This is a genomic window from Mycolicibacterium setense, from assembly GCF_000805385.1.
GTDB lineage: Bacteria > Actinomycetota > Actinomycetes > Mycobacteriales > Mycobacteriaceae > Mycobacterium > Mycobacterium setense.
Window position 1 is genome coordinate 1 of record NZ_JTJW01000009.1, and the last position, 57038, is coordinate 57038.

58 protein-coding genes and 1 tRNA gene (1 of these 59 running past the window's edge) are annotated in these 57038 nt (G+C 65.6%); 15 read left to right on the top strand and 44 right to left on the bottom strand.

The window, feature by feature from the left end; all coding sequences use genetic code 11:
* Positions 1-315 (top strand): hypothetical protein (locus QQ25_RS31405; RefSeq protein ID WP_234711960.1); only part of this gene is annotated, 315 nt, incomplete at its 5' end.
* A 149-nt stretch (positions 316-464) separates the two neighbouring features.
* On the opposite strand, the gene murA is transcribed toward QQ25_RS31405, so the two are convergent.
* Positions 465-1721 carry a UDP-N-acetylglucosamine 1-carboxyvinyltransferase gene (gene murA / locus QQ25_RS22615; protein WP_039323346.1) on the bottom strand — a complete coding sequence of 419 codons (1257 nt, stop codon included), beginning with the start codon at positions 1719-1721 and terminating at the stop codon, positions 465-467.
* 98 nt (positions 1722-1819) lie between these two features.
* Here murA and QQ25_RS22620 point away from each other — a divergent pair, with 98 nt between their 5' ends.
* Entirely contained in the window at positions 1820-2386 is a 567-nt protein-coding gene (locus QQ25_RS22620) for a cob(I)yrinic acid a,c-diamide adenosyltransferase (RefSeq protein WP_039381232.1), read from the top strand.
* Positions 2387-2395: 9 nt separating this feature from the next.
* Here QQ25_RS22620 and QQ25_RS22625 read toward each other — a convergent pair whose 3' ends face one another.
* The 16 genes from QQ25_RS22625 to fadD1 form a co-directional block, all read right to left on the bottom strand.
* Positions 2396-2842 (bottom strand): DUF2550 domain-containing protein, encoded by a 447-nt coding sequence (locus QQ25_RS22625; protein ID WP_039323352.1) that lies wholly within the window; start codon positions 2840-2842, stop codon positions 2396-2398.
* 15 nt (positions 2843-2857) lie between these two features.
* Positions 2858-3223 carry a F0F1 ATP synthase subunit epsilon gene (locus QQ25_RS22630; RefSeq protein WP_039323355.1) on the bottom strand — a complete coding sequence of 122 codons (366 nt, stop codon included), beginning with the start codon at positions 3221-3223 and terminating at the stop codon, positions 2858-2860.
* 30 nt (positions 3224-3253) lie between these two features.
* Positions 3254-4681: a F0F1 ATP synthase subunit beta gene (atpD, locus tag QQ25_RS22635; protein WP_039323358.1), complete on the bottom strand. Its 1428-nt coding sequence runs from the start codon at positions 4679-4681 to the stop codon at positions 3254-3256.
* 41 nt (positions 4682-4722) lie between these two features.
* Positions 4723-5646: a F0F1 ATP synthase subunit gamma gene (locus QQ25_RS22640; RefSeq protein WP_039323361.1), complete on the bottom strand. Its 924-nt coding sequence runs from the start codon at positions 5644-5646 to the stop codon at positions 4723-4725.
* A 7-nt stretch (positions 5647-5653) separates the two neighbouring features.
* The gene (gene atpA / locus QQ25_RS22645) at positions 5654-7303 is read right to left on the bottom strand and encodes a F0F1 ATP synthase subunit alpha (protein ID WP_039323364.1); all 1650 of its coding nucleotides are present in this window, start codon (positions 7301-7303) and stop codon (positions 5654-5656) included.
* A gap of 46 nt (positions 7304-7349) precedes the next feature.
* The gene (locus QQ25_RS22650) at positions 7350-8687 is read right to left on the bottom strand and encodes a F0F1 ATP synthase subunit B/delta (protein ID WP_039381233.1); all 1338 of its coding nucleotides are present in this window, start codon (positions 8685-8687) and stop codon (positions 7350-7352) included.
* Entirely contained in the window at positions 8688-9206 is a 519-nt protein-coding gene (locus tag QQ25_RS22655; protein WP_039323370.1) for a F0F1 ATP synthase subunit B, read from the bottom strand.
* 9 nt (positions 9207-9215) lie between these two features.
* On the bottom strand, positions 9216-9476 hold the full coding sequence (locus QQ25_RS22660) for a F0F1 ATP synthase subunit C (RefSeq protein WP_039323374.1): 261 nt from the start codon (positions 9474-9476) through the stop codon (positions 9216-9218).
* Between the two features lie 76 nt (positions 9477-9552).
* Positions 9553-10338, bottom strand: a complete 786-nt coding sequence (gene atpB, locus QQ25_RS22665; protein ID WP_039323378.1) for a F0F1 ATP synthase subunit A — start codon at positions 10336-10338, stop codon at positions 9553-9555.
* 10 nt (positions 10339-10348) lie between these two features.
* Positions 10349-10795: an ATP synthase subunit I gene (locus QQ25_RS22670; RefSeq protein ID WP_039381235.1), complete on the bottom strand. Its 447-nt coding sequence runs from the start codon at positions 10793-10795 to the stop codon at positions 10349-10351.
* 304 nt (positions 10796-11099) lie between these two features.
* Positions 11100-12320, bottom strand: coding sequence for a glycosyltransferase family 4 protein (locus QQ25_RS22675; protein ID WP_039323384.1), 1221 nt, complete (start codon positions 12318-12320; stop codon positions 11100-11102).
* A 7-nt stretch (positions 12321-12327) separates the two neighbouring features.
* Complete coding sequence (locus QQ25_RS22680; protein WP_039381238.1) at positions 12328-12990, bottom strand: L-threonylcarbamoyladenylate synthase; 663 nt, start codon at positions 12988-12990, stop codon at positions 12328-12330.
* A 30-nt stretch (positions 12991-13020) separates the two neighbouring features.
* The gene (gene prmC / locus QQ25_RS22685; protein ID WP_039381669.1) at positions 13021-13866 is read right to left on the bottom strand and encodes a peptide chain release factor N(5)-glutamine methyltransferase; all 846 of its coding nucleotides are present in this window, start codon (positions 13864-13866) and stop codon (positions 13021-13023) included.
* A 44-nt stretch (positions 13867-13910) separates the two neighbouring features.
* Positions 13911-14993 carry a peptide chain release factor 1 gene (gene prfA / locus QQ25_RS22690; protein WP_039381243.1) on the bottom strand — a complete coding sequence of 361 codons (1083 nt, stop codon included), beginning with the start codon at positions 14991-14993 and terminating at the stop codon, positions 13911-13913.
* A gap of 87 nt (positions 14994-15080) precedes the next feature.
* Positions 15081-15323: a 50S ribosomal protein L31 gene (gene rpmE, locus QQ25_RS22695; protein ID WP_039323392.1), complete on the bottom strand. Its 243-nt coding sequence runs from the start codon at positions 15321-15323 to the stop codon at positions 15081-15083.
* Between the two features lie 182 nt (positions 15324-15505).
* Complete coding sequence (fadD1, locus tag QQ25_RS22700) at positions 15506-17059, bottom strand: fatty-acid--CoA ligase FadD1 (RefSeq protein ID WP_039323395.1); 1554 nt, start codon at positions 17057-17059, stop codon at positions 15506-15508.
* Positions 17060-17192: 133 nt separating this feature from the next.
* Between fadD1 and QQ25_RS22705 the strand changes: the two genes are divergently transcribed.
* Positions 17193-17810, top strand: coding sequence for a TetR/AcrR family transcriptional regulator (locus QQ25_RS22705; protein WP_234706176.1), 618 nt, complete (start codon positions 17193-17195; stop codon positions 17808-17810).
* On the opposite strand, the gene QQ25_RS22710 is transcribed toward QQ25_RS22705, so the two are convergent.
* The 8 genes from QQ25_RS22710 to argS all read right to left on the bottom strand — a co-directional run bounded on the left by QQ25_RS22710 (position 17771) and on the right by argS (position 27975).
* The gene (locus tag QQ25_RS22710) at positions 17771-18376 is read right to left on the bottom strand and encodes a PadR family transcriptional regulator (RefSeq protein WP_039323398.1); all 606 of its coding nucleotides are present in this window, start codon (positions 18374-18376) and stop codon (positions 17771-17773) included. The two genes, QQ25_RS22705 and QQ25_RS22710, sit on opposite strands and share 40 nt — an antisense overlap.
* Entirely contained in the window at positions 18364-19074 is a 711-nt protein-coding gene (locus tag QQ25_RS22715; RefSeq protein WP_039381244.1) for a DUF8817 family protein, read from the bottom strand. The genes QQ25_RS22710 and QQ25_RS22715 overlap by 13 nt, the downstream gene beginning before the upstream one ends.
* A 90-nt stretch (positions 19075-19164) precedes the next feature.
* Positions 19165-21225, bottom strand: coding sequence for a transcription termination factor Rho (gene rho, locus QQ25_RS22720; RefSeq protein WP_039381245.1), 2061 nt, complete (start codon positions 21223-21225; stop codon positions 19165-19167).
* Between the two features lie 313 nt (positions 21226-21538).
* On the bottom strand, positions 21539-22486 hold the full coding sequence (gene thrB, locus QQ25_RS22725; RefSeq protein ID WP_039323407.1) for a homoserine kinase: 948 nt from the start codon (positions 22484-22486) through the stop codon (positions 21539-21541).
* A 5-nt stretch (positions 22487-22491) separates the two neighbouring features.
* Entirely contained in the window at positions 22492-23592 is a 1101-nt protein-coding gene (gene thrC / locus QQ25_RS22730) for a threonine synthase (RefSeq protein WP_039381246.1), read from the bottom strand.
* Positions 23589-24908: a homoserine dehydrogenase gene (locus QQ25_RS22735; protein ID WP_039381250.1), complete on the bottom strand. Its 1320-nt coding sequence runs from the start codon at positions 24906-24908 to the stop codon at positions 23589-23591. The genes thrC and QQ25_RS22735 overlap by 4 nt, the downstream gene beginning before the upstream one ends.
* Positions 24905-26329, bottom strand: coding sequence for a diaminopimelate decarboxylase (gene lysA / locus QQ25_RS22740; protein ID WP_039381251.1), 1425 nt, complete (start codon positions 26327-26329; stop codon positions 24905-24907). The genes QQ25_RS22735 and lysA overlap by 4 nt, the downstream gene beginning before the upstream one ends.
* Positions 26326-27975: an arginine--tRNA ligase gene (gene argS / locus QQ25_RS22745; RefSeq protein ID WP_039381253.1), complete on the bottom strand. Its 1650-nt coding sequence runs from the start codon at positions 27973-27975 to the stop codon at positions 26326-26328. The genes lysA and argS overlap by 4 nt, the downstream gene beginning before the upstream one ends.
* A gap of 105 nt (positions 27976-28080) precedes the next feature.
* Between argS and QQ25_RS22750 the strand changes: the two genes are divergently transcribed.
* The 3 genes from QQ25_RS22750 to QQ25_RS22755 all read left to right on the top strand — a co-directional run bounded on the left by QQ25_RS22750 (position 28081) and on the right by QQ25_RS22755 (position 31782).
* Positions 28081-28153, top strand: a tRNA-Arg gene (locus QQ25_RS22750).
* 667 nt (positions 28154-28820) lie between these two features.
* On the top strand, positions 28821-29837 hold the full coding sequence (locus tag QQ25_RS30865; RefSeq protein WP_131546206.1) for a hypothetical protein: 1017 nt from the start codon (positions 28821-28823) through the stop codon (positions 29835-29837).
* Positions 29838-30816: 979 nt separating this feature from the next.
* Positions 30817-31782: a hypothetical protein gene (locus QQ25_RS22755; protein ID WP_039381255.1), complete on the top strand. Its 966-nt coding sequence runs from the start codon at positions 30817-30819 to the stop codon at positions 31780-31782.
* A gap of 15 nt (positions 31783-31797) precedes the next feature.
* On the opposite strand, the gene QQ25_RS22760 is transcribed toward QQ25_RS22755, so the two are convergent.
* From QQ25_RS22760 to QQ25_RS22775, 3 genes are all read right to left on the bottom strand, one after another.
* Positions 31798-32109 (bottom strand): hypothetical protein, encoded by a 312-nt coding sequence (locus tag QQ25_RS22760; protein ID WP_039381257.1) that lies wholly within the window; start codon positions 32107-32109, stop codon positions 31798-31800.
* 782 nt (positions 32110-32891) lie between these two features.
* Positions 32892-34145 carry a hypothetical protein gene (locus QQ25_RS29810; protein ID WP_131546207.1) on the bottom strand — a complete coding sequence of 418 codons (1254 nt, stop codon included), beginning with the start codon at positions 34143-34145 and terminating at the stop codon, positions 32892-32894.
* Positions 34142-34630, bottom strand: a complete 489-nt coding sequence (locus QQ25_RS22775; protein ID WP_234711961.1) for an ImmA/IrrE family metallo-endopeptidase — start codon at positions 34628-34630, stop codon at positions 34142-34144. The genes QQ25_RS29810 and QQ25_RS22775 overlap by 4 nt, the downstream gene beginning before the upstream one ends.
* Positions 34631-35033: 403 nt before the next feature.
* On the opposite strand from QQ25_RS22775, the gene QQ25_RS22780 reads away from it, so the two are divergent.
* From QQ25_RS22780 to QQ25_RS22790, 3 genes are all read left to right on the top strand, one after another.
* A complete protein-coding gene (locus QQ25_RS22780) occupies positions 35034-36191 on the top strand; it encodes an acyl-CoA dehydrogenase family protein (protein ID WP_039323423.1) in 1158 nt (385 codons plus the stop codon).
* Positions 36192-36215: 24 nt separating this feature from the next.
* Entirely contained in the window at positions 36216-36878 is a 663-nt protein-coding gene (locus tag QQ25_RS22785; protein WP_234711962.1) for a GntR family transcriptional regulator, read from the top strand.
* A 196-nt stretch (positions 36879-37074) separates the two neighbouring features.
* On the top strand, positions 37075-37419 hold the full coding sequence (locus QQ25_RS22790; protein WP_052236005.1) for a hypothetical protein: 345 nt from the start codon (positions 37075-37077) through the stop codon (positions 37417-37419).
* A gap of 36 nt (positions 37420-37455) precedes the next feature.
* Here QQ25_RS22790 and QQ25_RS22795 read toward each other — a convergent pair whose 3' ends face one another.
* From QQ25_RS22795 to QQ25_RS22820, 6 genes are all read right to left on the bottom strand, one after another.
* Positions 37456-38223: an ABC transporter ATP-binding protein gene (locus QQ25_RS22795; RefSeq protein WP_039381261.1), complete on the bottom strand. Its 768-nt coding sequence runs from the start codon at positions 38221-38223 to the stop codon at positions 37456-37458.
* Positions 38199-39080: an ABC transporter permease gene (locus QQ25_RS22800; protein WP_039381262.1), complete on the bottom strand. Its 882-nt coding sequence runs from the start codon at positions 39078-39080 to the stop codon at positions 38199-38201. Before QQ25_RS22800 ends, QQ25_RS22795 begins: the two co-directional genes overlap by 25 nt.
* A complete protein-coding gene (locus QQ25_RS22805) occupies positions 39077-40135 on the bottom strand; it encodes an ABC transporter substrate-binding protein (protein WP_039381265.1) in 1059 nt (352 codons plus the stop codon). Before QQ25_RS22805 ends, QQ25_RS22800 begins: the two co-directional genes overlap by 4 nt.
* A gap of 13 nt (positions 40136-40148) precedes the next feature.
* Complete coding sequence (locus QQ25_RS22810) at positions 40149-41501, bottom strand: LLM class flavin-dependent oxidoreductase (RefSeq protein ID WP_039323435.1); 1353 nt, start codon at positions 41499-41501, stop codon at positions 40149-40151.
* A gap of 197 nt (positions 41502-41698) precedes the next feature.
* Positions 41699-42070: a hypothetical protein gene (locus QQ25_RS22815; protein ID WP_234706177.1), complete on the bottom strand. Its 372-nt coding sequence runs from the start codon at positions 42068-42070 to the stop codon at positions 41699-41701.
* A 378-nt stretch (positions 42071-42448) separates the two neighbouring features.
* Positions 42449-43330 carry an LLM class flavin-dependent oxidoreductase gene (locus tag QQ25_RS22820; protein ID WP_039323437.1) on the bottom strand — a complete coding sequence of 294 codons (882 nt, stop codon included), beginning with the start codon at positions 43328-43330 and terminating at the stop codon, positions 42449-42451.
* Positions 43331-43380: 50 nt separating this feature from the next.
* On the opposite strand from QQ25_RS22820, the gene QQ25_RS22825 reads away from it, so the two are divergent.
* The 4 genes from QQ25_RS22825 (at position 43381) to QQ25_RS22840 (ending at position 46750) form a co-directional block, all read left to right on the top strand.
* The gene (locus QQ25_RS22825; protein WP_039323440.1) at positions 43381-43794 is read left to right on the top strand and encodes a VOC family protein; all 414 of its coding nucleotides are present in this window, start codon (positions 43381-43383) and stop codon (positions 43792-43794) included.
* Positions 43795-43878: 84 nt separating this feature from the next.
* The gene (locus QQ25_RS22830) at positions 43879-45189 is read left to right on the top strand and encodes a sensor histidine kinase (protein WP_039381266.1); all 1311 of its coding nucleotides are present in this window, start codon (positions 43879-43881) and stop codon (positions 45187-45189) included.
* Positions 45177-45821, top strand: coding sequence for a response regulator transcription factor (locus QQ25_RS22835; protein ID WP_039323445.1), 645 nt, complete (start codon positions 45177-45179; stop codon positions 45819-45821). The genes QQ25_RS22830 and QQ25_RS22835 overlap by 13 nt, the downstream gene beginning before the upstream one ends.
* A 32-nt stretch (positions 45822-45853) precedes the next feature.
* Positions 45854-46750, top strand: a complete 897-nt coding sequence (locus QQ25_RS22840; RefSeq protein ID WP_039381268.1) for a DUF4097 family beta strand repeat-containing protein — start codon at positions 45854-45856, stop codon at positions 46748-46750.
* Here QQ25_RS22840 and QQ25_RS22845 read toward each other — a convergent pair.
* Positions 46747-47769 (bottom strand): nitronate monooxygenase, encoded by a 1023-nt coding sequence (locus QQ25_RS22845; RefSeq protein ID WP_039381269.1) that lies wholly within the window; start codon positions 47767-47769, stop codon positions 46747-46749. The two genes, QQ25_RS22840 and QQ25_RS22845, sit on opposite strands and share 4 nt — an antisense overlap.
* Positions 47769-48293: a GNAT family N-acetyltransferase gene (locus QQ25_RS22850; RefSeq protein WP_082017670.1), complete on the bottom strand. Its 525-nt coding sequence runs from the start codon at positions 48291-48293 to the stop codon at positions 47769-47771. Before QQ25_RS22850 ends, QQ25_RS22845 begins: the two co-directional genes overlap by 1 nt.
* 55 nt (positions 48294-48348) lie before the next feature.
* On the opposite strand from QQ25_RS22850, the gene QQ25_RS22855 reads away from it, so the two are divergent.
* Positions 48349-48732 carry a VOC family protein gene (locus QQ25_RS22855; protein WP_039323457.1) on the top strand — a complete coding sequence of 128 codons (384 nt, stop codon included), beginning with the start codon at positions 48349-48351 and terminating at the stop codon, positions 48730-48732.
* On the opposite strand, the gene QQ25_RS22860 is transcribed toward QQ25_RS22855, so the two are convergent.
* Complete coding sequence (locus QQ25_RS22860; RefSeq protein ID WP_039381273.1) at positions 48710-49360, bottom strand: maleylpyruvate isomerase family mycothiol-dependent enzyme; 651 nt, start codon at positions 49358-49360, stop codon at positions 48710-48712. The two genes, QQ25_RS22855 and QQ25_RS22860, sit on opposite strands and share 23 nt — an antisense overlap.
* Positions 49347-50249: an alpha/beta hydrolase gene (locus QQ25_RS22865; protein WP_052236006.1), complete on the bottom strand. Its 903-nt coding sequence runs from the start codon at positions 50247-50249 to the stop codon at positions 49347-49349. Before QQ25_RS22865 ends, QQ25_RS22860 begins: the two co-directional genes overlap by 14 nt.
* Before the next feature lie 77 nt (positions 50250-50326).
* On the opposite strand from QQ25_RS22865, the gene QQ25_RS22870 reads away from it, so the two are divergent.
* The gene (locus tag QQ25_RS22870) at positions 50327-50980 is read left to right on the top strand and encodes a TetR/AcrR family transcriptional regulator (RefSeq protein ID WP_039323463.1); all 654 of its coding nucleotides are present in this window, start codon (positions 50327-50329) and stop codon (positions 50978-50980) included.
* Here the strand turns inward: QQ25_RS22870 and QQ25_RS22875 are convergent.
* The 6 genes from QQ25_RS22875 to QQ25_RS22900 all read right to left on the bottom strand — a co-directional run.
* On the bottom strand, positions 50949-51419 hold the full coding sequence (locus tag QQ25_RS22875; protein WP_039323466.1) for an Rrf2 family transcriptional regulator: 471 nt from the start codon (positions 51417-51419) through the stop codon (positions 50949-50951). The two genes, QQ25_RS22870 and QQ25_RS22875, sit on opposite strands and share 32 nt — an antisense overlap.
* 69 nt (positions 51420-51488) lie before the next feature.
* Positions 51489-52085, bottom strand: a complete 597-nt coding sequence (locus tag QQ25_RS22880) for a cysteine hydrolase family protein (protein WP_039381274.1) — start codon at positions 52083-52085, stop codon at positions 51489-51491.
* 90 nt (positions 52086-52175) lie between these two features.
* Positions 52176-52919 carry a 3'(2'),5'-bisphosphate nucleotidase CysQ gene (locus tag QQ25_RS22885; protein ID WP_039323472.1) on the bottom strand — a complete coding sequence of 248 codons (744 nt, stop codon included), beginning with the start codon at positions 52917-52919 and terminating at the stop codon, positions 52176-52178.
* Complete coding sequence (gene cysC, locus QQ25_RS22890; RefSeq protein WP_201774261.1) at positions 52916-54760, bottom strand: sulfate adenylyltransferase subunit CysN; 1845 nt, start codon at positions 54758-54760, stop codon at positions 52916-52918. The genes QQ25_RS22885 and cysC overlap by 4 nt, the downstream gene beginning before the upstream one ends.
* Before the next feature lies 1 nt (position 54761).
* On the bottom strand, positions 54762-55700 hold the full coding sequence (gene cysD, locus QQ25_RS22895) for a sulfate adenylyltransferase subunit CysD (protein ID WP_039381280.1): 939 nt from the start codon (positions 55698-55700) through the stop codon (positions 54762-54764).
* Positions 55701-55794: 94 nt separating this feature from the next.
* A protein-coding gene (locus tag QQ25_RS22900) for an MFS transporter (protein ID WP_162627875.1) crosses the window boundary here: on the bottom strand, positions 55795-57038 show its 3' portion. Its footprint extends 103 nt past the window's final position; 1244 of the gene's 1347 nt are visible here — the last part of the coding sequence; the start codon falls outside the window, past its right edge; its stop codon occupies positions 55795-55797.

Here is a 57038-nt window from a genome sequence, read left to right on the forward strand (position 1 = left end):
AACTCTCCAAACAAAAACTTCCCAGTCCAAAAACCAGGCAGAATTCGAATCAGAAAAATCCGATCACAAACAAAAGACACCAACAAACTGGCATCAAAAAACAACAACCACACCCTAAACGGGAAAAAGAATGTGGCCAAAAAACAACAAACAAAAACCACCAAACACACTATTGAGTTCTCAAACAACAGACTTTACTTCTTTTGTCACCCTGTTTTGGGGCAACCCCACCAGCTTAATTACATCCTTGCCGGCAAGTCAAGTTGCTTCATTTTGGCTTATTTCATCCGGTCTGAGGCAACCTCGCCAGCTTAGTATGTGCTCCGCTGGCTTGTCAAGTCGCTCTGGTCCGGGGTGTTTCACCCGCTCCGCGGCGACTTCAAAAGATTAGCGCGGGCCAGCCTACAAGGTCAAATCGGCTGGTCAGCGCGGTTTTGTCGTATAGACCGACTCAAACGAGCTACCTAGGAGCCTACTCTTTCGATCTCGGCTCCGAGGCTCAACAGGTTTTCCACGAACAACGGGTATCCGCGATCGATGTGGAAAACGTCGTGGACCTCGGTTTCTCCGTCGGCGACCAAGCCGGCGAGTACCAAACCGGCACCGGCCCGAATATCCGAGGACCACACGGGGGCACTCGAAAGCTGCGGGATCCCCCGCACCACGGCATGGTGACCGTCCGTACGTGCGTCGGCGCCCAGCCGGATCATCTCCTCGACGAACCGGAACCGGGCTTCGAACACGTTCTCGGTGATCATCGAGGTGCCGTCGGCCACCGCTGCGAGGCCGATCGCCATCGGCTGCAGGTCAGTCGGGAACCCCGGGAACGGCAGCGTTGCCACGTTCACCGCTTTGGGACGCTCGTACTGAACCACCCGGAAGCCGTTGTCGTTCTGCGTCACGGTGGCGCCGGCATCATGCAGCTTGTGCAGCACCAGCTGCAGGTGCTGCGGGTCCACCCCCGTCACCGAGATGTCGCCACGCGTCATCGCAGCGGCAATCCCCCACGTGGCCGCCACGATCCGATCACCGATCACCCGGTGTTCCGTGGGATAGAGCCGCTCGACCCCGGTGATGGTCAGCGTCGACGTGCCCGCGCCGCTGACCTGGGCGCCCATCTGGTTGAGCATCGCGCAGATGTCGACGATGTCAGGCTCTCGGGCCGCGTTGTGGATGGTGGTGACACCCTCGGCCAGCACCGCCGCCATGAGGATGTTCTCGGTCGCCCCCACCGACGGGAACTCGAGTTGAATCTCGGCCCCCCGCAGATGATCGGCCTCCGCCACCACGCAACCGTGTTCGATATTGCAGGTCGCACCCAGTTGCCGTAGCCCAGCCTGGTGCATGTCCAGGGGCCGCGATCCGATCGCATCACCACCCGGCAGCGCCACCTTGGCCTTCTTGCAGCGACCCACCAATGGACCCAGCACACAGACCGACGCGCGGAACTGACGCACCGCGGCGAAATCGGCGTCGTACTTGGGCTCGTCGGGCGACGTGATGCGCACGGTGTCGCCGTCCAGCTCGACTGTGGCGCCCAACCCCCGCAGGACCTCGGCCATCAGCGGTACATCGAGGATGTCGGGGCAATTGGTGATGGTGCTGGTGCCCTCGGCCAGCAACGAGGCCGCCATCAGTTTCAGCACGCTGTTCTTCGCGCCACCGACAGCAACTTCGCCTGATAACCGGTTTCCTCCGGTCACCAAGAAACGCTCGCTCACGCCGGTTAGTGTAAACAGCCAGCCGTCGAGATTCCGCCTGCTCGGACAGATCCGGCGAGCCCCGCCGGCGGTGTCGTGGAGCCCGGTACGGTTCAGCTATGGCGGTTCATCTCACCCGTATCTATACCCGCACCGGCGACGACGGCACGACCGGCCTGAGTGATTTCAGCAGGGTTTCAAAGAATGATTCGAGGTTGGCGGCCTACGCCGACTGTGACGAAGCCAACGCCGCCATCGGCGTCGCGGTCGCCCTCGGTGCACCCGATCAGCAAATCCTGGCGGTGCTACGACAGATTCAGAACGATTTGTTCGACGCCGGCGCGGATCTGTCGACGCCGGTAGTGGAGAACCCTGAGCATCCCCCGCTACGCATCTCGCAGGCCTACATCGACCGGCTCGAAAAGTGGTGCGATGAGTTCAACGACGCGCTGCCCGCACTGAGTTCGTTCATCCTGCCCGGTGGCAGCCCCTTGTCCGCGCTGTTGCATGTCGCGCGGACCGTGGCCCGCCGCGCAGAACGCTCAGCCTGGATTGCGGTGCAGGAACACGGTGACTCGGTGAGCGTCCTGCCGGCGAAGTACCTCAACCGGCTGTCGGATCTGTTGTTCATCCTGTCGCGGGTGGCGAATCCGGAGGGCGATGTCCTCTGGAAGCCCGGCGGATGAGCCCGGCCTCTAGTAGTTGCGCCGCCGAGCCCGTGGGGATGGCCGCGATTCGAGCCAGGACGTGAACGCCGTCAGGGCGCCGCGGTCCAGGGCGATCTCATAGCCTTGCCGGCGTTCGGGGCCGTGGTCGCGCAGTTCGAGGATGACCGTGGCATCGGTCATGATGTCGAATTCGTCGCCGCGTGGGGCGCGACGCGATACCACTTCGAGCCCCCGTCGGCTCAATCGTCGGTCAGGCCACCACCGCATGCTCGACAGCCGGTAGAAACCCGCTTCCCCACCCCTGTAGCGCATGACACCGTGGCGCCAGCCTTGGCCGCCTGAAGCGGGAAAGTCACGCAGGATGGCAGCTGTTCCGCCCACCTGACGCAGCTTCCACAGCCGGTAGCTCAGGGCAGCGACGACCAGTAGCAGAACGCAGATGAGCGCGACCATGCCGATCATGGGCGCGCTCATCTGTCGTCTCTGTCGTCAGTCGATCTGGCCGAGAGCGCGCAGGCGCGCCCGACCCCATGCGGCTGTCTGCTCGTCGTCGGACTCCGCGTCCTGCTTGGCAGAGTCTGCGTCGATCTCGGATTCGAACTGAGCGTTCTCCACCAAGATGCGGACCGTCTCCTCGGTGACCGAAAGGAAGCCGCCGTCGATGGCGATACGCAGGTCGTCCTCGCCCTCACGCTCGACCCGCACCATCGCGTCGTCGACGAGCTGCGCCACCAACGGAATGTGCCGCGGCAGGATGCCGATCTCACCAGCGGTGGTCCGGGTGAAGACGAACGTGGCGTTGCCGGACCAGAGCTCACGCTCGACGGCAACGATCTCGACGTTCAAATCAGCCATGTCACACCACCTCTCGCCGAAGGACTACCGTCACAGCTTCGCGCCGAGGCTCTCGGCCTTCTTCGCCAGGTCGTCCAGACCACCAATGAGGAAGAACGCCTGCTCGGGCAGGTGATCGAATTCGCCCTTGGCCAGCTTGTCGAAGGCCTCGATGGTCTCCTTGAGCGGCACGGTCGAACCCGGCTGGCCGGTGAACTGCTCGGCGGCCATCATGTTCTGGCTCAGGAAGCGCTCGATCTTACGGGCGCGGTACACCAGAACCTTGTCCTCTTCCGACAGCTCGTCGATACCGAGGATGGCGATGATGTCCTGAAGATCCTTGTAGCGCTGCAGGATCCGGATGACTTCCTGGGCGACGCGGTAGTGCTCGTCGCCGACCACGCTGGGGTGCAGGATCGTCGAGGACGAAGCCAGCGGGTCCACCGCGGGGAAGATGCCCTTGGAGAACACCGCACGCGAAAGCTCGGTGGTGGCATCCAGGTGAGCGAACGTGGTGGCCGGTGCCGGGTCGGTGTAGTCGTCGGCGGGCACGTACACGGCCTGCATCGAGGTGATCGAGCGACCACGGGTCGAGGTGATGCGCTCCTGCAGCTCACCCATCTCGTCGGCCAGCGTCGGCTGGTAACCCACGGCCGAAGGCATACGACCCAGCAGGGTCGAGACCTCGGAACCGGCCTGGGTGAACCGGAAGATGTTGTCGATGAAGAGCAGCACGTCCTGGTTCTGCTCGTCGCGGAAGTACTCGGCCATGGTCAGGGCCGACAGGGCGACGCGCATACGGGTGCCTGGCGGCTCGTCCATCTGGCCGAACACCAATGCGGTGTCCTTGAGCACGTTGGCATCGGCGAGCTCGACCCAGAGGTCGTTGCCTTCACGGGTGCGCTCACCCACGCCGGCGAACACGGAGGTACCACCGAAGTTACGGGCGATACGGTTGATCATCTCCTGGATCAGAACCGTCTTACCCACACCGGCACCACCGAACAGGGCGATCTTGCCACCACGCACGTACGGCGTGAGCAGGTCGACGACCTTCAGACCGGTCTCCAGCATCTCGGTGCGGGGCTCCAGGTCGGCGAAGGCCGGCGGCTTGCGGTGGATCGACCAGTGATCGAAGTCCTTGCCGTAGCCGGGATCGTCGAGGCAGTCGCCCAGGGCGTTGAACACGTGGCCCTTGACGCCGTCACCGACCGGAACCGAGATCGAGGCGCCGGTGTCGCGGACGTCGGTGCCACGCACCAGGCCGTCGGTGGGCTGCATGGAGATGCAGCGCACCAGGTTGTCGCCGAGGTGCTGGGCAACCTCGAGCGTCAGGGTCTTGGCGAGCGCGCCATAGGTGATGTCGGCGTGCAGCGCGTTGAACAGCTCGGGCACGGCACCGCGCGGGAACTCGATATCCACCACCGGGCCGGTGATGCGGACTACGCGGCCCGCGGTCTTTTCTGCAGTAGCAGTCATTCTCTCTTCGCTTTCCTACGAGGCTTTCGTCTTTGGTCCGGCTAGCGCGCGTCGGCCAGCGCGTTCGCGCCGCCCACGATCTCGCTGATTTCCTGGGTGATCTGCGCCTGACGTTCGCGGTTGGCCGCGAGCGTCAGTGCCTTGATCAGATCGTCGGCGTTGTCGGTGGCCGACTTCATGGCGCGCCGGCGCGAAGCCGACTCCGAGGCCGCGGCCTCCAGCAGCGCCGCGTACACGCGGGTGGCGATATAGCGCGGCAACAACGCATCGAACAGGTTCTCGGCGTTCGGTTCGAACGAATACAGCGTGTGCGGGCCGGTTTCGGCCTCGCCGACGTATTCGACGACCATCGGCGCGACCCGCAGCGCCACCGCGGTCTGCGACAGCATCGACCGGAACTCGGTGGACACGATGTGGAGTTCGTCGACGCCCAGGATGCCGTCGGCGCCGGCGTCGTCGCCTTCGTCGTCAGCGCCGGACATGAACGCCTCCACCAGGGTGTCGGCGATCTCCTTGGCATTCTCGTAGGTGGGCCGCTCGGAGAACCCGGTCCACGACTCGGTCACCGGGCGCTGCCGGAAGCTGTAGTAGCCCAGAGCTTTCCGGCCGACCACATAGAGCACCGGGTCCTTGCCCTCATCCCGCAGCAGCGAGAACAGTTCCTCGGCCCGACGCAGCACGTTGGCGTTGTAACCGCCGCAGAGACCGCGGTCCGACGACACCACCAGCACGGCGGCCCGCTTCGGGTTCTGCCGTGCGACGAGCAGCGGGTGGTCCAGCGCACTGGCACCCGCAAGCTCGGTGAGCATGTTGGTGATCTCGGTGGAGTAGGGCCGGGCCGCGTCGACCCGGGCCTGCGCCTTGGCGATCCGCGACGTGGCGATCAGCTCCTGTGCCTTCGTGATCTTCTTGATCGACGAGGCGGATTTGATGCGTCCGCGTAGTTCGCGAAGTGTGGCTGCCATTGGTTACCTAGGCCTTCTTGGGAGCAGGCTTGCGGACCTTGACCGATTCCTTCTCCAGGTCCTCGGGGTCCAACGCGTCAGTGCCGGCCTCCTTGACAACCACGGAGCTGCCGTCGGTGGCGGCAAAGCCCTTCTTGAACTCGTTGATGACCGAGACCAGCTTCTCCTCGGCCTCCTCAGAGAGCTTCTTGGTCTCCTTGATCCCGGTCAGGATGTCGGAGTGGCTGGCCTTCACGTGCTCCAGCAGCTCGGCGGAGAAGCGCGAAACATCCTCGGCGGGAACGGAATCCAGGTGACCCTGGGTGCCGAGGAAGATCTCGATGACCTGGTCCTCGACCGACAGCGGGCTGTACTGGGGCTGCTTGAGCAGCTCGACCAGGCGCACACCGCGGTCCAGCTGGGCCTTGGAGGCCGCGTCCAGATCGGAGGCGAAGGCCGCGAAGGCCTCCAGCTCGCGGTACTGCGACAGGTCCAGACGCAGCGAACCCGCGACCTCTTTCATGGCCTTGATCTGCGCGGCGCCACCGACACGGGACACCGACACACCGACGTTCACGGCCGGGCGCACGCCCTGGTTGAACAGATCGGACTCCAGGAAGCACTGCCCGTCGGTGATCGAGATGACGTTGGTCGGGATGTAGGCCGAGATGTCGTTGGCCTTGGTCTCGATGATCGGCAGGCCGGTCATCGAACCACCGCCCAGCTCGTCGGACAGCTTGGCGCAACGCTCCAGCAGACGCGAGTGCAGGTAGAAGACGTCACCGGGGTACGCCTCGCGGCCCGGCGGACGACGCAGCAGCAGCGAGATGGCGCGGTAGGCCTCGGCCTGCTTGGTCAGGTCGTCGAAGACGATCAGCACGTGCTTGCCGTCGTACATCCAGTGCTGGCCGATGGCCGAGCCGGTGTACGGAGCCAGCCACTTGAAGCCGGCCGGATCGGAGGCGGGGGCCGCGACGATGGTGGTGTACTCCATCGCGCCGCCCTCTTCCAGCGCGCGCTTCACGCTGGCGATGGTGGTGCCCTTCTGGCCGATGGCGACGTACACGCAGCGCACCTGCTGCTTCGGGTCGCCGGTCTCCCAGGCCTCACGCTGGTTGAGGATGGTGTCGACGCAGACCGCGGTCTTGCCGGTCTTGCGGTCACCGATGATCAGCTGACGCTGGCCACGGCCGATCGGGGTCATGGCGTCGATCGCCTTGATACCGGTCTGCAGGGGCTCGCCGACGCCCTGGCGCTGAACCACCGAGGGGGCCTGCAGCTCGAGTGCGCGCCGCTCCTCGGCGGCGATGTCGCCCTGGCCGTCGATCGGCTGCCCGAGCGGGTTGACCACGCGACCGAGGAAGGCGTCGCCGACCGGCACCGAGAGCACCTCGCCGGTGCGCTTGACCTGCTGGCCCTCTTCGATCTTCTCGAACTCACCCAGGATCACGGCGCCGACGCTGTGCTCGTCGAGGTTGAGTGCCACGCCCAACACACCGCCCGGGAACTCAAGGAGCTCCTGGGTCATGACCGAGGGCAGGCCCTCGACGTGAGCGATGCCGTCACCGGCGTCGATGACGGTGCCGATCTCTTCACGCTCGGTGTCGGCGGAAAACGAGGATACGTAGTCCTCGATGGCACCTTCGATATCAGCAGCCGAGATTGTCAACTCTGCCATGGTTTTTCGTCTTCCTACCTTGTTCTTGGGTGGTTCTTGGTTCGGTTTAGTCCGGCAGCTGGGTGGCCGCGGCGGCCAGTCGGGACGAGATCGAGCCGTCGATCACTTCGTCACCGACGGTGATCGACAGACCACCGAGCAGTTCCGGGTCGACGTGCAACTGCACCGACACCGGGTGGCCGTAGATGCTGGTGAGCACCTCCGACAACCGGCTGCGCTGGGCATCGGTCAGGTCAGCCGCGGCGGTCACGTGAGCGACCACCTCGCCACGGCGGGACACCGCGAGCTCGGCGAGGTCGATGACTGCCTCATCGGCGCGCTCGCCGCGCAGCAGTCCCACGGTCTGGGTCAGCAGCGCAGCTGCCGTCCCGTTCGCCGCCGCGCTGCCGGCAAGAACCTTGTTCAGCAAGGCAACCCGGCCGTCGATCGGAGCGGTGTAGTCACTGAGAAGGGCCGAGAGCCTGGGCTCGGCGTCGAGCAGGCGGCCGAACCGGAACAGCTGGTCCTCCACCTCGTCGACCTCACCGGCGGTCTCGGCGCGCTTGAGCAGCGCCAGACGTGCGGTGTGTTCAATCGCGTCGACCAGGTTCGACTCGGTCGACCAACGCTGCGAAACGGCGGTCCGCAGCAAGTCCAGTGCGGTATCGCCGACCTTGCCGGACAGCAGACGGTCGAGGAGTGCCACCTTGGCGGACGCATCGTCGCTCGGCTGCGCCAGATGCCTCACCAGTACCGACTCGGACAGCAGCAGCTTGGCCACCGAGGTCAGCTCGTCGGCCAGGGTGGTCAGGCCGTCGGCGTCCAGACCGCTTGCGACGGAATCGAACTTGTCGACCATGACCGCCAGCGACTCGCGGCTCGCTGCTCGCAGCTTCGCCGTCGCGGCGGTGTCGATGACCACGGACGAGGGGGCCATCTGCTCGAGCTCGGCGAGGAACCGGTCGACGGTGGCCGCCTGCGCGGCCGGGTCGGCGACATGTGCCCGTACCAGAGCGTCGGCCTTGGCCACCGACTCCGATCCGAGGCCGGTCCGCAGCTGGCGGATGAGCTGCTGGCGCATCAGCTGAATCTGCTGAGCGCCCTGCGCCTTGATCCGCTCGGCCTCCGTACCGGCCTGCTCGGCCAGCTGAGCGGTGATCCGCTCGGAGTCCTGCGAGGCCTCCTGGGTCACCTTGGCCGCTTCGGCCTTGGCGTCAGCGAGTGCCTTGGCGTGCATCTCATCGGCCTTGGCGAGCTTCTTCGCCGCATCGGCGCTCTCGGCGAGGGCGACCCGCACGGCTTCCTGCTGCTTCTGCATCAGGCTCCGTACCGGCGGCACCACCCACTTGATGATGATGTAGGCGATGACGGCAAAGCCGATCAGCTGCCCGATAAATATCGACATCTACTGCGTCCCACCTGATTTCACGTCGACGCCCAAAATTCGGTTGGCCAGGGTCTGCGAAAGTCCGTCCACCGACGACTCCAGACCCGACCGCACCTCGGCACCCTGGGCAGCAAGCTGCTCATCGGCCTGGCGCACATTGTCGGCCACCTCGGTGCCGGCTTCGGCGCGCTTGGCATCGACCACCTCGCGACCCGCTGCGCGGGCCTCGTCACGGATGGCCGACGCCTGGGTACGCGCCCCGGCCATCGCCTCGTTGTAGTCGGCCTGTGCCGCGGCCACCTGCTCGGCAGACTTCCGATTGTCAGCGGCGGTCTTCGCCAGCATCGCTTCGCGCTCTGCCAGCACCTTGCCGACCGGTGGCACAACCCATTTCGCGATCACGGCAAGCGTGATCAGGAAAATGATCAGCACGGCGAAGAAGGTGCCGTTGGGGACCAGGAAGTTGCTCTGGCCCCCACCGCCTTCCTCCGCCGCTGCCTGGCTCGCAGCCAGGATCGTTGCGCTCAGTTCACCCATGCTGATGGACTACTGCAGGCCCGGGGTGGCGAAGACGAACAGCGCCATGAAGGCCAGGTTGATGAAGTACGCGGCCTCCACCAGACCGACGGTGATGAAGAACGGGGTGAACAGCCGGCCCTGGGCCTCGGGCTGCCGGGCGATGCCCGAGATCAGCGCGTTACCCGCGATACCGTCACCGATACCGGCGCCGATGGCGCCGCCACCCATGATCAGACCGCCACCGATCAGCGCGCCGGCCGTGATGAGGGCGTTAGCGTCGAGTTCCATTCCTTTTATCCTCCTTGATAACTGGTGGCTGTGCCGCCAGAGGTTCGTGTGCTGCAGTTGTAGGGACTAGTGCGGATCAGTGTGCGTTTTCACCTTCGTGCTCCAGCTCCATCGACTGGCTGAAGTACAGGATCGTCAGCAGCGAGAAGATGAAGGCCTGGATGAGGCCGACGAACAGGTCGAAGGTCTTCCAGATCGCGTTGGGCGCCCACTGGATGTACCAGGGGAACATCGCGATCAGAGCGACGAGGATGCCGCCGGCGAAGATGTTGCCGAAAAGACGGAGGGCCAGCGAGATCGGCTTGGCGAGTTCCTCGACGATGTTGATCGGCATCAGCGCGGTGACGTGCCCCTTGAGCACCTGCTTCGGGTGGCCGAGGATGCCGCGGCGCCAGATGCCGGCCGCGTGGTAGCAGATGAACACGAACAGGGCCAGAGCCAGCACGAAGTTGATGTCGGAGGCCGGCGGCTTGTACCACTCCGCGGCCGCCCCGTCGGCCCCGCCGTACTGCAGCGGAAGAACCGCAAGCCAGTTGGAGATCAGGATGAACGAGAACAGCGCGACCGCCAGGGGCAGCACGAACGGCGCGACCTTCATACCGATCGAACTCTCGATCTGGCCGCGCATCTGGATGGTCAGTGCCTCCCAGAACAGCTGGACACCGCCCGGGACGCCGGTCGAGGTGACCTTGGCCCGCAGGACGAATGCCAGCGCGATCACGATCACCGCGGTGACCGCGGTGGCCAGGATGGTGTCACCGTTGAACGTCATCCCGAACAGCTCGAACACCATCGTGTGGTGGCCGACGTGGATGGCGGCGCCACCCTCTTCGGCAGCGAGCACGGTCGTCGTCTGAGTCATATAGGTCAGCTCAACCCTTCGATTCCGTATCCAAGACATCCAGGCCGTTCGAGCGGATTTTCCGCAGCACGGGGATGCTGGTGCTCATCACCAGCAGAGCCTGGAAAATCGCCAGCCCGAACAGCACCGCGATGCCGCCCGAGGTTTTGAAGACAAATGCGATGCCGAGTGCGATCGCGGTGATGATCAGCAACCGCGACGCGGAGTTCACGGCCATCTTCTTCTTGAGCGGGTGATCTTCGGCCGTGATCGATTCGATGGCCCGGCGCACCAGCAAGGCGTTGAGCCAGCCGAGGCCCAGCCCCACACCGAAGAAGACGCCGAAGAAAATGTGTCCGGTGAAACCGGCGGCCACCACGGCCAGCGCGGTCAGTACAACGCAGACGATCAGCAGACGCAGCGGCCGGAAGGCCACCGACGGGAACACCAACGGCGCGTCTTGCGCTGGCGTCGTCACTGCTTCACCCCAATCCCGCTGTCACGAAAAACTGCACCCACGGAGATGCCATCGGTTGCTATCCCCTGGCAAAAGCCTGTGCATTCCCGCCGAGAATATCGGAGGGCTGCGGGCGGGCTCGAATCACCCACGGGGTAGCTCCCTTTGTCGGTCGTGGATCGGCACCTGACGGTTCGTCGAACCGTAGGGCCGGGCCGGCAACCCGCGAGGTTTTTCGGGTTCTGGCAGCACCCTAACACATGGTAGGCACCCCTAAACGTGGCCTACTACTTTTCGTCGTACTTCGCTCCGCGTTGGTCCCGCGCTAGTCCTCGGTCCCTTCGTTCCCGCGTTGCAACAACGGAATGAGCGTCACCACGATCGCCACCAGAATGGCCGCCGCGACGACCGCTCCGGTGTAGCGGGGATCGAAGAAAATCGTCGCTGCCGCGCCGAACGCGATGATGCCCACCCACAGGTAGATCAGCAGCACGGCACGGCGGTGCGAGTGCCCGATCTGCAGCAACCTGTGATGCAGATGCATCTTGTCGGGGCTCAGCGGACTGCGGCCGGCGCGGGTGCGCCGCACGATGGCCAGCAACGTATCCAGTGCGGGCACCAGCATCACGGCGATCACCAGGAGGAACGGCGACATCAGCGCGAAAACGTCGCGGGCGCCGTACGCGTTCTGCGAGATCGGCCCGGCGGCCGTCGTCGACGCCGCGCCCAGCATCAGGCCGATCAGCATGGAGCCGGAATCACCCATGAAGATCTTGGCCTTGTGGAAGTTGTGCGGCAGGAAACCCAGGCACGCGCCCGCCAGCACCACCGAGATCACCGCCGGCGGGTAGAACAAGACGTCGCCGCCGTGATCGCGCAGCAGCCCCACCGAGAACACACAGATGGCCAGTGCGGTGATGAGTCCGAGCCCTGCGGCCAGGCCGTCGAGGCCGTCGACGAAGTTCATCGCGTTGATGATCGACACCGTCAGTGCCAGTGTCAGCAGGATCGAGGACACCTGGTCGAGCACGATGGTGCCCACTCCCCCGAACGGGATGTAGAGCACGCTCCACGCCACACCCATCGTCACCAGCACGCTGGCCGCGGTGATCTGCCCGGCGAACTTCGTCAGCGCATCAAGGCCCCAGCGGTCGTCGATCAGCCCGATGGCCATGATCAGGCCACCGGCCACCACCACCGCAGGCATACCGGTGGAGTAGACGAATCCCCGAGTCAGTGCCGGCAGCTGGGAGGCCAGCAGCACCGCGGCGGCCACCCCGATGTACATGGCCAGTCCGCCCATCCGGGGAATGGGGTGCACGTGGACATCCCGTTCGCGCGGGTAGGCGACGGCGCCGAGCCGGATCGCCACGACGCGCACCCAGCCGGTGGCGAAGTAGGTGATGATGGCGGCGGTCAGTCCGACGAGAGCCAGCTCTCGCAGCGGTACACCGGCGCCCCGGTCGGACAGCGCAAGCAGGCCGGTATTGACTGCGGGGATCACTGCGTCACCGGCCGACATCACCGATGAACCGTACTGCAGCAAGCTGAGATCACTCCGTAGGTGTTGTTGTGAGCGTGGATGTTTCCACGCCGACGACCCTAGCGATGTCCGCGGCGCTGATCGGGCCGGTCCGCAGGATGCGTGGCTGGTCGCCGGTGAGGTCGACGATGGTGGACGCGGCCTGTTGTGCGGCGGGTCCACCATCGAGATAGACCTCGACCTTGTCGCCGAGTTGCTCGTGTGCCTGCGCTGCGGTCACCGCGGCGGGGCTGCCCGAGACGTTGGCGCTGGACTGTGCCATGGGACCCACCTCCCGCAGCAACTCGATGGCCACGGGATGCAGCGGCATCCGGAGCATGACGCTGCCGTTGGCGTCCCCGAGATCCCACTGCAGTGACGGCGCCTGCGTAACCACGAGACTCAGCGCACCGGGCCAGAATGCGCGGATCAGTTCGCGGGCGGCCGCAGGCACCGAATAGACCAGTCCGTCGATGGTGTTCCACGAACCGACGAACACCCCGACCGGCATGTTGCGGCCCCGGCCCTTGGCGGCCAGCAGCGCACCTACCGCCTCGGAGTCGAACGCGTCGGCACCGATGCCATAGACGGTGTCGGTCGGCATCACCACGAGGCGGCCACCCTTGACAGCGCTGATCGCTGACGCGATACCGGTCGCACGCTGATCGGCGTCGGTGCAATCGAAGATGGTCATGTCGGCTCCCCGGTCGGTGCGCGCATCAACTCAGCTTCTCCCAATCCGGGTCGCCGCCACAAAGCGGGGTCGCCCTGCGAGGTCACGGCGCGCGGTGACCTCGGTGAAATGCCCGTCGCTGGTGAAGGCCTCGACCGACAGCCCGGACGTGGTGTCGTCGTGCTCGACGGCGCACGTCGCACCATCGCGCAACCAGCGGGCGGCCAACGCGACGATCGGCCGGATCACCGACATCCCGTCGGCGCCCCCGAACAACGCGGCTGCGGGATCATGTTGGGCCACTTCGGGTTCCAGTTCCGCGGCCTCGGGGATGTAGGGCGGGTTGGAAACCAGTAGGTCCACCCCGGCATCGAGTTCGGGCAGCAGGCCGGGCGCGGTGACGTCGGCGTCCAGTACTTCGACACGGGTCCCCGCCGCGTTGCGCCGGGCAAAGTCCAGGGCGGTGGGCGAATTCTCGACGGCGAGTACCCGGGCATCGGGCCAGTTGGCGGCCAGCCCCAACGCCAGCGCGCCCGACCCCGTGCACAGGTCGACGATCACCGGATTGTCCGGAAGTTCTCGCGCACAGGCCCATTCGAGCAGCGCCTCGGTCTCCGGCCGCGGAATGAACACGCCGGGGCCGACCTCGAGCGTCAACGGGCCGAATGGTGCGGTGCCGAGAAGGTGTTGCAGGGGAATCCGGCGGGAACGGGCGGCGACGAGATCGTCGAAGGCCTGCTCGAACCGCTCACCTGGATCGTCGAGAAACATCAACCGGCCGCGCTCGACTCCGGCGGCATGCGCGGCCAGTAGTTCGGCGTCGATCCGAGGGGAGGCGACGCCGGCGGCGGCCAGGCGGGCCGTTGCGGCCGCGATCGCCTGCCGCAGCGGTGTAATGCCTCGGCCGGCGGGCTGTGTCGTGCCTCGGCCGGCGGGCTGGGTCACGACTCCTGCTGCAGCCGGGCCTGCTTGTCGGCGGCGGCCAACGCGTCGAGCAGCGCGTCCATATCGCCGTCGAGCACCTGGTCGAGGTTGTGCGCCTTGAAGTTGATGCGGTGATCCGCGATCCGGTTCTCGGGGAAGTTGTAGGTGCGGATCCGTTCGCTGCGGTCCACCGTGCGAATCTGGCTGGCGCGGTCGGCCGACGCGTCGGCCGATGCCTGCTCTTCGGCCAGCGCCTGCAACCGAGCCGCGAGCACCACCATGGCCCGGGCCTTGTTCTGCAGCTGGGACCGCTCGTTCTGGCAGGTGACGACGATGCCGGTGGGCAGGTGGGTGATGCGGACCGCGGAGTCGGTGGTGTTCACGCCCTGTCCGCCCTTGCCCGAGGAGCGGTAGACGTCGATGCGCAGATCGGACTCGTCGATCTGGACCTGCTCGACGTCTTCCGGCTCGGGATAGACGAGTACGCCTGCGGCCGACGTGTGCACGCGGCCCTGCGACTCGGTGACGGGCACCCGCTGGACGCGGTGGACACCGCCCTCGAACTTCATCCGCGCCCACACCCCGTCGGCGGAATCGCCCTTGCTGGCGATGGTGATGGTGGCGTCCTTGTAACCGCCGAGGTCAGACCATGTCTCGTCGAGCACGGTGACGGTCCAGCCGTGGCGCTCGGCGTACCGGATGTACATGCGGGCCAGGTCGGCGGCGAACAGTGCCGACTCCTCCCCGCCTTCCCCGGACTTGACCTCCAGCACGATGTCGTCGGCATCGTGCGGGTCGCGGGGGGCGAGCTGATCGGTCAGCTGGGCGTCGAGTTCGGCGACCTTGGCGGTCAGCTCCTCCACCTCGTCGGCGAAGCTGGAATCGTCGGCCGCGAGCTCGCGGGCCGCTTCCAGGTCGCCGCGGGCGGCCTCCAGCTTGCGGTAGGTGCCGACGACGGGTGAGATCTGGGCGAAGCGCCGGCCTACCTTGCGGGCGGCTCCGGCATCGGCGTGCAGGTTCGGGTCGGCGAGCTGGCGCTCCAGGTCGGCATGCTCGGCCAGTAATGCCTCGATCGCCGGTGCTGTATCAGTGCCGGTCACTGTTCGCTCCTTCCCGAAATCCGCCGTGAAACGAGAACAGCGCCCGGATCTGACGCGAATGCGACAGATCGGGCGCTGTTGACGTAGCTACTTGTCGGCTGCGGCAGCCTGATCACCAGCAGGCTTGCGCTTGCCGTACCGCTTCTCGAAGCGGGCCACGCGGCCGCCGCTGTCGAGGATCTTCTGCTTGCCGGTGTAGAACGGGTGGCACTGCGAGCAGACCTCGACCACGATCTGGCCGGTCTGCTTGGTGCTACGGGTGCTGAAGGTATTGCCGCAACCACAGTGGACCGTGGTCTCGACATACTCAGGATGAATGCCTGTTTTCATGGGTTCCTCTTCAATCGTTGGCCCGGGTCGCCCGCAGATCATTTCGAGCGCATGCGCTCCTCACGTACGCGGACGTGAACCGGGACCGAGGGTCGGCGGTCCATTATGCCAGGTCAACCGCCAACTTCCTAAACGCGGGATGACCGGGGCCTATTCCCCGGCCGGTCACAGGGGCAGCCCGGTCAGATTTGCGTGTAGACCGTGCCGTCCCGCTTCCACAGCACCCGGCCTGCCGGATCGGCGCCGAGGGCCACCAGCTCGCGCTTGAGGATCTTGTTGGTCGCGGTACTGGGCAGATCGTCGGCGATCCAGACGTAGCGTGGCCAGGCCTTGGGTGAAAGGTCCGGTTGAGCGGCGAGGAATCGGCTGAGACCGTCCGGCGTGAGCCGCTGACCGTCGCGCAGGACGATGGCCGCCATCACCTGGTCGCCGACGAACTCGTCGGGCACCGGGTAGACGGCCACGCGGCTGATCACCGGCTGGCGTAACAGGATGCGCTCGATGGGGGCGGCGGTGATGTTCTCGCCGTCCACCCGCATCCAGTCCGCGGTGCGGCCGGCCAGGTAGATCCAACCGTCGGCGTCGCGGTAGGCCAGGTCACCCGACCAGTACATGCCGTGCCGAAGCCGTTCATCGGTCGCACCCTGATCGTTGTGATAGCCGCGGAACATCCCGCTGCCATCGGTGTTGACCAGCTCTCCGATGGCGGCGTCCGCGTTGACCAGGGCACCGGTGTCGTCGAATTGTGCGACAGCGCATTCTTCAACGGTCTCCGGGTCGTAGATGGCGACGCCAGGGAAACCCTTGCCGACGCTGCCGGCCGGGGTCCCCTCGGAGCGGGTGATGATGATCGCCAGTTCGGTCGAGCCGAAGCCGTCCCACACACTGCAGCCGAACCGGCGGCTGAATTCGTCGATGTCGCGGTCTGCGGCCTCGTTGCCGAACGCCACCCGCAGCGGGTTGTCATGGTCGTCGGGTTGCTCGGCGGTCGCCAAGATGTAGGCCAGGGGCTTGCCGACGTAGTTCATGTACGTCGCGCGGTAGCGGCGGATGTCCGACAGGAACCGCGATGCGGAGAACTGCGCCGGCGCCATGGCCGCGCCCGAACTGAGGGCAACGCCCCACCCGGCGTACACGCCGTTCGAGTGGAACAGCGGCATGGCCAGGTAACAGGTGTCCGCCTCGGTCAACTCATAGCGCTGCACCAGCGCGGCGGCCGAGAACAGCACGATCGAATGCGCCACCTCGACAGCCTTGGGTTCGCCGCTGGTGCCGGAGGTGAAGATCATCATGAAGGTGTCGTCGGGCCCGACCTCGCGGTGCGCCACGAGTTCCCGCGGTGACCAGACGGCCTCCGAGACGTCGATGACGGTGACGCCGGGCAGCTCGACGCCGTCGAGCAGGCCACGATGCTGCTCATCGACCAGGACCACCTGGCATTCCACCCGGGCGATGTCGCGGGCCAGCGCAGGGCCTCGACGGGTGTTGTTGATGCCGCACAGCACATAGCCGCCGAGCGCTGCGGCAGCCAGCGCGGTCAGCATGTCGGGGGTGTTGCCCAGCAGCGTGCCGACGTGCAGCGGACGTTGCGGGTCGGCCATTCCGATCAGCGTGGCGGCCTGGGCCTGCGCCTCGGCGATGTGTTCACGCCAGGTCCAGGTCCGATCGCCATACTTGACGGCGATCGCGTCGCTCCCTTCGCGCTCCCGGAGCAACTGCTGCAGCGTTTCGGCCATCCGATGATCCCCAAGGTTAGTGAACAGATCGACAAAACTGTCTACCATGATGTGGCGCGACACGTTACGTCCTTGGCAGAATCATGTACCTGATCCGCTCGCGGCCCACCCCTACGTTCAGGAGACACGACAGTTGACCAGCACCGAGTTGACTGGCAAGGCCCCCCGCAGCGTGCGCGATCGACTGCTCGACGCCGCAGAAGAGTGTCTGCGCACCAAGGGTATTCGTGCCACCACAGTCTCGGAGGTGGCCGAGGCCGCAGGCGTTTCCCGCGGATGGCTGTATCGACACTTCCCGGACAAGGTGACGCTGCTCGGCGCGGTGATCGTGCGCCTCAACGACACCTTCTGGTCCGAGGCGCATGCCATGCTCGAGCAGATCGAGGGGCTCGACCACCAACTCGTCGCGGGCATCGCGAACGGCTTGCGGGCCTATGACGATCCGGGTGCGGTGTTGATGAAGCTTCGCAACGACGAACCCGAAGAGTTCGCCGCATGTGCAGGAGCCGGTGTACAGGGTTTGGTCCCCGACCTCGCCGAATTCTGGTCGCGCTACATCGTGGCCGCCCGCGATCGCGGCGAGATCCGCACCGACATCGATATCGCAGAGGCCTCGGAATGGATTGCCCGAGTGGTGATCTCGCTGGCGACGGTGCCCGGTAACACGCTGGACCCCAACGACGGCGACGCCGTGCTGGCCCATGTTCGGCGCTATGTCATACCGGGCTTGAAAGCCGATCCCGCTCCTTGAGCGTCGCCGGCGAACCTGAATTCGCCGGCCCGCACTCGGCCCAGCATCGCCTCGGTCCATCGCGCGTTGGCCCCGAACACACCACTCCACAGGTCGAGCAGATGGTGCGCGTGTGGGGGCTGTTCGGGATCGGGCCACTGCGGTTTCATGCCCTGCAGTTCCTCGGCGATCTCGCGGCTCACGGTCAGTTGTCGGGCCAGTAACTCGGCCGCCCGGTCTCGCGGCAAGCTGCACATGAAGGCGACACCGGCTCCGAGCACTTCGATCTCGGGGCTCACCAGGGCGGCCTGCAAAAGTCCGAAGAACTCGGTGTCGCCCGAGTCGGTGAGGGCATAGACCGTGCGCGCGGGCCCGCGAGAACCGGCCTCGGACCGCACCGCCCGTAGCTTGTCCTCGCGCTCAAGCTGTTTGACCGCGTGGTAGATCGACGGCGGCTTGACCGCCGTCCAGGTGTCCACGCGCCACGACATCAGCTCCCGGTGCACCGCGTAACCGTGCGCCTCGCCGAGCATGCGCACCACGCCGAGGACCAACAACCGGACCGTCGGCGCGGCTACGCCAGCCACCGCTGAAGATCCGTGATCGCTTGCAGTTCAAGTGCCACCGCGTCACCCTCGGCCGGCGTCAACATCATCGAATCCAGCTCGGCGCGAACGGAATCGGCGGTCTCGTCGTCGCCGAGAGCAACGGCGAGCTCGATCCGGTCGGCCAGCGCCCTGGCCAGATCGATCCGCGGCGCGCTGTCGCGGTACCTGCCCAGTGCCGTATCGAGTGCCCGGGCCGCGAGCACGTCGTCTTCCTTGAAGTCCCGAAAGATCGCGACGTTGTCGAGCGCTTTCGCCAGACCGGACAGTGCGCGTGAGCCGCCGTAGGTGATCTCCGCTTCGTCGCGCCGGATGAACACCACACAGTTGCCCGACGGGTCGTACAGGCAGAACCGGCTCTGCCTGGGCCGCAACCGCCTGATCCTCGGGAGCCCGGTCACCGGCAGGCGGCCGTAGTGTGCGCGCAGGCCGGCCGTGAAGGCGGCGTGATGACCGGCGACTTCGTCGAGCATGACCAGACACCCGCCGGACAGTTCGTCGGCGGCGTTCAGTCCCGGTGCGGGCTCTTTGAAGTGCAGCTCGATGCCGGACAGCGCGAACGCCAGATGCAGGTAGGGCTTTGTCTGCTGGTCGGAAGTATCGAAACCCAGGGCTCGATAGAACTCGATGGTCGGTCCCGGGGCGGTGCAGGGCAGCAGCGGGATCGTCGTGGGAACCATGCCGCCAGATTAGTCAACATTGAGTATTCGCGCTGTGTACGCAAAAGGCCCCCGCCGGATGGCGAGGGCCTTGTGCGCGATCGATGTCGGTCAGTCGACGTCCATCGAGCCCGGGGCAGTTTTGGAGACCTGCACCAGGAACTCGTAGTTGGTCTTGGTCTTGCGCAGCTGGCTCATCAGGAGATCGATGGCCTGGTGACTGTCGAGGCCCGAGAGCACGCGGCGCAGCTTGTGCACGATGGCGAACTCGTCCGGGCTGAGCAGCAGCTCGTCCTTGCGGGTGCCGGACGGGTTGACGTCGACCGCGGGGAACACCCGGCGCTCGGCGATCTTGCGGTCCAGCTTGAGCTCGGCGTTACCGGTGCCCTTGAACTCCTCGAAGATCACGGTGTCACCGGTCGAGCCGGTCTCCACCATGGCCGTGGCGATGATGGTCAGCGAGCCGCCGTGCTCGATGTTGCGGGCGGCGCCGAGGAAACGCTTCGGCGGGTACAGCGCGGTCGAGTCCACACCACCGGACAGGATGCGGCCCGAAGCAGGCGACGCGTTGTTGTACGCGCGTCCCAGACGGGTGATCGAGTCGAGCAGAACGACCACGTCTTTGCCCTGCTCGACCAGGCGCTTGGCCCGCTCGATCGCCAGCTCGGCGGCCTGGGTGTGGTCTGACGGCGGACGGTCGAAGGTCGAGGCGATGACCTCGCCCTTCACCGAACGCTGCATGTCGGTGACCTCTTCCGGACGCTCGTCGACGAGCACCACCATGAGGTGGCATTCCGGGTTGTTGCGGGTGATCGCGTTGGCGATGTCCTGCATGATCGTGGTCTTGCCGGCCTTGGGCGGCGACACGATCAGGGCACGCTGTCCCTTACCGATCGGCATGATCAGGTCGATGACACGGGTGGTCAGCCGCTCGGGAGTGGTCTCAAGACGCAGCCGCTGATTCGGGTAGAGCGGCGTCAGCTTGGTGAAATCAGGCCGGTTCTTGGCTGCCTCGACCGGACCGCCGTTGACGCTGTCCAGGCGCACCAGCGGGTTGAACTTCTGCCGCGGGTTGTTGCCACCGCTGTCGCCTTCGCGCGCCACCCGGACCGCACCGGTGACCGCGTCACCACGGCGCAGACCGTTCTTGCGCACCATGTTCATGGACACGTAGACATCGTTCGGCCCGGCCAGGTAACCCGACGTGCGGACGAATGCGTAGTTGTCCAGGACATCGAGGATGCCGGCGACGGGTTGGACGACGTCGTCCTCGCGCAGCTCGGTCTCGTTACCGCCCTCGCCGCCACGCTCTCCCCGGCGGCGACGGTCGCGGTCGCGGAACCGGCGACCGCGGCGACCCTGACGGCCATCGCCATCGCCGTCATCATCGTTGTTGCCCGAGGAGTTACCGCCCCGGTTCTGCTGGTTGTCCTGCTGATCGGACTGGTCGCGAGCCTGACCCTTGTCCTGCTTCTGGTCGCGCCTGTCGTCCTGCTTGTTCTCGCCCTGCTTGTTCTCACCCTCGGACTGCTCGCGCTTCTCGCGGCGTTCCTGGCGGTCGCGCTTGTCCTGCCGGTCCTGCTTGGCGGGCCTTTCCTGCGGCTCGGCCTTGGCTTCCTTGGTGTCGGCCTCGGCGGCGGAGTCCGACTTCGGCTCGACCTTGGCGGGCTCGTTGGATGCGTCGCTCTTGGCGGCCTCGTCCTTGACGGCCCCGCCCTTGGCGGCCTCGTCCTTGGCGGCGTCGACCGGCGCGGCGTCGGCGACCGGGGCGCCGGCCTGACGCGAGGAACCCCGACGCTCACGGCGACGGGCCGCGGGCTGCTCAGCGGCACCGGCGTCCGGCTGGACGTCGGCGGCTTGTTGAGGCGCCGCGGTGGCACCGTTGGATTCGCCCCGATGGGCACGAATAGCTGCGATCAATTCACTCTTGCGCAAACCGGACGCGCCTTCAACACCGATTTCCTTGGCCAGGGCTCGCAGCTCAGGCAGCACCATGGTCGACAGCGACGCGGGCCGGGCGCTCGAAGCGCGCCGCGCGGTGTCCGTTCCGGGCGCAGAGGCAGCAGCCGGCGCTGTGGCGTCAGCGGTCGCAGTGCTTTCAGATGTCACGGCGTGCGGTAGATCCCCAGCGCCATTTGCGCTGTCAGCCGTGAAGAGGTCCGTATCTGTCACGGATTTCCTTTCTTTCCCTCGCTCATCAAGTGGTGCGAGGGTTCCCCAAAGGTCGATGCGCGTTCAGCTGAACCGCTGACCGCGTAGCTCACACCGTCGCCTGCGCAACGGCGATCGCCAGGATTCGCCGATACACGGCGAACCGTCAGTCCACGAGTAGAACACAAGAAGATTGGGTGGTCGTCCTGGTGTCGACGCAGGCAGAGACCCTGCGAGTGCTGGACGAGAGCGAGAATATCTCGCTTTGGTGAAGTAATCAAGCAACGTCGACGCTGGGCGTGTGGCGTGCGCTTCTCCTTGTGCCGCTCAATCGTCAGTTCCTGGCGGCCACACCCGACGTCCAGCGGACGCCTGCTCCGACCGACATTTCTCTGACGGTGAACCCGTTGGCGGTGCCGTAATCCATGGCCTCATCAGGCAATCCCACCTGAGAACTGAGCCCGAGAACCGTAGGTCCGGCTCCGGACAACACCGCTGCCACCCCATAACGCCGCAGCAATTGCAGGTATTCCGCCGAGGCGGGCATCGCCGCCGCGCGTTGTGGCTGATGCAACACGTCTTGCGTGGCGGCCATCAACAGATCCGGGCGCTCACTCAACGCCACGACCAGCAGGGCCGCGCGGCTGAGATTGAACCGCGCGTCGACGTGGCTCACCTGCTCCGGCAGCACTGCGCGGGTCTCGGCGGTGGACGACCGCTGCTGCGGAACAGCGGGGAACAGCCGGATGTCCGGGTGAACCCGGATCGGCGCCGCACGGTAGCGCGGCCGCCCATCGTCGTCGGCCTCGGTCCACGAGACCACCGCCCCGCCCAGAACAGCCGCGGCGGCATTGTCCGGATGCCCTTCGAACTCACTGGACAGCTGGATCAGCTGGTCCGTGCTCATCGGATCCGAACCTGCTTGCGCCACAAGGCCATTGACAACAGCGAGACCACCCACAACTGCGGCGGCCGATGACCCGAGCCCGCGCGAATGCGGAATCTCGTTGCGGCACCGAACAATCAGCCCGGCGGCGCGATGACCGGTGGCCGCCAGACCCGCCTCGATGGCCCGTACCACCAGATGCGTCGCATCAAGCGGAACCTGGCCTGCACCCTCACCCTCGACCTCCAGCCGAAGGCCGGATTCGGTTGTCTCGACGATGATTTCGTCGTAAAGGCTCAACGCGAGCCCCAGGCTGTCGAAGCCTGGACCGAGGTTGGCACTGGACGCGGCGACGACAGCAGAGGCCGTGATCCCGGCGGGCAGGGTCTGATTCACCAGGCTCAGACCAGTCCGAGTTTGGCGACGACGGCAACCGGATCGACCGGAACCGCGGTGACGGTGGGCATGTCCTTGAGCGCGGTGTCGGGGTCCTTGAGGCCGTTGCCGGTGACGGTGCAGACCACCGTCGAACCGCGCTTGACCCAGCCGTCCTCGATCGACTTGAGCAGACCGGCCACGCTGGCCGCCGACGCCGGCTCGACGAACACGCCCTCGCTGCGGGCGATCAGGTGATACGCCGCAAGGATCTCATCATCGGTGGCCGCCAGGAACCGGCCCTTGGACTGCTGCTGGGCCTCGACCGCTCCCGACCACGACGCCGGCGAACCGATCCGGATCGCAGTGGCGATGGTCTCGGGCTCCTTGACAGGCTCACCGAGCACCAGCGGCGCGGCTCCGGCCGCCTGAGTACCGAGCATGCGCGGCAGCCGGTTCGTCAGACCGTCGCGGTGGTACTCGGTGTAGCCCTTCCAGTACGCGGTGATGTTGCCCGCGTTGCCCACCGGCAGCGCGTGCACGTCCGGGGCACTGCCCAGGGCGTCGACGATCTCGAACGCGGCGGTCTTCTGCCCCTCGATGCGGTACGGGTTGACCGAGTTCACCAGGGCGATGGTCGGGAAGTCCGCGGTGATCTTGCGGGCCAGCTCCAGGCAGTCGTCGAAGTTGCCGTCGACCTGAATGATCTTGGCGCCGTACATGACCGCCTGCGCCAGCTTGCCCATCGCGATCTTGCCCTGCGGGATCAGCACCGCACAGGTGATGCCGGCCTGCGCGGCGTAGGCCGCCGCCGACGCCGAGGTGTTGCCGGTGGACGCGCACAGCACGGCTTCCTGGCCGCGTGCCAGCGACTCGGTGACCGCCACAGTCATGCCGCGGTCCTTGAACGAGCCGGTCGGGTTGAGCCCCTCGACCTTGAGATGCACTGTGCAACCGGTGAGTTCGCTCAGGCGCTTGGCATGGATCAGCGGCGTGCCACCCTCAAGCAGGGTGATCGGCGTCCAGTTGTCACCGACCGGCAGTCGATCGCGGTAGGCCTCGATCAATCCCGGCCAGGGCCGGTGCACCGGCCCTGCGCTGGTCTTTGGGTGAGTCCCGGGATTCATGCGTTCGTTCCTTCCATGCGCAGCACGCTGTTGATGGTCTGCACCACGTCGAGATCGGCCAGCGCCTCGACGGTCTCCGAGAGCGCGGCATCGGTGGCCTGGTGGGTCACCACGACGATGCGTGCGCCACACGGCTGCCCGCCCTCGTCGACCATGCCCTCCTGGCGCACCTCGGCGATGCTGACCTCGCGCTTGGCGAATTCGGCCGCCACGGCGGACAACACACCGGGCCGGTCCGAGACGTTCATGTTGACGTAGTAGCGGGTCGGGATGAATCCGATCGGGGCGATCGGCAGCTTGGCGTACTTGGACTCGCGCGGACCACGGCCACCCTGGACCCGGTTGCGCGCGGCCATCACGACATCACCCATCACCGCCGACGCGGTCGGCGCTCCCCCGGCACCCTGGCCGTAGAACATCAGCCGGCCGGCCGCCTCGGCCTCGACCACCACGGCGTTGAAGGCACCGTTCACCGACGCCAGCGGGTGCGTCAGGGGCACCAGCGCCGGGTAGACGCGCGCCGAAACACGTTGCTTGCCTTCATCACTGGTCAGCCGCTCACAGATGGCCAGCAGTTTGATGGTGCAGCCAAGGGCGCGGGCGGACTCGAAGTCGGCGGCACTCACCTTGGTGATGCCTTCGCGGTAGACGTCGTCGGCAGTGACCCTCGTGTGAAACGCGATGGAGGCGAGGATGGCCGCCTTGGCCGCGGCGTCGTAACCCTCGACATCGGCGGTGGGATCAGCCTCGGCATAACCCAGCGCGCTGGCGTCGGCCAGCGCGGAGTTGTAATCGGCTCCGGTGCTGTCCATCTCGGACAGGATGTAGTTGGTGGTGCCGTTGACGATGCCGGCCACCCGCAGCACGGTGTCACCGGCCAGCGACTGGGTCAGCGGCCGGATCACCGGGATGGCGCCGGCCACCGCAGCCTCGAAATACAGGTCGACGCGCGCTTTTTCGGCGGCCTGCGCCAGCTCCCCGGTGGACTGCGCCATCAGGGCCTTGTTGGCGGTGACCACCGACTTGCCCTGCTCGAGGGCGGCCAGGATGGCCTTGCGGGCCGGCTTCACCGGGCCCATCAGCTCCACCACGATGTCGACGTCGTCCCGCGACACCAGCTCGACGATGTCGTCGGTCAGCAGATCCTTGGGCACGCCGCGGTCGCCGGAGACGTTGCGTACGCCGATGCCACGCACCTCGAGGGGGGCACCGATGCGCGCCGCGAGATCGGCAGCGCTCTCGTTGATGATGCGCACCACTTCGCTGCCGACGTTGCCCAGCCCCAGCACCGCGACACCGATGGGCTTTTCACTCATTGACCACTCACCTCCAGGCTCAACAGATCGTCGACAGTCTCCCGACGGAGCACCAACCGCGCCTTGCCGCCCTTGACGGCCACCACGGCAGGTCGGCACAGCAGGTTGTACCGGCTCGACATCGAGTAGCAGTACGCGCCGGTGGCGGCGACTGCCAGCAGGTCACCGGGAGCGATGTCATCGGACACCCAGGTGTCACGGACCACGATATCGCCGGTCTCGCAATGCTTTCCGACAATGCGGGCCAGCACGGCGGGCGCCTCGCTGGTGCGCGAGACCAGGCGGGCGTCGTATTCGGCGTCGTACAGTGCGGGGCGGATGTTGTCGCTCATTCCACCGTCAACACTCACATAGCGGCGCTGCGCGGTGGCGCTGATCGCCACATCTTTGACGGTCCCCACCTCGTAGAGCGTGATGGTGCCGGGCCCGGCGATGGCGCGACCCGGTTCCACCACCAGTTTGGGAGCGGGAAGCCCGACGGCCTCGGACTCGCTGCGCACGATGGCCAGCAGCTTGTCGGCAAGCTCCTTCATCGGCGGCGGATCATCCTCGGGCACATAGGAAATGCCCAGACCACCGCCGAGATCGATCACGGACATCTGCGACGTCTTCTCGACACCGAACTCGGAGACCACGTCGCGCAGCAGGCCGATCACCCGGTGAGCGGCGACCTCGAACCCGGCGACGTCGAAGATCTGGCTGCCGATGTGGCTGTGCAATCCGACCAGCCGCAGATTGTCGGTCGCGAAAACCTTGCGCACCGCATCCATCGCCGCGCCGCTGGCCAGTGACAGCCCGAACTTCTGGTCCTCGTGGGCGGTGGAGATGAACTCGTGGGTGTGGGCCTCCACGCCGGGCGTGACCCGCACCAGCACGTCCTGGACGATGCCGGCCGCTCCGGCGATGGCATCCAGACGCTCGATCTCGATCTCGGAGTCGAGCACGATGTGCCCGACCCCGGCCTTGACCGCCGTCGTCAGCTCGTCGACCGATTTGTTGTTGCCGTGCACGGTGATTCGCTCCGGCGGGAAATCGGCGCGCAGTGCCACCGCCAGCTCGCCGCCGGTCGCCACGTCCAACGAGAGGCCTTCGGCGTTGACCCAGCGGGCGATCTCCGTGCACAGGAACGCCTTGGAGGCGTAATGCACGTGCTCACCGCCACCGAATGCCGCGGCGATGTCACGGCAGCGGGACCGGAAATCGTCCTCGTCGATCACGAACAACGGGGTGCCGTATTCGGCCGCCAACTGCGTGACCGGCACTCCGGCGATCGAGACCACACCGTCGTCGCCACGAATCAGGTTGCGCGGCCATACATTCGGCGCCAGCAGCATGATCTCGCCGGGGCTCTGCGGCTTGGCGGGCGCGCCGGGATGGTGGACCTCTTCGGCGTGTCGCGGGCCGGCGGGGTGCGCGTTCACATGCGCTCCGGGGCGGTGACACCGAGGATGGCCAAGCCGTTGGCAATCACCTGCCGGGTGGCTTCACACAGCGCCAGGCGTGCGGAATTGAGCTCCCCTGGGTCTTCATCGCCCTGCGGCAGCACCCGGCAGGCGTCGTAGAACCGGTGGTAGTCGCCGGCCAGGTCTTCCAGGTACCGGCACACCCGGTGTGGTTCACGCAGTTCGGCAGCAGTCTTGAGCACCCGGGGGAACTCGCCGAGGTTGCGGATCAGGATGCCCTCTTTGTCGTGGGTCAGCAGATCCAAGTGAGCGGTATCCGCGGTGACCCCCAGATCGGCGGCATTACGGGCCAGCGCCGACAGTCGCGCGTGCGCGTATTGCACGTAGTAGACCGGGTTTTCGCTGGACGCACTGGACCACAGCGCCAGATCGATGTCGATCGGGGTGTCCACCGACGAGCGAATCAGTGAATACCGGGAGGCGTCGACGCCGATGGCCTCGACCAGATCGTCGAGGGTGATGACGGTGCCGGCGCGCTTGCTCATGCGCACCGGCTGGCCGTCGCGGACCAGATTGACCATCTGGCCGATGAGCACCTCGACGGTGTCCGGGTTGTCGCCCAGCGCCGCGGCAGCGGCCTTCAGTCGCGCGATGTAGCCGTGGTGGTCGGCGCCGAGCATGTAGATGCACAGGTCGAATCCGCGCTGACGCTTGTCCAGGTAGTACGCCAGGTCGCCGGCGATGTAGGCCGCGTTGCCGTCGCTCTTGATGACGACACGGTCCTTGTCATCACCGAACTCGGTGGTGCGCAACCAGGTTGCGCCGTCCTTCTCGTAGATGTTGCCGGTCTCGCGCAGCTTCGCGATGGCCTGATCGACACGGCCGGAGGTGTGCATGGAATCTTCGTGGGTGTACACGTCGAAGTCGGTGCCGAACTCGTGCAGCGATTCCTTGATGTGGGTGAACATCAGGTCCACACCGATCGCGCGGAAGGTCTCCTGCTGCTCGTCGGCGGGCAGGCTCATCGCGTCGGGACGCTTGGCCAGCACGGACGCGGCGATGTCGTTGATGTAGGTACCGGCGTAGCCGTCCTCTGGGGCCGGCTCTCCCTTGGCCGCGGCAACCAATGAGCGGGCGAACCGGTCGATCTGGGCGCCGTGGTCGTTGAAGTAGTACTCGCGGGTGACATCGGCGCCCTGAGTGGTCAGCAGCCGGCCCAGCGCGTCGCCCACCGCAGCCCAGCGAGTCCCGCCGATGTGGATCGGTCCGGTCGGGTTGGCCGAGACGAACTCCAGGTTGACCTTCTCGTTCAGCTCGGTGGAGTTGCCGTACTTGTCCGCCGCGGCCAGCACGTTGGTGACGATGACGCCCTGCGCGGAGGCCTCGATGCGCAGGTTCACGAAGCCCGGGCCGGCGACCTCGGCGGCGGCGATACCGTCGGCCGCGGTCAGCGCGGTGGCCAGCCAGCCGGCCAGCTCGCGCGGATTGACGCCGACCTTCTTACCGAGCTGCAGCGCGAGGTTGGTCGCGTAGTCGCCGTGCTCGAGGTTGCGGGGACGCTCGACCGTGACGGTGTCGGGCAACGCGGCGGTGTCCAGGTCGTGTTCGGTGAGCACTGCGGCGGCAGTAGCCTTGAGCAGCTCTGCAAGGTCGGCGGGGGTCACGAGGGTCCATCCTATGGTCTGGGGTCCCCGCGCCCCGAATCCGTATTCGCTCGCCTATGCGCTACGCTATCCAAGCCCAATCGGCGCAGCTGGCATCCAGCCCGCGCCCCCGTAGCTCAGGGGATAGAGCGTCTGCCTCCGGAGCAGAAGGCCGCAGGTTCGAATCCTGCCGGGGGCACTGTAACTAGCAGAATCGAAAGACCTGCTAGGCAGCACTTTCCGAGGTTGCTACAAGTGTCATACCCAGCCGCCCATCTATCCGATTCTGGTTTGCCCTAGTCGAATCAGTTTGCTGGTACCGTCCCTCGTTGGGTCGCGAACTTCACGCACTTTCGCTACAGGACGAACCCCGCCGGGGCCCGACCACTTGGCGCGTATCTGCTCTGGATACCTGCGGATAACCCTCCGGAATGGAAATCGAACGCTCCGCGATCCCGGTGCCGTCAGAAGTCGCCGCTGGTTTCAAGCGCCGCCAACTCGCGCACGAGGATGCCGAACGGGTTCAACATCAGTGCCGGAATACGGCCCACCCGACACCTGCGATTGGCACCCGGACCGTCATGACCGTGCCGCCATCGAACGCGGGTTCGATTCGGGCTCCGCGGAACTGAGTGGATGACCGGTGCAGATTGCTGGCTTTGGCGCGCAGCGCGGCTCTCGCAGTTGTCGGCGCGTCAAGCCACTGCCCGAACCGAGTACGCCAAGCACTGCCCCGAAGGGGCGGATGTGCCGTTTCGCATCAGTCGTGTCAAGGCGACTGTCCAGTCTGCGAAACCTCGACAACACTCTCGTGGGCAGTGGGAGAATCAGCGTCGCCGGTAAGTGGCACGGCCCAGGAGGCGGAAATGAAGCCATCGGAGGTTTTCGGACGGTTAAGGTCGCTTGCAGTTCTCGCAGCGATTGCGTCTGCGTTCATGGTTGTGATCAGTTCAGTTCACTATATGATGACCTTTAAAGCTCCCACTCCCAGTAATAACTTGACTCACGGAGTTGGCGATTGGCTTGTTTTTCCTTGGTACGGGTGGACGTTCGTCGCTGCTCTCTTCCTTGTCGCAGTCCTCGTCTTAGGAGTGATGAGAGCTCAGTCTCAAAAGACCGAGGCAAATCAGGCCGCTGCAGTCCGCGCGGGGGAGCAAGCTGCCCGAGATAGAGCAACGGCTGCGGCCAATTACGCGCGACGACAGACTGAGCTAAAGAATCAAATAGATAACGCGAACTCTACCGCCGCCAACCTCCTTGATAGCCTGCCAGACCATCTGTATCGGGCAACGATGCATTTACACCAGGTCGAAATCGACTGGAACGAACACGTATACAATCCATTTTGGACCTCAATCGAGGCATGCGCATGCTGCCTCGCGGAGTTCAAGCATGCGATTGAGGGCATTATCCGATGCGCTCAGCAATATAGGAATGCAGCGTCCGAATACGACGATGTAGTTCCACCATTCGCGGTAACATCGATATCTGTCGAGGCCATGAACTCCTACAAAGGAATAAACGAGACAATGGCCAAATTCACGCGACGGGCGCAAGCCGATCGGGACTTTGCGAACATTTTTGAGCTGTGGCGAGGAAACGCGATCATGGAATCTGGTTTTGCTAATCTGCGGTCCGCTGTACAATTAATGTCTCAGCAGATTTCAGCCGAAATCTCGTCGCTACACTCAACTCTCGACGGAGTTTCGAAAGCAATTAACGCGCAGTCGCGTGAGGTTTCTGGAGCAATAGCGCATCAGGCAAATATAAACAGCCTTCACCATGCGGACGTTCAAAGATCGTTGCAGGAAAGCTTGCGCCACGAGAAGAAAATTGCAAATAGCCTGTGGAACATTGAGCGAGGATATAGACCGCCATTCTGACATTGCGCCTTCAATCACACTATGCTCCGTTGGCCTCCCTACCGTGGTCGCGGCACTTGAGCGGGTGCGCGCCGAGCTAGCCGCGCTGGGAGCCGAGCTTGGGCTACCCCACGGGCCACCAGTAGCCGGTTTCCTGCGGAGCGCGATCTCTGGTGATGCCCCGTAATGGCGCTGTGACCGCGCACAGCCGCTTTCTACGTATGGTCGGTGCTCTTTTCCGCGCTAATCGGTCACCGGCGACCTATTCGATTGCCATCAGCCGATTAGGCTTTGAACCCTGGAACCAATTAACTAGGAGGTCGAAAGGATGCCTGTTCTAGGCAAATGGGCGTTTTGAATATCCCGGAACCGATTACTGAATTGCGAACACGGGGCAGACCCAACTTACCTGAGCAGGCTGCGCGAAGTGCACGAAATTCCAAGCGCCGAAATCCCTTGTGCGTCAACGCTTATGACTGGCCTCGGGTCGTCCGCACATTCGAATCCCGCCGGGCACTCTTCCGACCTGCAGAAACAGGTTTTCCCAGCGCGGCGGTAAGCAGGACCATGGCAGCGTCGGCCCCAACTCGGGCCGTTCGAATCGAATGGGATATGACGGATGATGCCGGCGCAGTGTTCCACCACGCCCCTGCGATGACACCGATCGCCAGTAGCGCGACGATCCTGCATCCGCCCTGCTTCCACAACGACCGGATGCCAACCTCATGCTTGGACCCTGGGCCCCCGCCAGCCATGTGCGGGACATTAATGCGCCCCGATACGTGATTACAGGGAACTGGTCACCCCCGGACCCCCGACCGCGTCTAACCGGCCGTGGATGACATCGAACGGGCGGCCATCGCCGCCGAGGGATCCGACCCTGAGAACCCTGCCGTGATCGCCGAGCTGGAGCGCGTCACCGTGGTGCTCGCAGAATTGGGCGGTACGGCACGCCGGAGACATGCTGGCTGGTGCCCCGAACTGATGACAACCTGCTCACATGCAGGACAACATCGGTGATCAGGCTGGCGCGAGCGATCCTCAGCCCTCGAGTGGGATGACTGTCGCGTGGCCCGTCGTGACCACCATCCTCGGCACGCTCAGCCTCGCGCTGTTCGTGACAGTGATCGTCATCCTCACCATCAAAGATGTCGATACGCTGTCCACGGTCGCGCTGGCGCTGGCAGTGTTGTCGTTCGCGGCACAGCTGATCGTCACGATGGCGCAAGCGCAGCAAGCCACACAGGTGAGTGGGGAGACAAAGTCGGCCCTCGCCGACATGCGGGCTACGACAGCATCGCTGCTGACGAATCAGCGCGGGCAATTCGATACTGTACTCAAAGCCCTTGTGCGTCAGGCAGTTCCGGCCGCGATCGAAGATGTCACTAGTCAGGAGCCGACTGGTGATCAAGCTGAAGATGCGTCCGCCCTGGAAAGTGCACTGGAGTCGCGGCTCAAGGAGGCGATCAAGAACAACTGGCTACGTTCTGCAGGAGCCGTTTCCACAGGTACTGAGGTAGTACACAACGATCGCGTTCGCCGCGTGCAACGAACAGCCGATTGGAGCAACCTGTTAGAGACATGGCCGACGCAAGACGAAGGCGAACGCGTCGCTGAAATACTGCGCGGCCTGCCGATCCGTTCGATCCAAGTGCTCGGCGGCTTCATCGCCAACGTGCGCACACGCATCCAAACACTCTCCGTCGATAAGGAACCGACTGCTTATGTTCACTGGCCTGAAGCAGATGGTCGCCCGGCGGCGTATCAGCGGCTCATAGACAGCGGTCTAATTGAGGTCGTCTCAACGTCAACCAATCGAGACAGAAAGGTTTTTGAACGCATGCGTCTGACGCGGGACGGAGTCATAGCCGCACGTCTCCTTTCGGCTAAGGGCGAGCCTCCTGAGTGGGCGGCAGACATAGCCTCTGAAACTGTTCACCACTCACTCGCTGACGAACCCGCCTGACGTTCTCAGGCACGGTCACACCGGCAGCATGCAGTTCCTCGGGACGAGGTAGCTGTGCCGTCCGCAACGATCAGCGGCCAGATTGACCGCCGACGGCATGATCACCAGCGGGCCGGGTTTCCTGAACGGAGCGCGCCAGATCCACCCATCTCGCCGCGCCAGCAAGTCTCCGACGGCACGCTGGTTGCCGAAGCGCGCGTCGAGTCCACTTTGGTAGAACACAGTTGCGTCGTTGGGGCCACCGATGAGAGACGTCGAGAACAGCAGCGACGGACACCGCCGAGCCACCAGGTGATCAGTTCGACGCGCCCGTTGCGGGACACCCACGCTGCTACCCTGCCGATAGGCCGGATCGACAGGTAGCGTGGGCCTTTCCCGTCTCGGTAATCGGGCGACCGTTACGCTCGTGGTGGCTCATCTGACCAGCCCGCTGCAGAGCGGGAAACACCTGCGGAGAAGCCGCTCCGCAGCAGGCCGGCAAGAGGTCACTCCGTTTCGCCGCCACCAGCTGGTGAGCCGTTCTGCAACTTCACGAACCGGGCATGATCATGCACAGCGAACCCGATTTCCATTCGACGCGTATCGCAAACATGTTGCGCTGCCACAGATTCAACTGCGTCCCTTCTTCATCGGTCAGTGTGGATTGATCAGAGACACTGACCGCGATGCCCTGCGAGTAGCCCCCCCCACCAGGCCGAGGGCCAGTGGCCGGCGACGCCGATGATGTTCGACGCACTGTCACCCACAGGCGGCGACTTGAGCACCGGGCGGCCGAGAAACTGACCGATCACACCACCTTCTGCGGCTGCGAATAGGTGATGACCAGCGGATGCGGTCGCACTCAGACGCAGGTCGAAGTTCTGTTGGTGCTGCGCCTCAACGCGCACCGGGTTGAACAGCCCCGGGGGGGGGTTGGTGACAGATGAACCGTCGCGAAGCGTGCCAACCAAAAAGTGAGATCGCCGAATGGTTTTCGAGGTGTCGCGCCTAAGCGTTCGGACCGTCCTGCTGCTGAGCTTCAGCCCGCTGGAGGTGCCAGGAAAGCGTCCTGGATCAATCCTCGGCGACGGAACAGGACCATCGGCAGCAGAACTGCACCGCCAGATGGACTACGGGCGGCCTTCATCTCCGTAACTGTCAGGATCGGGATGGGGGTAATCGTCCGGCAGCAGATTCCACAGCGCTTTGCACGTATTGCAAACGTCGGACTCGTACGGATCGAACAGGTCAGGCTCTGGCATATTTGGCACATACGGCTCGTTGCCATCGTCGCCGATCAGCCCGCATAGCAGTTCACCATTCGGCATGTAGCCATGAATCTCACGATCGGCAGGGAGAGCAGTGAGGTACGCCCTTGCGATATCCGTTTTGGGCACCAGCCCCAGATCGAGCTCGCCCTCCAACGGAAGCGCATCCTCCGGCTCGTCTTTTGCCATCTCCTCAGCACCCTCAGACGTAGTCGCGGGCACATAGTCCGCGAGCGCGTGCTTGGGCCTCTCCTGGTAGGTAGTGGCCCACGAACCGGGTAAGTATATTTTAGATGGCCATTCTTTGCCGCTGTGATAACACGCGGAACAAAGTTCGTGCAATTCGTCGGGTGTTCCGCGCATCTCAAATTTTCGATATGCAGCATTCACAGGATCATCGAACTCGGTGTCGATTGCAACAATCGGATACCGTTGATTCTTCCAAACACCCTTCAGCTCAACGAATTTGAGCAACATGAGATCTCGAGTGTCTTCTTCTTTTCTTACGATGCCAGGCGCGCGCGACCTACCAAGAATCGCTAGTGCAACTTCGACAGACAGGGTGAAATACCGAGAATCGCACTCACCAATAACGCGGAAGCCCGTGTCGATACTCGGACCAAAGTAATCGTACACGAATTTCTCGTGATCTATAGTTTCTAACGCGATTCGGTTCAGATCGACAACGTCATCGTCGGACTCTTCAGCGAAAGGCTTGCGCGGAACACTCGACCGACTGTCAGGGCCCGGAAACGTAGCGATAAACGCACCGCCCTTTGTGCCCATAGGTATGTCATCCAGCGAATGCTTCTCATAATCTTTCATCGACTTCAGCCAGGTACGCACCGCGTTAAAGACGTCGTCTTCCGAACGCACCTCACACGAGAATATCAGCTCGTCACCGATTGGCTTCCACAGATTGAAGTTGAGATCAACTGTGCCAAGCTCACTTTGGGTTGTAGCAATACGTTGGGGAAATTCTCGGTAGAACTGCAGAAAAACCTTCTGCCATGGCTCGGGAAGGTCATCCGGGTTTGTCTGCTTAAAGCTGGTCGATCCAGTCAGATCGCATGACAGAAATAGCAGCGAGACGCTCTCGCCATCATTCATTGTCACTTGAGACCAAGTACCTCGGCACGCACCGCTGCCGCACGGGGTGATACATCAAATCTGCTTGCGAGCAACCACTGGTCGCTTTCGAGTTCCCGATATGCCTCAGTAAATTGTTCGGTCGGCATCAGCAGCGCTGATGCGAAGACATTCGCTTCTGTTTCCGCCCGGTCACGTCCTCCACGTCCGAACTTCTTGCTTTCCAACTCTTTCGGGTATAGGTAATGGAGGAAGTAGTGACCTAGCTCGTGGGCAATTGTGAACCGGTCTCGCCGAGAAGAAGTGAAGTGCGGAATAAACACGGTGAAGTTGCCCCGACTGCGCACATAGAGCGATTCCTCGTCCGTTGCGAGCTGCACTTCGCCGCCGAGTCGCTTGAGCAGCATATCTATGTCGGCGCAGCCATCAGCGTCGTAGATGTTATGACCTTGACCGACTCTTTCGGCGTATTCCGAAATTGCGCGATTAGTTAGCCCTGCGGGATCAGTCACGTATGCAGACATTGCCACCGCCGCCTTTCCTGCGTCCTCCGCATCCCACATTCGCCACTGTAGCGGTCGGGTCGGACATACCGCCCATACCTTCCGATTTGTCCGTTCGGCGCGTCGACCTGCGCAGTTACGTCTCCCCATTGGCCATGACCGCAAGCACGATGCCCGGCATAACTAGTTCATAGGCGTCGGCAAGCGACTTGATGTCATGGACGTAACTCGTCATTCCAGTCTGGCACTCTGCGGCCGCAACGAAGGTCGGACCGAGGCGAACCGGCACCGCGGCACAAGTGACCGCAGCGCCGCTCGTGCGGCAGCAAGCCAACGCTCGAATGACCCGGAGTGACGACCAACGCAGACTCTATAGAATATTTTCTATAGAGTTAGGCGAAAGGATGCCGCAGTGATCACGTTGTCCGCCGAAGAGCAGGCCATTGTCAGCACCGTCCGCGACTTCGTCGACAAGCAGGTCCGGCCCGTGGTGCGCGAACTCGAGCACGCCAACACTTACCCCGAAGAGCTCATCGAGGCGATGAAGGAGATGGGCATCTTCGGCCTGGCGATCCCGGAACCCTATGGCTTCGCCGCTGTTTCGATGCCGTGCTACGCCCAGGTCACCGAGGAACTCGCGCGCGGCTGGATGAGCCTGGCCGGCGCGATGGGCGGGCACACCGTGGTGGCCAAGCTGCTGTTGCAGTTCGGCACCGACGAGCAGAAGCAGCGTTACCTGCCCCGCATGGCCACCGGTGAGCTCCGCGCCACGATGGCGCTGACCGAGCCCGGTGGCGGCTCGGACCTGCAGGCCATGCGCACGGTCGCGACGAAGGACGCATCCGGCTATCTGATCAACGGGTCGAAGACCTGGATCAGCAATGCTCGCAAGGCCGGCCTGGTCGCGCTGCTGTGCAAGACCGATCCAGCCGCCTCCCCCGCCCACAAGGGTGTGTCAATCCTGTTGGTGGAGAAGGTCCCCGGCTTCACCGTCTCGAAGGACCTGCCGAAGCTCGGCTACAAGGGTGTCGAGAGTTGCGAGATCAATTTCGTCGACTGCCACGTCGATACGGAGGCGCTGCTGGGTGGCGTCGAGGGACGTGGCTTCGCCCAGATGATGAAGGGGCTCGAGGTCGGCCGAATCCAGGTCGCCGCCAGGGCAACCGGTGTGGCACGGGCCGCCTTCGATGACGCGCTGCAGTATGCGCAAGATCGCGAGAGCTTCGGTGTGCCGATCTGGAAGCACCAGTCGGTCGGCAACATGCTGGCCGACATGGGCACCAAGCTCTATGCCGCGCGCAGCCTTCTGCTCGACGCGGCCGAGCGCATCGACGCCGGCGGCCGCTGCGACATGGAGGCCGGGATGGCCAAGCTGTTCGCCTCCGAGACCGCGATGGAGATAGCGCTGAACGCGGTGCGCATTCACGGGGGCTACGGCTACTCCACCGAGTACGACGTCGAACGCTATTTCCGCGACGCACCGCTGATGATCGTCGGCGAGGGAACCAACGAGATCCAGCGCGGCGTGATCGCCAAGCAGTTGGTCAAGCGCGGCGGAATCGACATCTGAGGCATACCGGAGATGAAGTCGGAGATGAAACGGAGACGCACACCGATGCGGTTGTCCGACGTCGTGTCGGAACACGTGCGTGAGCTCATCGTTTCGGGACAACTTCATTCGGGACAGTTCATCCGTCCGGAGGTGGTCGCCGAAGAACTCGGGGTCAGTGCCACTCCGGCGCGCGAGGGTCTGCTCCAGCTCCAGACCGAGGGTTTTCTGTCCGTCGAGCCTCGGCGCGGCTTCATGGTGACCGCGCTGTCGAGTGACGACATCCGCGACATCTATGACGCCCAGGCGCTTTTGGGCGGTGAACTCGCGGCCCGCACCGCAGCGACGATCACACCGGCAACGGTCGGTGAGCTCGAACGGATCCAGGACGCACTCGAACGTGCCGCTGCCGCCGGAGATTTCGACGAAGAAGAACGGCTCAACCATGAGTTCCACGCCCTGATCTACCGGCTGAGCGGATCGCGCAAGATGCGCTGGTTGATCAAGACGACGCTGGCGTATGCACCCCGCAAGTTCTTCGCCGCGGTGGAGGGGTGGCCCGAGGCCTCGGCCCAGGATCACCGCTCGATCATCGAGCACCTGCGGGCCAACGACCCCGAGCAGGCCCGCGCCGCCATGGCCCGGCACATCCGCAATGCCGGCGCGCTGCTGGCCGACCACCTGGCGCAGAAGGACGGCTCCGGGTGATCACAACTGCACCGCACCGCTCCATTTTGGCAAACGGAAGTTTGAATCCATCGACGCAGCCAGTTTCCGCGGCCTGCCAGCTGTGAACGGACCGTCGAGCCGGTCGCCAGACCGGCAGAAGAAAAGCCTTTGGCAAACTGGGCCAACGGTATACAGTTGCCCCAACGTTTCAGCATTCCATCGGGGGGACAACAGCATGCACAAGCTCGTCGCGGCGGCGGTGGCCGCCGGAGCCTTGAGCGCCGGACTCGCACTCGCTGCGCCGGCCGCCGCAGCACCGAACTGCTCCGACATCGTCGACAAGATCAACAGCGAGGACGGCTACTCGCCGACCAGCGGTGAGAAGTGGTCCTGCGCCACCGAGATTCAGGCGAACAAGTGGGCCACCTTCCCGGGCGCCATCACCGACAAGTGGGGCAGCTTCCCCACCAACACCGCCGACAAGTGGGCCAATGGCCCCGGCGAGGTAGCCAAGAAGTGGAACGACTTCCCCAAGAACCTTCAAGACAAGTGGACCGGCGGTGGTGACGCGGAGGAGTAAGCCTCCAAGCACCGCCTCACATCAGTGGTGATCCGTCTACAGCGGGTCACCACTGATCTGTTTCGGGCCGGCCGGCTCCCCTACCCCGAGCGCGGCGAGCAGGGCTTCCCGGTGTGCGATGAACTCCGGGTTGCGGTAGTTGCGGGCATCCGGCGTCCGGAAATCCAGGTGGCGGTCGACGACGAAACTCCCGCCGTCGAGAACGAGTACCCGGTCGGCCAATGTGACGGCCTCGTCGACATCGTGGGTCACCAGCAGCACCCCGGGCTCGTACTTCGCGCACAACTCCTTGAGCAGGTGGTGCATCCGGACCCGGGTGAGGGCGTCGAGCGCTCCGAAGGGCTCATCGGCAAGCAACAGCGCGGGGTTGCGTACCAGTGACCGCGCAAGCGCCACCCGCTGCTGTTCGCCACCCGACAGCTCGTAGGGCCAGGCCTGCTCGCGTCCGGCCAGGCCGACGTCGGCAAGCACCGTGCTCGCCCGTTGTCTGACCTCGCGGCCAGACAGCCCGAGCGCGACGTTGTCGAGTACCCGCGCCCACGGCAGCAGGCGCGAATCCTGGAACACCACCGACACATCGCGGGCGATGAAAAGATCGCCCGATCCGGCCACGCCGTGGTCCAGCCCGGCCAACGCGCGCAGCAACGTGCTCTTGCCGGAGCCGCTGCGTCCCAACAGGGCCACGAACTCGCCCTTGCGGATGGTGAGGTCTACGGCATCGAGAATCGTTGTGCCGCCGAATGATCGGCTCAGATCCCGGACGACGGCCACTTCCTCGGTCAGGTTCCCAGTGCGCGCCGCCACGACAAGGCTCTCCTCTCGACCGCACGGACGATGTAATCCCCGGTGAGCCCGAACACCGCGTAGACCAGCAGGCCGACCACCACGACGTCCAGTTGTCCGTACAGCCGGGCCTGGGTCATCAGATAGCCGATGCCGCTGGTCGCATTGACCTGTTCGACGACAACCAGCGCGGTCCACGAAATGGTGACCGCGAGCCGCAGTCCGGTGAAGAAGCCGGGCAACGCACCAGGGATCGCCACCTTACGAATGAACTGACTGCGCGAAAGCCCAACGGTTTCAGCCAATTCGACATGCCGCAGGTCGACACCCTTGAGCTGAGCGGTGGTGTTGATGTACACGGGAATCAGCACACTGGTGGCGATGATGATGATCTTCATGGTGTCGCCGATGCCGAACCAGATGATCGCCAGCGGAATGATGGCCAACGTCGGCACCGCGCGCTTGACCTGGATCGGCCCGTCGACGATGGCCTCCCCGATCCGGCTCAGCCCCGAGATCAACGCGAGTGCCAGACCCAAAGCGACACCGATGGCCAGCGAGATCGAGGCCAGCTTGAGTGAGGCCACGATGTTCGTGGGCAACCGGCCGTCCGACCACATCCCGCCGATGGTGCGCACGATGTCCAGCGGGGGCGGCAGGGTACGAGGGTCGAGGATGCCCAGTTGCGAGGTGACGATCCAGATGACCACCAGCAGAAGCGGTCCGATCGCCAGCGATGCCGGTATGGCACGTCCCGGTCCCAGCCGCCGGCGACGCTGCGTTCCCGTCCGGTGTTCCAGATGCGGATAATCCTCGCGCCCGGCGGTACCCGCTTCCGAGGTCACCGCACGAGCCGGCTGCGTCTGGACGGCCGTCACTGGGCGCCTGCCGACGTCGCGTTGAGATCGGCGAACCGGGAATCGAATTCGTCCTTGGCGTGCAGCTGTTTTCCGGGGAACGCACCGGCCTCCTGAAGCAGGTCGATAGTCTCCTGCTGGGTGTTGATCAACTCATCGGTGAATCCCGGCACCGAGGACTTTCCGTCGGCTGCCGCTATGGCCTTGGCATCCTCCGGGCTGACTTTCTGATCCTTGATCAGATACTCGTCGATCCAGGTCTGCTTGTTGTCGTTGAGCCACTGTTCGGCGCGGTACCAGGCGATCACGAACTCACGGATGGCGGCCGCGCGGGCCGGGTCGGACAGCGCTTCCTGACTGGCGTAGACGTAGTACAGCCCGGGATAGGCGCCTGGGGCATTGGGGATTTCGATGCTGCCCTCCCCGTTGGTGGACGCGAGGTAGCGAACGCGGTCCGGTTGCTTGAGCACCGCCGCGTTGACCTGCTCGGCGCGCAGACCGTCGGCGAACTCGGCCAGACCGAGATTGATCGGCTGCACGTCCTTGATGCTCAATCCGACGGCCTTGAGGTTGCGCAGCACGACGGCCTGTTGCGCTGTGCCTTCGTTGATGGCGATCTTCTTGCCGGCCAGGTCTTTCAGCGTTTTGATGCCCGAACCCGGCGAGGTGGCCAGTACCAGCCCGTTGCCGTCGTACTTCACCGCACCGACGATGGGCACCCCGGCGTCGGAATACTGGGCGAGGATCGGCGGGACATCGCCGACCCGGCCCAGCTGCGCGTTGCCCGACCGGATCGCCTCCAGACGCAGCGGCCCGCTGCTGAAGTTGGCGTACGTCACGTCGGCGCTGAGCCGGTCCTGCTCTCCGGAGAGTTTGAACAGTGTCTTGAGCCGGTTCGCGTCGTCGGCCACGACAAGGCTGGTCCCCTTCGGAACCGCCTCCGGAATCGGTGCGTCGGCGGACAGGCCGCCGGAGCTCGATGCACCGGAACCGGACGACTGGCAACCGGCGACCATGCCGGCCACGAGGCCGGCGGCGATGAGCAGCCGGGCAGTGCGGGTCAACGGATTACGCATTCGGGATCCCCTGTCAGCTCGCAGCCGACACGGGAGCGGTGCCGGTGTCGAATCGGTTGGCCGGCCGGTCAAGGCCGAGGTGGTCACGGAGGGTGGTGCCGGTGTACTCCTCGCGGAAGATGCCGCGGCGCTGCAACTCTGGGACGACGTGGTCGACGAAGTCGGTCAGTGAGGACGGCAATGCCGGCGGGATGAGATTGAAGCCGTCGGCGGCGCCGGCGGTGAACCATTCCTCGATGGTGTCGGCCACTTGCTCGGGCGTGCCGGCGAACAAACGGTGTCCCCGACCGCTGCTGAGCCGCAGCAACAACTCCCGGACGGTCAGGTTGTCGGTCTCCACGAGCCGCTTCACCAGGGCGAGCCGGCTCTTGATGAACGTGTCGCCCGGGTCCTCCGACGGGAACGTCAGCTTCCGGTCGAGATCGTCCTTGGTGACCGCGAATCCGACGATGGCGCTCAGTTGATCGAGCCCGTAATCGGGCACGGTGAGTTCTTCGAGTTCGCGTTGACGCTGCCGCGCCTCGGCTTCGGTGCCGCCGATGATCGTCGACAGGCCGGGCAGGATGTGCACCTGGTCCGGGTTGCGCCCGAAACGGCGGATACGCGCCTTGACGTCGCGGTAGAAGTCGCGGGCCTCGTCGAGTGTCGGTTGCGCGGTGAAGATCGCCTCGGCGTATCGGGCCGCGAGATCCTTACCGGGCTCGGACGATCCGGCCTGGAACAGCACCGGATGTCCCTGTGGCGAACGCGGGACCTCCAGTGGCCCGGCCACCTCGAAGTGCGGGCCGGAGTGGTTGACCGCATGGATCTTTGCGGGATCCACGAAGCGCGGCGCGTCCTTGTCGCCGACGATGGCGTCGTCTTCCCAGCTGTCCCACAACTTCAACGCGACCTGCAGGAACTCATCGGCGCGCCGGTACCGGGCCTCCGGATCGGGATGGTTGGGCACACCGAAGTTGGCCGCGGCCGATGCATTGGCCGTCGTCACGACGTTCCAGCCGGCCCGGCCGCGGCTCACATGGTCGAGGGTGGCAAACCGACGGGCCAGCCCGTACGGGTCGTTGTAGGTGGTGGACGCCGTCGCGATCAGCCCGACGTTGGTGGTCGCCCCGGCGAGCGCGGCAATCAGGGTGAGCGGGTCCAGCGCATCGAACGGACGGAACTCGGTCTGGTCCTTGAGCACCGGATGGTCGGCGAAGAAAACCGCATCGAGCTTGCCGCGCTCGGCAATCCGGGCGAGGTCGATGTAGTGGCCGATGTCGGTGATGCCCAACAGGTCCGTCTCCGGAAGGCGCCACGCCGCTTCGTGCTGGCCGATGTTGCGCAGGAATGCGTTGAGGTGCAACTGCCTTGCGGGCGCAGCCATTGCGACGAGCTCCTTCGGACGGGGAACGGGCTGCGTCTATTTGAGGGGCAGGCAGTGTTTGCGAGAACAGTTAAGATCAGCGAAATTCCAGCTAACCCGCAGACACCACACGAGCGTGCGGCATGCCTGCCGTCGCCCGCGGGTGTATGGCAGGAGCGCGCACGCTCGTGGAGGTTTGGTGCAGTCGGTCGCGGGGTTTAACCCAGGCCGGTCCACTTCTTCAGAACCTTGCCCGGGAAGCCGCCCCATTTCTCGGCGGTCTTGCCGGGGAACGACGTCCATTTCTCAGCGGTCTTGCCCGGGAACGACGTCCACTTCTCAGCGGTCTCGCCGGGGAACTTTGTCCACTTGTCGACGATGGGGCTCTCCGGCAGGTCGACCCCACCGGTGAGCGCGCTCTTGGCGGCATCGGTGGCGGCATCGGTGACCGACGACGACACGCGGTCACACGGCGAGCACCCGACGGTGCTGCTGTTGTCCTTGGAATCGGCGGACGCCGGCGCGGACAGCGCCACCGCGGCGCCGATGGCCCCAGCGGCCAGTGTCGTGGCGATCAAACTCTTCTGCATCATGGGTCCCCAACTGTCGTATCTGACGGCGTCCGACGACGACGCCCGCTTGCACGCTAGCCCCAAAATCGCGCGCCTGCCGGGTTCGACTGACGGCTGAGATAGTTTGCTGTAGCTGTGCGGGCCGGGGGTGGCCCTCGCATGCGGAGCACTGCATGCGGCCGCATGGCCCACCGAAACCGAACGGCAGGTAACCGATAGGTGAACGGCCCCGCAGTACTACCAATTACCGTGCACTTTCCCAATGTTCCAGTGCGCTGACGCCAGCGCTGTCCGAGGGTGGCGGCACCGCCGGACACCTCGCGCTCCAGAGATCCAGGCTACGTGCCGGGCTCTGCATGATCTTGCTCACGTTTTGCTGGGATCACCGGAAAGGCGTCAGGCGAAATGCGCTGCCACGTCGGCGACCCGGCGCAGTTGGTCGATGTCGGAGCTGGTCGGGATCAGGTGGACCTCGTCGGTCCCGATGTCCGCGAACTTGCCGAGCACCTCGGCCAGTTGCTCTTCGTTGCCGGCCCACCCGGTCATCGGCGCCATGGCGTCGACATATTCGGCCGGGATCCAGTTCATGTACCGGCGCAGGTGCCGGTGCACCTGGGCGCGGGCTTCATCGGGTTCACCGAGCGCGAACCAGAACGAGGTGGCCAGATGCGGCTGGGGTTTACCGGCCTCGGCCCAGGCGGTCCGGGCGATGTCGAACAATTCGGCCTGGGCGGTCAGATTCAGGTCGAGCGTCGTACCGGCCACGCCGTCGGCCCAGGCGGCGGCGTCACGCACCGTCTTGGGGCCGATGGTGCCGATCTGCAGGGGCGGCCCGCCGGCCTGGACCGGTGGCGGCCCCACCGGGAGCACGGAGTCGGTCACCTTTTCCCCCGCCCACACCCGCTTCATCACCGCGACGCGCTCGGCCAGTCCGCGGCGGGTCTGGGACGCCGGATCGGCGCCGACCGCGTGGTAGTCCTCGTGGCGGCCTCCGACGCCGATGCCCACGGTCAACCGGCCACCGCTGAGCAGATCGCCGGTGGCCAGGCCTTTCGCCAGCATCACCGGGTCATGCAGCTGTGGCACCACCACCGTGGTCACCAACCGCACCCGGTCCGTCCACGCCGCCAATGCGCCCAGCAGGGTGAGGCTGTCGGGGTTGTCGAAGGCGATGCGCTCGCCCCAACACAGTGATGAGAACGGACCTCCGTCGATGACGTGCGCCCAGGACCGCAGCGTCGTCGCATCCAACTGAGGTTCCATGACCGGCATCGTCATCCCCACACGCACGGACGGATTCTGTCACGTCGGAGTGGCAGCATGAACCCATGGCCATCACCACGTCCTCGGTCGCCCATGTTCGGCTCACGGTGACCGACATCGAACGGTCCCGGCAGTTCTACGAGAGCGTTTTCGGCTGGCCGGTTCTGATCGAGATGCCGCAGGACGCCGCTCCGGAGATTCGCGCCCGTTTGGGTTTTCTGTTCGGCGGGGTCATCTACGACGCCGGGGGCACGTTGATCGGCCTGCGCCCCGTCGGGCAGGACGCGTTCGACGAGGACCGAACGGGGCTGGACCACTTGGCCTTCCGCCTGCGGAGCCTCGCGGAGTTGAACGACGCCGCGCTGCATCTCGACGCTCTGGGTATCGCACACGAATCGGTCAAGGACATCGGCCCCTCCTACATCCTGGAGTTCCGCGACCCCGACAACATCGCGTTGGAGCTCACCGCGCCGAAGTAGGTTCCCGACCCGGGGGATATCCCCCACCGCGGTTCGGAGGAAAACGCTGTGTCGCCGGGCCGCGCGACTTCGTAGGTTGAAGGCATGGTCGCAATGAGCGAAACCGCCCTGCCCGCACCCGCCGAGCCGGCTTCTGAATCCACGTCGAGATCACCCAGCATCGGCCTGGTGCCGACCGCGTCGATGATCACCGGCGCCGCGCTGGCCTTGGTCTGGTTCTGGATTCCGTTGTCCATCATGGTCATCGGGTTCTCCTCTATACCTTCGGTGATCGGATTCCTGCTCGCCGGGGTGGTGTTCATCTACCTGATGCGCGGTGTCGAATGGGTGGAGCGGGCGCGCAGTGAGGCGGTCTTCGGCCTCGGCATCGGTGTCCCGCCACGGCGGCTGTCGCCTCACACGGGGTTCCAGGGTTGGGCGCACCAGCTGTGGCTGGACATCAGCAGCACCCGGTTCTGGAAAGGCTTCTGCCATCACTACCTGCGGATGACCTACGACATGGTTGCCACCGGCCTCGCGTTCGGGTTGCTGGCCTTCGCGTTCCTGGGTCCGGCCGCAGCCGTCGCCATCCGGCAGAGCGACAACGACGCCGGTCTGATCTTCCTCTCGCCGCCGATCGCCTGGCTGCTGGCGATCGTCGCGGTCATCGCCGCGGCAGCCATCCTGATCCTGGCCCCGGCCATGGATGCCTCGATCGACCGATGGCTCTTGTCCCCCTCGCCCACCGCCGCCCTGGAGTATCAGGTCAGTGCGCTCGCCGATGCCCGGCAGGGTGCGGTGTCCTCCGCGCAGACCGAACGTCACCGCATCGAACGCGATCTGCACGACAGCGTGCAGCCCCGGCTGGTGTCGCTCGCGATGACGATCGGCCTGGCCCAGACCAAGCTGGATTCGGATCCGCCCGCCGCCAAGGCGCTGATCGCCGAGGCGCACGATGACGCCAAGAGCGCACTGGTGGAGCTGCGCAACGTGGTGCGCGGTATCGCCCCGACCATCTTGTCGGATCGCGGTCTTGACGCTGCGTTGTCGTCAGTGGTGCAACGCGCCGAGAATTCCGGCGTACCGACTACGTTGCACATCGAGCTTCCGCGCAGACTGCCCGACGAAGTGGAGTCGGTGGCGTACTTCGTGGTCGCCGAGGCGTTGACCAACATTGCCAAGCACGCCAACGCCTCGCAGGCAGTCGTGACCGTTCGGTTGGATGAAACCGCCAACGTGCTTTACGTCTCGGTCTTCGACGACGGTCAGGGTGGCGCGGTGATCGATGCCGGCGAAAATGCCACGGGCCTACGTGGGCTGGACGAGCGGGTTCGCGCCGCAGGCGGAACTTTCGGGGTGTCCAGCCCCGCCACCGGCCCGACGATCGTCACGGCGGTGCTGCCATGCGGATCGTGATCGCCGAGGACTCGGCGCTGCTGCGGGCAGGCATCGAACGGATCCTGGCCGACGCCGGGCACCAGGTCGTCGCCGGGGTCCCCGATGCCACCAACCTGCTGCGCCTGGTCAACGAGCATCATCCCGATCTGGCCATCCTCGACGTCCGGATGCCCCCGACCTTCACCGACGAGGGCATCCGAGCGGCGGCACTGCTGCGCAGTCAGAACCCCGAGTCGCCGGTGCTGGTGCTGTCCCACTACGTCGAAGAGCGTTATGCGGCCGATCTGATCGCCTCGGACACAAGAGGATTCGGTTACCTTCTGAAAGACAGAGTGGCCGACGTGCCCGCATTTCTCGACGCTGTCGAGGTGGTGGGCGGCGGGGGCACGGTGCTCGATCCCGAGGTGGTGTCACAGATCCTGCTGCGCACCGCCCGCCACAGTGCCCTGGACCAGCTGACCCCGCGTGAACGCGACGTGCTGCAGTTGATGGCGGAGGGCAGGACCAACTCGGCCATCGCTGCCGCACTTCACATCTCGGTCGGCTCGGCCGAGAAGCACATCGCCTCGATCTTCACGAAATTCGACCTCGCTCCCGACGAGAGCGAGAACCGCCGCGTGCTGGCGGTGTTGCGGTACCTCGAGACCTAGACCGAACATCCCTACCGGGAAGGACTTTCATCATGACCACCGTCGCCGCTCCACCGCCGGTCAACCCCCCGCCCCAGTTGAACCCCGGCGGCCGCACCACATTCCGCCTCGTCCTGATCGCCGCGGCGACACTGCTGGTGGCCGGCACCGTGGCCGCCCTCGGTGCGGCGGCCTGGGCGGTGAGCAACGTCCGAGTCGTCACCGATCGCCAGGGGCTACCGGCGACCATGCGATCGCTGGTGATCGACACGGCACGCATACCCGTCGAGATCCGCATCACCGCGGACCGCGAAACTCGGGATGCCGTAGCGGATCTGCGTCTGGTGAACACCTCTCACAGCGGCGCGCACCGGCTGCAGGTCACCACTGAAGGCAGCGAGACCCGGATCGCCATCGCCGGCAATCCCTCGCCGGTGCTGGAATGGGCGCGCGGCGGTGAGATCACCATCGCGGTCCCGCCGGAGCAGGCCCGGCGCCTCACGGTGCGTACCGAGCAGGAGATCGGCACGGTGATCGCACAGGCCGACGTGGATCAATTGATCGCGCGGGTCGACGACGGCTCGATCATCTTGCGCGGCGCTGCCCGCCGCGTCGAGGCCCACACCGTCGACGGCGAGATCGTCTCGCGCGACCCGGTCGCGGTCAGCGAAGAGTTCAACGCCACCACGTCGGACGGCGACATCACCGTCGACTTCCGCGACGCCGCGCCGCGCCGGGTCGAAGCGGTGAGCCGCAACGGCGATGTGGTGATCGGATTGCCCGGGCGGGGGCCGTATCTGGTCCATGCCCAGTCCGGATCGTCGACCGATGTGCGGGTGCCCGAGACGGCAGTGCCTGATATCGCGGTCGCGCAGATCACCGTCCGCTCTGACGACGGTGATGTCGTGGTGGACCGTGTCGTCGAAGGCGCGGGCCTCGGGCGCCGTTAGGCCGGGGCGACGCGGTCGATGATCTCGGCCACCGAACCCGCGCCGGCCTGACGCCATCCGGTACCGGCCCACACGTTGGTGGCCTGGGGATCGCCTGCGGCCACCGAGGCCTTGCGCACCGGGCTGGTCAGGTAATGGATCTCGGGATATCCCAGTGGAGCCTGCGCATCGTGCTCGACGATGAAGCGGTTGCGCAGCCCGCGGGCATAGCGGCCGGAAAATGCCCGGGTGACAACGGTTTCGGTGAACTCGGGACTCTGCAGTGCGGCGCGGTGCACCGGACTGCTGCCGGCTTCGCCGGCCAGCAGGAACGCCGTACCCAGTTGGGCCGCCACCGCGCCGGAGGCCAGCACACCGGCCACGTCGTCGGCGTTGACCAGCCCGCCCGCCGCGGCGACCGGGACGTCAACCGTGTCGAGCACCTCGGCCAGCAACTGGTCCAGCGGTTGGGATGCCGGCGCGGCGCCCGGGTCGAACGTGCCCCGGTGCCCGCCCGCTCCGGGCCCCTGAACAGCAAGCGCATCGACACCGCGGGCCACCGCCAGCCGTGCCTCGTGCAGCGTCGTCACCGTCCCGACGGTCGTGATACCCGCACCGCGCAGCCGGGCGATCTCCTGTTCGCTCGGCAATCCGAAGGTGAACGACACCACCTCCGGATGCAGGTCGAGCACCACTTCCAGCTTGGCGTCCCACGCGTCGTCGTCGTAGCGCGGCTCACCGAGCGCCACGCCGTAGCGCTGGGCTTCACCGGCCAATTCGACGGCGTAGGCCCGGATCTGTTCGGGCGTACCCGCACTGGGCTGAACCGCGAACAGATTCACGCCGAGCGCTTCGGTGGACAAACCGCGTGCGGCAGTGATCTTTTCAGCGAGCACATCGGCGGTCAGATAGCCGGCGGCCAGGAACCCGAGCCCGCCGGCATTGCTGCCGGCCGCGGCGAGTTCCGGGGTCGACGGACCGCCCGCCATCGGTGCGACGATCACCGGACGTCGCAACCCGCGAATGTCGAATGTACCCATCACCGCACCGCCTTTCCGAACAGCAGCACGTCCTGCGGTTCATCGCTGATATTGGGGAACAACGCATACCGCGCCAGCCTTCCCTCAAGTGGCAGACCGCACCGTCGGAGCACCGCGGCCGACCCGGCGTTGTCGACATGGCAGTACGCCGTGACCCGGTACACCGTGGGATCGGGCCGCAGGTCGGTCAGCATCAACGACACCGCCTCCGACATCAGGCCCCTGCCCCACCACCGTCGCGCCAGGCAGTAACCCAGTTCCACCGCATACGGCTGCGGGCGGCGACGGCCGCACACCCCGGCCACTTCGCCGTCTACCTCGATCAGCCAGGTCTGCTCGTCCCCGACGTTGAACAACGTGGTGATGACACGGCGCGTTTCGGTCACTCCCGAGTGCGGGCGCCAGGACAGGTAACGCGTCACCTCGGGATCGGAGGCGACGCGGGTGTACAGCGCCTCGGCGTCCTCGACGACCGGTGGCCGCAGCCGCACCTGTGGCCCGGCCAGAATCTGGGTTTTGGGCATGGCTCCCATCCTGCACCGTTGCCGGTGCCCCGGGTCCAGCGGTTTACTGGACTGAATGGCAATCACCTTCAATCACACCATCGTCGCCGCCAGAGATCGGCGCGTCTCGGCCGAGTTCTTCACCGAGTTGTTCGGCCTGCCCGGCCCGCAGGAGTTCGGGCCGTTTCTGGCCGTGACACTCAATCACGGCGTCAGCCTCGACTACGCCCAGGCCGGTGCCGACGACGAAATCCGGCCACAGCATTACGCATTCCTGGTCTCCGAGGACGAGTTCGACGCGATCTACGGCAAGATCCGCGACCGCGGCATGCAGCACTGGGCCGATCCCCACGGTCAGCACCCAGGCGAGATCAACCACAACGACGGCGGCCGTGGGGTGTACTTCCAGGACCCGTCGGGTCACTACCTGGAGATCATCACCCGACCGTACGGCGGCTGAGCACCCGCGCCGCGAGCCGTGCGACGCCCTCACCGTGCAGACGCGGCAACATCTTCGCCCGGTTGCCCAAGACCGATACCAGCTCGGCCGCGCGGCCCTCGACGCGCGGGCCGTGCTCGCCGTGTGCCCAGTCCACATCGGTCGCCACCAGCCTCAGTCCACGACTGTTGTGATACGCCGGCACGAACGGGTTCGGTATGGCCACCTGGGTATTGAGCACCGCGATCAGCACGTCGGCGGGTATCTGAGGGTCCCGGCCCAGGGCACACAGGATGTCGAGTTCATGGGTGACGTGATCGCCGACGAGCAACCGGCGCGGGAAGTACCGGCCGAGGCCGGACGGCTGGTCGGTCAACGTGGCGAAGTCGTCCAACAGGTCGTCGGGACTGCGGCCCGCGGCACAGCTCTGCGCCAGCGCGGTGTTGGCCGGGTCGAAACCACGCCTGCGGAGCATCTCCGCGGTGAACGCCCCGAAACCACAGCTGTAGCCGACGACGAGGTGCGCCAGCACCTCATGGTTCGTCCACTGCGCACACAGGCTCGGTGAGGCCCACTCGTCCTCACTGAGCGTCGCGGCGACCTCGGCGAACCGGGTGTCGTTGGCCCGCAACAGGTCACGCGCCGACATCGAGATGCTCCGCGAGGAAGACGGTCTGATCGGCCAGGACCCGGCTCACCAGGGGTGGGTGATAGATCGCGAAGTGGTCGGAATCGTAGTGCCGGGCGACGCCATTGGGTGCACGCTCGGCCACGCGCTCGGCACAGCGCGGATCCATCAGGTTCTCCCGGTCGCACACGCAGACCAGCAGCGGGGCGTGCACTCGGCGCGCATGCCGCAGCGCCGAGGTGGCCACCATGCGCACGGCGTCGAGCGCGGCGATCCGGTTGTCGAAGCCGGCGCCCGGCGGCACGGTCGAGTTCCACCCGGCCTCGGCCCCGGGCGCGCTGACCATGGCGTATCCGCCGGGCGGGCCGACGATCGGCACGTATCGGCGGTCCCGGCGCAACAGCATGCGCACCCCGTCCTCGACGATGGCCGGCGTCAGCCGCAATGAACCGAGCAGACCCGAACCGCGTGCCGCACCGGGCCCGTGCACGATCGGGCACTGTACGACTGCGGCCGCGACATCGGTGCGTTCGGCAGCCACGCGCACTACGTTCATCCCACCCAGGCTGGTACCCCACAATCCCAGGCGGGCGGCGTCGACATCGGTGTGCCCGCTCAGGTAGTCAAGCGCAGCGTGGACGTCCTGGCATTGCTTGGCAATGGAGATATGTTGCCGCGGAAGGCCTTCCGATTCTCCGGTGTGGCGGTAGTCGAACGCCAGCGTGGCGATGCCCGCGGTCGCGAAATGCTGCTCGTACTGCGCCAGCATCATGTCGTGCGTCGCACCGAGCCCATGGGCCAACACCACGGCCGGGTGCGGACCGGGTGTCGTCGGAAGCGTCAGCCAGGCTGCGCATTCCTCGGTGCCGGACACGAAGCCGACGCGGGTGGTGGGTATGGCGACCTGCATTCGGACCTCCAATATAAGTACGATGTACGTATTCGATACACTGCAATACGTACGACGTACTTGTCAAGGAGTCGGGCATGCGCGCACGTTTCACCGTCGATGAAATCGCCTCAGCGGCATTGGGAATCGTCGACCGGTCCGGGCCGGCCGCGTTGAGCATGCGGGCGCTGGCCACCGCTTTGGGCACCGGTCCGATGACGATGTACAACTACGTCGCCGACAAGGAGGCCCTGGAGGAACTGGTGGTCGCCGCGGTGGTCGCCGAGATCACCGTGCCCGCGCCCACCGGCGATTGGCAGGACGACGTGCACGCGATGGCGACCGCCATGTGGCGTGGAGTGCGGGCGCACCCGGCAGCGATCCCGTTGGTGCTGACCCGCCGAATGTCCTCGGCCACCGGCTTCGCCATCGCCGACGCACTGGTGGCCGCGCTCGGCCGCGCCGGACTGTCCGACGGCGACCGGCTCTCGGCTTTCCACGCGGTGCTGGGACTGGTTACCGGATCAGCTCAGGCCCAACTCGCGGGCCCGCTGACAGGTGGCGCACCCGAGGCGGCGAATCGGATCGGATCGGTGGCCGCGGACGAGTATCCGCACATCGAGACGCTGTCTCAGGTGGCCGCGCGGACACCGGTCACCGAGGACTTCGACGGCGGGCTGCGGATGCTGATCGACGGCATCGCGATGCGCGCCGGCGCCGCTACCCGTGCCCGCGCTGCTCTTCCTGATTGAGGTAGTTACCCGCCAGCTTCGCCACGTGGCCGGGCAGCGAGCCGGCCGCCACATCGGCCAGGCTGGTCTCCTCCAGCACCGAACGCATGCTGGCCCGCAGCGCACGCCACACGTCGGTCAGTGCGGCCGTGGGGCCGGAGTACGGCAGATCCCCCAGGCCGATGTCACGTACGCTCGCCAGCGGTCCGTCGATGCAGCGCAGCACGTCGGCGATGCTGATCTCACCGGCCGGGCGGGCCAGCTCGTAACCGCCGTCGCGACCTCGATGGCTACGGACCAGCCGATCGGTACGCAGCACGGTGAGGATGTCGACGAGGAACTGCGCCGGAATGCCCTGCGCCTTGGCCAGGTCATCGGTCTTGACCAGCTCACCGTCATCGACCGTCGCGAGCTGAACCATGGCGCGGACGGCATACTCCGCCTTCGCCGACATTCGCATGCTCAGGATTGTGCCAGTTCAGTCATCGCCGACCGATGCGGCAAGCGGAGTACTGCCACGTCGTCGTGCCTAATCCGGGATACCTGCGGCGTCCGGGACGACGATGGCGAACAAGTCCGACATCGCAGCCAGGCTGGCCGACTGCATGACCGCGGCGGGCACGGGCGCGCTGTCGGGGCCGGCCAGGGTGCGGGTGGCGGTGGCGGCAGCCACCACGGTCGGGGCATATCCGAGGTTGAAGGCGCCGCGCGCGGTGGAGTTGACGCACATGTGGGTCATGAATCCGGCCAGCACCAAATTCGAGGCGTCCAGGCCCTTCAGCCGATCGTCGAGGTCGGTCTGCACGAACGAATTGGGAAACTGCTTGACCACCACGGCTTCTCCCGCGCGCGGAGCCACCGACGCGACGATCGCACCGCTCTCACCCTCGATGTCGTACAGCGAACCCGGACCGTCGGAGTGCTGGATATGGATGATCGGGATACCCGCGGTGCGGGCGCGCTCGAGCAATTCCGCCGTCTGTTCGAGCGCGGCCTGCACCCCGTCGAGCTCCATGATTCCCTGCGTGTAGGTGTTCTGACAGTCGATCAGGACCAGGGTGGAATCGGCGAGGCGCGCCGGTGCGGCGGGCAGACTGGTCAGTTCGCGTAGCGTGGGGCGGCTCATCGGGTCAGCGTAGTGGGCGAGCACCTCGAAATCGACGCTATGGCGGCTATCGGTGCGCGGCAGCAGCCATGGCGTCGATTTCGCGGATGGCTATCCCGCGGTGACGGCCAGCACCCGCTCGGCGAGTTCCGGCCGGCACACGATCAGATCGGGCAGCGTGGGGTCGGCCGAGTTGTAGACCAGCGGCGAGCCGTCGATGCGCGAGGTGTACAGGCCGGCCGCGCGGGCCACCGCGACGGGCGCGGCCGAATCCCACTCGTACTGACCGCCCGCATGCACGTACACATCGGCCACCCCGCGGATCACCGCGGCGACTTTGGCGCCGGCCGAACCCATTTCCACCAGGGTTCCACCGAGCGCCTCCCGCACCGCCAGCGCGACGGCGGGCGGACGAGTCCGCGACACCACGACCCGCGGCGGTCCGTCGAAGGGACGCGGCGCGGCCACCTCGGGAGTGGACAGGGTGGTGTTCTGGGCGGGCAACGCGACCGCACCGGCGACGAGTTCGCCGGCACTCCACAGGGCCACGTGCACCGCCCAGTCGTCGCGCCCGAGTTCGGAGAACTCCCGGGTGCCGTCGAGCGGGTCGACGATCCAGACCCGCTCGGCGCTCAGCCGTGCCGGGTCGGCCCGCTGATCGGCCGTCGCCTCCTCCGACAGCACCGAGTCACCGGGACGCAGCGAGGCCAGCTCGGCCATCAGGAAGTCGTGGGACTGCTTGTCCCCGGCTGCCTTTCGCTCGGCAGCCGAGGCGTCGGCGAAGTCGGCGCGGACGTCGAGCAGTAGATCCCCGGCCCTGGTGGCCAGCCGGGCAGCCAATTCGTGATCGTTCACGTCGGTAATTCCAACAGCTCGATCACCATGTCGGCCAGTTCTGCGGTGCTGTGATCCGGCGTGAGACGCAGATCCGGGTTCTTCGGCCGCTGGTACGGGCTGTCGATGCCGGTGAAGTGGGTGATCTCACCGGCACGGGCCTTGGCGTAAAGGCCCTTGGGATCGCGGCGTTCGCAGTCCTCCAGCGGGGTGTCACAGAACACCTCGTAGAAGTCGACGCCGCTTTCGTTGGCCACCTTGCGGGCCAGCTCCCGATGCTCCTCGAGCGGGCTGATGGCGGGCACCAGCACGATCTGGCCGGAGTCGGCCAGCAGCGCGGCCACGTGGGCCAGCCGGCGCAGGTTCTCCGCCCGGTCGGCCATCGAGAAGCCGAGGTCGGCATTGAGCCCATGGCGCAGGTTGTCGCCGTCCAGAACGTACGCGGACACCCCCTTTTCGAGCAGCTTCTGCTCGACCAGCATCGCCACCGAGGACTTGCCCGAGCCGGACAGGCCGGTGAACCAGACGGTGCGCCCACGGCTGAGCCGATCCTGCGGGGTGACCAGCGAATCGTGCCGCACCGCATTGGGGCTCGCGGTTTCGTGCCGGGTGTCGCGCAACACCATTCCGGCGCCCACGGTGCCGTTGGTGTTGGGATCGATCAGGATGAACGATCCGGTGGAGGCATTGCGGCTGTACTCGTCGAGCAGCAGCGGAGCCTGGGTACGTAGCGAGATACGGCCCAGCTCATTGAGTTTGAGCGCGGTCGCGGACTTGTCCCGGTGCAGGGTGTTGACGTCGAGGCGGTAATCCAGGCCGGTGACCTTGGCCCTGGTGGTGCGGGTCGTGTGCTTGACCAGGTATTCACGGCCGGGCTCCAGCGATGCCTCGTCGGCCATCCAGCACACCGTGGCGTCGAATTCCTGAGTGACACGGGGCTGGTTGTTGGGCCGGGCGAACATGTCGCCACGCGAGATGTCGATATCGTCGGACAGGCTGATCGACACCGCCATCGGCGGGAACGCCTCTTCGACCGGCCCACTGGGCCCGGCGATCTCGGTGATCCGGCTGGGCTTTCCGGCCGGCAGCACGATCACGTCGTCACCCGGACGCAGCACACCGCTGGCGACGGTCCCGGCGTAGCTACGGTGGTCTGCGTGCTCGTGGGTCTGCGGGCGGATCACATACTGCACCGGGAAGCGCACGTCGACCAGGTTGCGGTCACCGGCGATGTAGACGTCTTCGAGGTGGCTCAGCAGGGCCGGGCCCTCGTACCAGGGCGTGACATCCGATTTGGTGACGACATTGTCGCCCTGCAGCGCCGACAGCGGGATCGTGGTCACGTCGTGAACGTCCAAACGCGCTGCGAACGCGTGGAACTCGTCGCGGATCGCCTCGAACCGCGCCCGATCCCAATCGATCAGGTCCATCTTGTTCACGGCCAGCACGATGTGCTGGATGCCCAGCAGCGAGGCCAGGAACGCGTGCCGACGCGACTGCTCGAGCAGGCCGTGGCGCGCATCGACCAGCACGATGGCCAGCTGTGCGGTGGACGTCCCGGTCACCATGTTGCGGGTGTACTGGATGTGCCCGGGCGTATCGGCGATGATGAATTTCCGCTTGGCCGTGGCGAAGTAGCGGTAGGCGACATCGATGGTGATGCCCTGTTCCCGCTCGGCCCGCAGACCGTCGGTGACCAGTGCCAGGTCGGTGTAGTCGTTACCGCGCTCCTTGGAGGTCCGCTCGACCGCGGCCAGCTGGTCCTCCATGACAGCCTTGGAGTCGTACAGCAGGCGGCCGATCAGCGTGGACTTGCCATCGTCGACGGATCCCGCGGTGGCGATGCGAAGCAGCGTTGCCATGTCAGAAATACCCCTCGCGCTTGCGATCTTCCATACCGGCTTCCGAAATGCGGTCATCGGCGCGGGTGGCGCCGCGCTCGGTGAGCCTGGACACCGCGGTTTCGGCGATCACCTCGGAAACCGTTGCGGCCGTTGACTCGACACAGCCGGTGCAGGTGACGTCGCCGACGGTGCGGAAGCGCACCGACTTCTCGATGACCGGCTCCTCCTTGCGCGGCTGCATGTATTTGTGGACCGCGAGCAGCATGCCGTCACGCTCGAACACCTTGCGGCGGTGAGAGTAATAGATGGACGGCAGCTTGATCTTCTCCGCACCGATGTAGGACCAGATGTCGAACTCGGTCCAGTTGGAGATCGGGAACGCCCGGATGTGCTCGCCCTTGTGGTGGCGGCCGTTGTACAGGTTCCACAGCTCGGGGCGCTGCGCCTTGGGGTCCCACTGGCCGAACTCGTCGCGGAAGGAGAACACGCGCTCCTTGGCGCGGGCCTTCTCCTCATCGCGCCGGGCACCGCCGAAGGCGGCGTCGAACTTGTTCTCCCGGATCCCGCGCAGCAGTGTCACGGTCTGGATCGGGTTACGCGACGGGATGGTCTCCACCACGCGGCCCGCATCGATGTCGTCCTGCACCTTGGCGACCACCAGCCCTGCGCCGTAGTGCTCGACGAGTTCGTCGCGCGTCTCGTACACCTCGTCGAAGTTGTGCCCGGTGTCGACATGCATCACCGGGAACGGCAGCCGGCCGGGCGCGAACGCCTTGACGGCCAGGTGCAGCATCACGATCGAATCCTTACCGCCGGAGAACAGCAGCACGGGCCGCTCGAACTCCGCGGCGACCTCACGGATGATGTGGATGGCCTCGGCCTCCAGCGACCGCAGGTGGCTCAGCTCGTAGCGCCCGGCGCGCCCGGACTGCTGATCAGATTTCTGTGCGGCGGTCATCACTTCCCCATTAAGTTGGTAGGAATGGCCAGAATTGCAAGCATGGCCAGGAATCTAGCCGCCGTGGCGCCGTGGTGTCAATGGCGCCCGACCGTCAAACCCGGTGCCCGCTGACGTGGGCACCGGCCCGCCGCGGCAATCGCATGGTCGCCACCAGGGTCAGCGCCAGCAAGCCGCCCAGGACCAGGTAGGTCAGCGCATACCCCGAACCAGAATGCGCCAGCTGGCTCAGTAACAACGCCGCCACCGCGACCCCGAGGCCGGCCGCCAGCTCCTGCACCGAGGCGTTGAGTGTGTTGGCATGCGTCAGCGCCTCCCCCTCGACATCCGAGAACGCCAGGCTGTTGTACGCGGTGAAGCCGATCGAGCGCAGCGCCCCGCTGAGATAGAGGACGACGGCCATCAAGACCACCGGCAGACCCGGCCGCAATGCCGCCAGCAGGCCGAAGCACGCCACCGAGGCCAGTCCGTTGACCAGGAGCACGGTGCGGATGCCGAATCGGCGCATCAACGGAGTGGTGATCGGCTTGATGGTGAGGTTCCCGGCGAACAACGCGGCCACCATGACGCCTGCCGCCAGCGGCGTCCAGCCGAACTCCAGCTGAAACTGCAGCGGCAGCAGAAACGGCACCGCGGTGATCACCAGGCGGTACAGCGACCCGGCCAGCACCGTGATCCGCAGGGTGTGCACCTTCAGCACCCGCAGCTGCACCAGCGGGGTGGCCGCGGTGAGCAGCCGGCATACCGCGACGGCGAGCAGCAGGACCGCCGCGGCGCCACACCCAGCCACCAGCCCCCAGTCGGTCCCCGAAACCCGGATGTTCTCCAAGGCGATGAGCGCCGCCGCAATCCCCGAGGTGAGTGCCAGCAGACCCGGCCAATCCAGGGATCGGGAGCCGGCCGCCGGTTCACCGCGGACCAGCTTGAGCGCGAGGGCAACGCCGATCACGCCGATCGGAATGTTGACCGCGAAGATCCATCGCCAGCTGCCCAGCGTCGCGATCGCCCCACCGAGCACCGGGGCCAGCACCGGTGCGGTCAGCGCCGGCCAGGTCAACAGGGCGATTGCGCGCACCAGGTCGGACTTGCTGCTCCGGCGCAGCACCGCCAACCGGCCGACCGGCACCATCATGGCGCCGCCGATCCCCTGCAGGACGCGCATCAGCACCAGTTGCGGCAGCGACACACTCACCGCGCAGCCGACCGAGGCCAGCGTGAACACAGCGATGGCCCCGATGAACACCCGGCGGGTGCCGAACCGGTCGGCCAGCCAACCGCTGGCCGGGATCAGCACCGCCACCGTGACCAGGTACGCCGAGATCGCCACATTGACGTCGA

Coding starts and splice junctions, on each gene's coding strand:
- QQ25_RS22620 (WP_039381232.1), top strand. CDS start 1,820: ATGGCGGTTCATCTCACCCGTATCTATACCCGCACCGGCGACGACGGC.
- QQ25_RS22625 (WP_039323352.1), bottom strand. CDS start 2,842: ATGAGCGCGCCCATGATCGGCATGGTCGCGCTCATCTGCGTTCTGCTA.
- QQ25_RS22630 (WP_039323355.1), bottom strand. CDS start 3,223: ATGGCTGATTTGAACGTCGAGATCGTTGCCGTCGAGCGTGAGCTCTGG.
- atpD (WP_039323358.1), bottom strand. CDS start 4,681: ATGACTGCTACTGCAGAAAAGACCGCGGGCCGCGTAGTCCGCATCACC.
- QQ25_RS22640 (WP_039323361.1), bottom strand. CDS start 5,646: ATGGCAGCCACACTTCGCGAACTACGCGGACGCATCAAATCCGCCTCG.
- atpA (WP_039323364.1), bottom strand. CDS start 7,303: ATGGCAGAGTTGACAATCTCGGCTGCTGATATCGAAGGTGCCATCGAG.
- QQ25_RS22650 (WP_039381233.1), bottom strand. CDS start 8,687: ATGTCGATATTTATCGGGCAGCTGATCGGCTTTGCCGTCATCGCCTAC.
- QQ25_RS22655 (WP_039323370.1), bottom strand. CDS start 9,206: ATGGGTGAACTGAGCGCAACGATCCTGGCTGCGAGCCAGGCAGCGGCG.
- QQ25_RS22660 (WP_039323374.1), bottom strand. CDS start 9,476: ATGGAACTCGACGCTAACGCCCTCATCACGGCCGGCGCGCTGATCGGT.
- atpB (WP_039323378.1), bottom strand. CDS start 10,338: ATGACTCAGACGACGACCGTGCTCGCTGCCGAAGAGGGTGGCGCCGCC.
- QQ25_RS22680 (WP_039381238.1), bottom strand. CDS start 12,990: ATGACCATCTTCGATTGCACCGACGCCGATCAGCGTGCGACCGGTATC.
- rpmE (WP_039323392.1), bottom strand. CDS start 15,323: ATGAAAACAGGCATTCATCCTGAGTATGTCGAGACCACGGTCCACTGT.
- fadD1 (WP_039323395.1), bottom strand. CDS start 17,059: ATGGCCGAAACGCTGCAGCAGTTGCTCCGGGAGCGCGAAGGGAGCGAC.
- QQ25_RS22715 (WP_039381244.1), bottom strand. CDS start 19,074: ATGGTTCCCACGACGATCCCGCTGCTGCCCTGCACCGCCCCGGGACCG.
- thrC (WP_039381246.1), bottom strand. CDS start 23,592: ATGAATCCCGGGACTCACCCAAAGACCAGCGCAGGGCCGGTGCACCGG.
- QQ25_RS22735 (WP_039381250.1), bottom strand. CDS start 24,908: ATGAGTGAAAAGCCCATCGGTGTCGCGGTGCTGGGGCTGGGCAACGTC.
- QQ25_RS30865 (WP_131546206.1), top strand. CDS start 28,821: ATGAAGCCATCGGAGGTTTTCGGACGGTTAAGGTCGCTTGCAGTTCTC.
- QQ25_RS22755 (WP_039381255.1), top strand. CDS start 30,817: ATGCAGGACAACATCGGTGATCAGGCTGGCGCGAGCGATCCTCAGCCC.
- QQ25_RS22785 (WP_234711962.1), top strand. CDS start 36,216: ATGAAACGGAGACGCACACCGATGCGGTTGTCCGACGTCGTGTCGGAA.
- QQ25_RS22790 (WP_052236005.1), top strand. CDS start 37,075: ATGCACAAGCTCGTCGCGGCGGCGGTGGCCGCCGGAGCCTTGAGCGCC.
- QQ25_RS22805 (WP_039381265.1), bottom strand. CDS start 40,135: ATGCGTAATCCGTTGACCCGCACTGCCCGGCTGCTCATCGCCGCCGGC.
- QQ25_RS22810 (WP_039323435.1), bottom strand. CDS start 41,501: ATGGCTGCGCCCGCAAGGCAGTTGCACCTCAACGCATTCCTGCGCAAC.
- QQ25_RS22815 (WP_234706177.1), bottom strand. CDS start 42,070: ATGCAGAAGAGTTTGATCGCCACGACACTGGCCGCTGGGGCCATCGGC.
- QQ25_RS22820 (WP_039323437.1), bottom strand. CDS start 43,330: ATGACGATGCCGGTCATGGAACCTCAGTTGGATGCGACGACGCTGCGG.
- QQ25_RS22825 (WP_039323440.1), top strand. CDS start 43,381: ATGGCCATCACCACGTCCTCGGTCGCCCATGTTCGGCTCACGGTGACC.
- QQ25_RS22830 (WP_039381266.1), top strand. CDS start 43,879: ATGGTCGCAATGAGCGAAACCGCCCTGCCCGCACCCGCCGAGCCGGCT.
- QQ25_RS22835 (WP_039323445.1), top strand. CDS start 45,177: ATGCGGATCGTGATCGCCGAGGACTCGGCGCTGCTGCGGGCAGGCATC.
- QQ25_RS22840 (WP_039381268.1), top strand. CDS start 45,854: ATGACCACCGTCGCCGCTCCACCGCCGGTCAACCCCCCGCCCCAGTTG.
- QQ25_RS22845 (WP_039381269.1), bottom strand. CDS start 47,769: ATGGGTACATTCGACATTCGCGGGTTGCGACGTCCGGTGATCGTCGCA.
- QQ25_RS22850 (WP_082017670.1), bottom strand. CDS start 48,293: ATGCCCAAAACCCAGATTCTGGCCGGGCCACAGGTGCGGCTGCGGCCA.
- QQ25_RS22855 (WP_039323457.1), top strand. CDS start 48,349: ATGGCAATCACCTTCAATCACACCATCGTCGCCGCCAGAGATCGGCGC.
- QQ25_RS22860 (WP_039381273.1), bottom strand. CDS start 49,360: ATGTCGGCGCGTGACCTGTTGCGGGCCAACGACACCCGGTTCGCCGAG.
- QQ25_RS22865 (WP_052236006.1), bottom strand. CDS start 50,249: ATGCAGGTCGCCATACCCACCACCCGCGTCGGCTTCGTGTCCGGCACC.
- QQ25_RS22870 (WP_039323463.1), top strand. CDS start 50,327: ATGCGCGCACGTTTCACCGTCGATGAAATCGCCTCAGCGGCATTGGGA.
- QQ25_RS22875 (WP_039323466.1), bottom strand. CDS start 51,419: ATGCGAATGTCGGCGAAGGCGGAGTATGCCGTCCGCGCCATGGTTCAG.
- QQ25_RS22880 (WP_039381274.1), bottom strand. CDS start 52,085: ATGAGCCGCCCCACGCTACGCGAACTGACCAGTCTGCCCGCCGCACCG.
- cysC (WP_201774261.1), bottom strand. CDS start 54,760: ATGGCAACGCTGCTTCGCATCGCCACCGCGGGATCCGTCGACGATGGC.
- cysD (WP_039381280.1), bottom strand. CDS start 55,700: ATGACCGCCGCACAGAAATCTGATCAGCAGTCCGGGCGCGCCGGGCGC.